Raw genomic sequence first — 56,660 nt, forward strand, 5'->3', positions numbered from 1 at the left:
GGGTCGTACGCCGGCAGGATCGCACCACCCGGGATACCGAACACCGTCTCAGCGCCGACCTCCTCGAGGGAGCGGATGAGGGACTGCGCACCCGTGACGTGCTCGACGGGGGCGGACTGCTGTCCTCCGGATCGGGGCCGCGGCTGCGGATGGGCCCCGGTGGCCTGCTCGGTCATCGGCATTCTCTTCTCGATGCTGAGGGTTTTTGCGAGGTTTATGCGGATTTCAAGCGCTGCACGAAAGGCACTCGTGCAACAAAAAACCCCTCGTGCCGTAGGGCAAGCGAGGGGAGCGCGCCGGTGAGGTCGCTGGGGATTCCGGATCGTCCTCCGGTGGGTCCCAGCTCAGCCGACGCGCTGTCCAAGTACGAGAATTCGGGTGCGCATGGCACTGACCCTCCCCCCGGCACGCACCACGTGTCAAGTGGGTGGGACGGGAGTCTCAATATGTGAACGAAGGGCACTGCGACCTCCGAAGACGGCGGGCACCCCTCCGGTGTACACCCCCGCGGCCCTTTCCACAGCTCGGTCACCTCCGGGGCGTCGCAGTCGGTGTCGAGGCCACGACCGTGCTCAGCCCGTCGGGCCTCCGCGCGGTCGCACCCTCGACGCCCACGCGCCCCTGCGGCTCTCTCGCACTGCCCGCGAACGCCGGCTCGGCCGGCGCGTGCGGGACGGGATAGTGGCCGGATCCGAGCGCCCGCCGCAGCCGGTACTCGTCCAGCGGCCCCGCGAACGCCATGCCCTGTCCGTGGGTACAGCCCATCGCGCGCAGCGCGACGACCTGTTCCGGCAGGTCCACGCCCTCGGCCACGGACTGGAGCCCGAGATCGCCGGCGATGCGCAGCAGCCCACTGGTGATCTTGTGCAGCCGTGCGGACTCCACGACGCCCTCGACCAGGCTGCGGTCGAGTTTCAGGATGTCGACGGGGAGCTTCCTGAGGGCCGTGATCGCCGCGTAGCCGCTGCCGAAGGCGTCCAGCGCGATCCGCACCCCGAGCCGGCTGAGCACGGTCAGACGCCGCTCCAGCTCGTCCAGCGAGGCCCTGGGGTCGGTGTCGGACAGTTCCAGCACCAGCGCGCCGGGCGGCAGCGCCTGCCGGGTCAGCAGTGCCTCCACGGAGCCCAGCGGCATCGAGCGGTCCAGCAGCCGCCGGGCACTCAGCCGGACGGCCACCGGCACCACGCTTCCGGCGGCGGCCCGCTCGGCGGCCTGTTCCACCGCCTCCTGGAGGATCCAGCGGTCCAGCTCCGCGGTCTTGTCGCCGTCCTCGGCCACCCGCAGGAACTCGGCCGGGGTGAACAGCACCCCCTGGGAGGAACGCCAGCGCGCCTGCGCGGAGACCGATGTGATCCGGCCGTTCTCCAGACAGACCACCGGCTGGTGCAGCAGCGCGAACTCACCGTCGTGCAGCGCGGCGCGCAACCGCGTGGCCAGCTCCGCCTTGCGTACGACGTCCTGCTGCATCTGCGGCTTGTACAGCTCGACGCGGCCCTTCCCGGCCGCCTTCGCCCGGTACATCGCGAGGTCGGCGTTGCGCAGCAGCTCGCCCGCGCCGAGGCCCTGCTCGGCGAAGGCGACACCGATGGAGGCGTTGACCCGGACATCGTTGCCGTCGATGGCGTACGGCTGGGAGAGGGTCACCCTGAGGCGGTCGGCGAGCTCCAGGATGTTCCGCTCCCGGGCGGCACGGTCACGGGTGCCGTCCCCGGCGATCAGGGCCGCGAACTCGTCGCCGCCGAGCCGGGAGGCGGTGTCCCCCTGCCGGACGGCGTCCTGGAGCCGGCGGGCGGCCTGGACGAGCAGCTCGTCCCCGGCCTGGTGCCCGATCGTGTCGTTGACGGCCTTGAAGCCGTCCAGGTCGATGAAGAGCACGGCCGTGCCGCGCAGGGCGGCGCCCCGGTCGGTGGCCCGGCGGCCGGACAGGGCCTGCTGGACGCGCCGGGTGAACAGCGCGCGGTTGGGCAGGTCGGTGAGCGGGTCGTGCTCGGCGTTGTGCTGCAACTGGGCCTGCAGCCGGACTCTCTCGGTGACGTCCCGGCTGTTGAAGATCAGGCCGCCGTGGTGCCGGTTGACGGTGGACTCGACGTTGAGCCAGCCGCCCGCACCGGAGCGGAACCGGCACTCGATGCGTGTGGTGGCCTCCTCCAGCGGGTTGGCGGCGAGGAAGCGGCGCACCTCGTGCACCACGCAGCCCAGGTCCTCCGGATGGATGAGCGCGGCCAGTTCGGTGCCCACCAGATCCTCGGCGGGCCGTCCGTAGACCCCGGCGGCGGCCGGGGAGACGTACCGCAGGATGCCGTTGGGCGCGGCGATCATGATGACGTCGCTGGAGCCCTGCACCAGGGAGCGGAAGTGGTTCTCCTTCTGCGCCAGTTCCTGGGTGAGGGTGATGTTGTCGAGCAGCATGATGCCCTGGCGCATGACGAGCGCCAGCACGACGCCCCCCGCGGTGATCAGCACGACGTGGTCGGGCCTGCGGCCGTTGAGGACGTTGTACAGGATGCCCAGGGTGCACACGGCGGCGGCGAGGTACGGGGTGAGGGCGGCGAGCGAACCGGTGAGCGGCCGGCCGGCCGGGTAGCGGCCGTGCTCGCCTCCGGGGGTGGGCGCGGGCGCCGGCGGGTGGCCCGTGCCGCGCTGTCCGGGCACGTGTTCGTGGATCACGCGCGTGTGCCCGTCCGGTACGTGCCGTTCGGCGTCCCGCGCTCCGGGGCGCAACGGAGCGGCCCAGGGGGCGTAGGCGAGCAGCAGCGACCCGGCGAACCAGCCCGCGTCCAGCAACTGTCCGGAGCGGTAGCTGCTGTGCAGGAGCGGTGAGGTGAACAGCGCGTCGCACATCACGGTGAGGGCGAGCGCGCCGATCGCGGTGTTGACCGCCGTGCGGTTGCCCGGGGAGCGGCGGAAGTGCAGCGCGAGCACCATGCTGACGAGCGCGATGTCGAGCAGCGGGTACGCCAGCGACAGCGCGGTGTGCGCCACGCTCGGTCCGTCGAACCGGGCCGCCTGTGCGAGCGCGAGGCTCCACGACAGGGTGAGCAGGGAACCGCCGATCAGCCAGGCGTCCAGGCCCAGGCAGATCCAGCCCGCCCTGGTCACCGGCCGCTTGGCGAGGACCAGCAGACCCACGATGGCGGGCGGCGCGAAGCACAGGAAGAACAGGTCGGCGTAGCTCGGGCTGGGCACGCTCCGCCCCAGGACGACCTCGTACCACCCCCAGACCGCGTTGCCCAGGGCCGCCATCGCCGAGGAGAGCGCGAACAGCAGCCAGGCCGGCCGGAAGCGGACCCGCGGGTTGCGGGCGTAGAGGAAGCAGGAGACGGCGGCGGCACCCGCCGCGGCACTGAGGCCGAAGTCGCCCATGATCAGCGCGATGCGGCCCGAGCCCCAGTTGACGGTGGATCCGATGGCGTAGGCCCCGCAGACCAGGGCGAGGAGCAGTTGATGGACCAGCCGCGACCCGTCGCCGACGGCCGGCGGACGGGGCGGCAGCGGCGCCCCCGGCGGATACGGTGCGCGCACCGCGCCGCTCAGGGCGCTCGTCACGGTCGTCACGGAGGGCGGCGCATTCACCGCGGCCTCCCGGTCGCTCCCGGGTCCCGCGGGTCCCGGTGCGCATGCCTGCGGCGGCCGCCCGGCCTGCGGTGGTGGCTGTGATGGTTCGTGTGGTGGTCGCGTCTGCGCGCGGTCGTGCGCCAGGGTCGCCGTCGGCGGCTCCGCCGCGTCGGATCGTTCGTCCATAGGCCGTGCATCGCCCGTCGCCCCCCTCACAAATCTGCAATGTCCATCCCCGGCGCCGAACATCAGCGGCGCAGCCCCTGTCGGGGACGATACACCAGGATCGTCACTCAGGGACATAGCCTCTCTACGCTCCGTGACGACCAGCGGTGATGCGGGTACGGCCCGCATCCGAAAGGTTGCGGAGGGTGCCGGAAGCGGATTACGTCCCGATCTCTCCCGGCATCTGCGCTCCGCCCTCTCCTGTCGTAACGATCACGTTCCGCAGCGGTTCGTGGTTCACGTACCGGTTCAGCTGATCGGTCAGCAGGCGCTTGGCGCGCGGCAGGAAAGCCGAGGTGGGGCCGCCCACATGCGGGCTGATCAGCAGGCCGGGCGCCTGCCACAGGGGATGTCCCGACGGCAGCGGCTCGGGATCCGTCACATCCAGCGCCGCGGTGATGCGTCCGCTCTCCAGCTCGGCGAGCAGCGCCTTGGTGTCGACCACGGGTCCGCGGGCGACATTGACGAGCAGCGCTCCGTCCTTCATCCGCCCCAGGAAACCCGCGTTCACCAGGCCCCTGGTCGCCTCGGTCAAGGGCGTGCAGAGGATCACGACATCGGCGTCCGGAAGCAGAGAAGGCAAATCGGTGAGCGGGTGCACGGGACCGCGCGCCGTGGTGCGCCCTGAGCGCGCGACGCGCGCCACCCGCGCGAGTTCAAAAGGTGCGAGCCGGTCCTCGACGGCGGCCCCGATGGCGCCGTAGCCGACGATGAGGGCGGTCCGGTCGGCGAGCGCGGGACGGAACCCGCCAAGCCACTCGCCCCGGTCCTGGGCCCGCACGAAGTCGGGGATGCCGCGCAGGGAGGCGAGGATCAGCGTCAGCGCCAGCTCGGCGGTGCTCGCCTCGTGGACCCCGCGCGCGTTGCACAGGCGCACCCCCGGGGGCAGGTACTTCAGACTCGGCTGCACATGGTCGATGCCGGCCGTCAGCGTCTGTACGACCCGCACCGCGCCCATACCGGGCATCGGGCGCACGCTCACGTCGGCCGGCTTCATGTACGGCACGACGTAGAAGGCGCAGTCACCCGGGTCGCCGGGGAACTCCTCGCCGCCGTCCCAGAACAGGTACCGGGGCCCCTCGGGGAGCCCCTCGATCTCCTGCGGCACGATGGGCAGCCATATGTCTGCGGTCATGACAGGAGGCTATGTCAGGCGACCGCTGCGCAGAGGTTAGGTTGGGGCCCAGGAGAGGGAGGTTCACGAGCAGGTGGAGCGCAGGACGATCGGCGCGGGGGGACTCGCGGTGGGGGCCGTCGGACTCGGGTGCATGCCGATGAGCTGGGCGTACAGCGGGTCGCGGCAGCGGGGCGACGAGTCGCTCAGAACCGTGCACCGGGCGCTGGACCTGGGCTCGACCCTCCTGGACACGGCGGACATGTACGGCCCGTTCACCAATGAGCTGCTGCTGGGGCGGGTGCTGAAGGAGCGGCGCGCGGACGCCTTCGTGTCGACGAAGGCGGGGCTGCTCGTGGGCGAGCAGCACATCGTGGCCAACGGGCGTCCGGGCTATGTGAAGCGGGCCTGCGACGCCTCGCTGCGGCGTCTGCAGACGGACGTGATCGACCTCTACCAGCTGCACCGCGCCGACCCCGAGGTCCCGATCGAGGAGACGTGGGGGGCGATGGCCGAGCTGGTGCGGGCCGGGAAGGTGCGGGCGCTGGGGCTGTGCGCGATGGGCGCGCGCGCCGGGCGCCGCTCCGGGACCCGCCTGTACGACACGACGCTGGGCCGGCTCCAGCGGGTGCAGCAGGTCTTCCCGGTCAGCGCGGTGCAGGCGGAGCTGTCGGTGTGGTCGCCGGAGGCGCTGGAGGCGCTGCTGCCCTGGTGCGCGGCCCGGGGCGTGGGCTTCCTGGCCGCGATGCCCCTGGGCAACGGCTTCCTGACCGGCACGCTGACCCCCGGGGAGGGCTTCGAGCCGGACGACGTCCGTGCCCGCCATCCCCGCTTCACGGCCGAGATGATGGCGGCCAACCAGCCGATCGTCGCCGGCCTGCGCCGTGTCGCCGGCCGGCACGGCGAGGACGTCACCGCGGCCCAGGTGGCCCTGGCCTGGGTGCTCGCCCAGGGCCGTCATGTGATCGCGCTGCCCGGCACCAAGCAGAGGCGCTGGGCCGAGGAGAACGCGGCGGCGGCCGCGCTGCGGCTGACCCGGCAGGACCTGGCGGAGCTGTCCCGGCTGCCGAGGGCGCAGGTGTCCTGGGACTGAGACGCCGCGGCCGCGGCGGACGGGCTCGCGCGACCCTCGTTACGGACAGGTTCGCGCGATCCTCACCGCGAACGGGCCCGCGCCATCCTCGTCGCACACACGCTCGCGCGACCCTCACCGCGAACGGGCCCGCGCCATCCTCGTCGCACACACGCTCGCGCGACCCTCACCGCGAACGGGCCCACGCAATCCTCGTCGCACACACGCTCGCGCGACCCTCGTTACGGACGGGCTCGCGCGACCCTCGTCGCGGACGGGTTCGCACGGTCCGTCCTCGCAAAGCGGGAACCCGGGCGGGGCGAGCAGTGTATGAGAGGGAGAACCTGCCGCTGGATCACCGCCTCAGCACCGCCCCGGAGGGACCATGATCGTGCACCGTCGAGCTGTGACGGCCGTGCTGGCCGCGACCGCGCTCCTGCTGACGGCGGGGTGCTCCTCGGGCGGCGGGGGATCGCCGGCCGGCCCGGGGACCGCGTCATCGGGCTCGGCCCCCTCCGCGCGGGCCGGCGAGCCGGCCGCGCCGACGAAGGGGTCGGTCAAGGTGCTGCGCACGGTGGCCGAGGGCCTGAAGACCCCGTGGGGCCTGGCCGCTCTGCCGGGCGACGGGCTGCTGGTGTCCTCCCGTGACGACGGCACGATCACCCGGATCGACGCGACGACGGGCAGGAAGACCGAGCTGGGCAGGGTCTCCGGGGTCTCCCCGGCCGGCGAGGGCGGACTTCTGGGCATCGCCCTGTCGCCCGACTACGCGTCGGACCACATGGTCTACGCCTACTTCACCTCCGCCTCGGACAACCGCATCGTCCGGATGCTGTACGACGGGCAGAAGCCGGCGGGCGAGCAACTGGGCGCCCCCGACACGGTCTTCAAGGGCATTCCCAAGGGGAACATCCACAACGGCGGCCGTATCGCCTTCGGCCCGGACGGGATGCTCTACGCGGGCACGGGCGAGAGCGGCGAGCGGGGCCTGGCCCAGGACAAGGGGTCCCTGGGCGGCAAGATCCTGCGGATGACCCCGGAGGGCGAGCCGGCCCCCGGCAACCCGTTCCCCGACTCCCCCGTGTACTCCTACGGCCACCGGAACGTGCAGGGCCTGGCCTGGGACACCAGGCAGCGCCTGTTCGCCTCCGAGTTCGGCCAGGACACCTGGGACGAGCTGAACGCGATCGTGCCGGGCGGCAACTACGGCTGGCCGCGGGCCGAGGGCAGGTCGTCCGGCACCGGCTTCCGCGATCCGATCGCCCAGTGGCACACCGACGACGCGTCCCCGAGCGGTATCGCCTACGTCAAAGGCGTGATCTGGATGGCCGGTCTGAAGGGTCAGCGCCTGTGGCGCATCCCCCTGCGGGGCACCAGGGCCTCGGCAGCCCCCCAGTCCTTCCTCGGCGGCGAGTACGGCCGCCTGCGCACGGTGGCTCCGGCGGGCGGCGACAAGGTGTGGCTGGTCACGAGCAACACGGACGGCCGGGGTACGCCGAAGGAGGGAGACGACCGGGTGCTGGAGCTGGAGGTGAAGTAGCCCCCGTGGCTCACTCGCCGTCCCCGCCCCGCTCGCCGTCCGCGCCCTCGTCGTCCATGCCTCACTCGCAGTCCGTGCCTCACTCGCAGTCCGTGGCCCGCTGCTCGTCGTCCGCGGGTTCCGTCTCGGCGGGCGGCGGATCGGGCAGGCGTACGACGACCTTTCCCGAGGCGAGATCTATGGGCCCGCGGCCGGGGTCGGCGTCCCCGACGTCCTCCCGGGTCAGTTCCAGGCGGTTCTCCTCGTCGTGGGTGTGCTTGCGGCCTGGCGCGAACAGTTCCTCGAAGGCGTTGAACACGGCTGCTCCCCCTTGCCGGTTTCCTCCAGCGTACGGGCGGGGCCCCCGTAGGGGCGGCGAGCGGACCGGCCGGGGCGCAACGGCCGCCGCTGCGCCACCGCTGCCGCCTCGCCGCCGCGGGCGGCGGGTGTCCCGGACACGCGTAAGGGGCCTCGGGGACTCCATGAGGGGTTCATGGAGTCCCCGAGGCCCCTGGGGACCTGGGGTTTCCTCAGCCGGTCGAGGGCAGGGCGAGCAGTGCGTCGGAGTACTTCAGGACGGCCAGGAGCAGGCCGATGGCACCGAGCGAGACGCCCGCCCAGGCGACGGACTTGATCCAGACGGCCTGCGGGCGGCCGGGAGCGCCGAACGCGGGCCGGGCGAGCACGACCGCACCGGTGATCAGTGCGACCAGCGCGAACAGGCCGGCCCACAGCGCGGTGGTGTGCCAGGCGTCGCCGTAGACCTCCTTGACCTGCGTGGCGACGCTCGCGCTGGACGAGGTCCTGAGCTGGCCGACGAGGGTCTCGCGGGCGGCGGCGACCGTCCCGATCCAGCCGCCGCTGAGCGAGACGAGGCCCAGTGCGGCGGAGACGACCGCGGCGGCGCCCTGGCCGACCCCGGAGGGACCCTTCTCCTGAGGCGCTTCGGGCTCCCCGGGCTCAGCGGACGCCTCGTGCTCCTCGGGCTCCCGGCCGTCCTCGTTGTCCCCGGTGGCCCCGGTAGCCCCGTTGTCCCCGGTAGCCCCGTTGTCCCCGGTAGCCCCGTTGTCCCCGGTAGCCCCGGTGCCCTCGGTGCCCTCGGCCGGCTTCCCGGCCGGTTCCGCGCCGTCGGTCCCGGTGCCGTTCGCGGCGTCCGCGGCGGCGGCCTCCCCCTCCTGCGGTGCCCGCTCGTCGTCGGTCTTGGTCACGTCCTCTGTCTTCGTTGCCATGCCGGGCACCGTACGGACGGAGTCTGAGAGGTCTCTTAATGATCGTCGCGTGCGCCGCACGCGCGTGCCGCACGCCAGTCGGGGGCAAGCACCGCCCAGATCTCGGTGTCCGTGCGCACACCGCGGTACGGGTAGTTCTCCCGCAGGACGCCCTCGCGGGTCATGCCGAGGCGCCTGGCCACGTTGAGGCTGCCCTCGTTCGCGGAGGACGCGTGCCACTCCACGCGGTGCATGCCCCGCTCGTCGAACGCCCAGTCCAGCAGCGTCCGCATGCCGCGGGTGACCAGGCCGCGCCCGGCCGCCGCCGGTTCCAGCCAGCAGCCGGCCTCGCAGACCCCGCTCGGGGTGTCCCAGACACGGAACAGCAGGCCGCCCGCCAGCTTTCCGTCCAGCCAGATGCCGTGCAGGCTGCCCGCGTCGGCGGCCCGCTTGTCCGCGTACGACGCGAGGTAGGCGCGGGCGGCCTCCAGGTCGGTCACCACGTCCGGCAGCCCGATGTGCCGGCCGATGAAGTCCCGTCCGCGGTCGATGTTGGCGAGGAATTCCGCAGCGTGCCAGACCTCCAGAGGCCGCAGTTCGGCACCGCCGTCACCCAGGGATATCGCGTACATCGCGCCGCTGCTCCTTCCGCAGTTCCGCCATCGTGACCTCGCCGAGCTTCTCATGGGCGGCCCGGCACTCGGGCGGCTCGATGCTGATACGGGGCAGCCGGCGCTCCAGCCATGCGGGCAGCCACCAGTTGGCGGCGCCGAGCAGATGCATCAGGGCAGGCACGAGCAGGGTGCGCAGCACGAAGGCGTCGAGGGCCACGGCGGAGGCGAGCGCGATGCCGAACATGGCGATCACGCGGTCGCCGCTGAGCACGAAGGCCAGGAACACCGAGATCATGATGACCGCGGCCGAGTTGATCACCCTGCTGGTCTCGGCGAGGCCGACCCGCACGGCCCGCCGGTTGTCGCCGGTCTCCAGCCACTCCTCGTACATCCGGCTGACCAGGAAGACCTGGTAGTCCATGGAGAGTCCGAAGAGGACCGAGACCATGATCACGGGCAGGAAGGGCTCGATGGGCCCCGCGCGGCCGAGGCCGAGCAGTTCGCTGCCCCAGCCCCACTGGAAGACGGCGACGACGATGCCGAAGGCGGCGGCGACCGCCGCGATGTTCATCGCGCCCGCCTTCAGCGGGATGCCGAGCGAGCGGAAGGCCACCAGCAGCAGGAGACAGCCGAGCCCGATGACCACGCCGATGAACGACGGCAGTTTGCCGACGATCACCTCGGCGAAGTCGTCGTAGCTCGCCGTGACCCCGCCGACGCGCACGTCCAGGGAGGTGCCGGTCTCCGCGCGCGGGAGCACGTCACCGCGCAGCCGGTCGACGAGGTCGCTCGTCCGCTGCGACTGGGGCGCGGAATCGGGGACGACGGTCAGGTACGCGGTGTCACCACCGGCGTCGTAGGTGACGGGCGTGACGGAGGCGACGCCCCGGGTGGCGCGCAGGGTGGTGTCGAGGCTGTCCAGGGCGAGCCTGTCGGCGCCGCCGTCGACGCGCGTCACCAGGGTCAGCGGGCCGTTCACTCCGGGCCCGAAGCCCTGGGCGAGGAGGTCGTAGGCCTGCCGTGTGGTGGACGAGCGGGGGTCGTTGCCCTGGTCGGAGGTGCCGAGGCGGAGGGAGAGCGTGGGCAGCGCGAGCACGGCGACGACGGCGGCGGCCAGGAGGCCGAGCAGTTTGGGATGCCGCTCGACGAACGCCGACCAGCGGGCGGCGAGGCCGGTGGGCAGCTCCGGCTGCGGTCCGTGCTCGGCGAGCCGGCGCCGCTCCCTGTGGCTGAGGGCGCGCGGTCCGATCCAGGACAGCAGGGCGGGCAGCAGGGTGACGGAGGCCGCGACGGTGAGCACCACCGTCAAGGAGGCGGCGACGGCGACGCCGTCGAGGAAGCCCAGTCGCAGGATGAGCATGCCCAGCAGGGCTATGCAGACGGTCGCACCCGCGAAGACGACCGCGCGTCCCGTGGTGGCCACGGCGTTCACGGCGGCCTCGCCGACGCCCAGGCCGCGTTTCAGACCGCGCCGGTGCCGGGTCACGATGAAGAGGGCGTAGTCGATGCCGACGCCGAGCCCGATCAGCATCCCGAGCATGGGCGCGAAGTCCGCGACGGCCATGGCGTGTCCGAGCAGGCCGGTGCCGGCGTACGCCGTGCCCACGCCGACCAGTGCGGTGGCGATCGGCAGCAGGGAGGCGGCGAGCGAGCCGAAGGCGAGGAGGAGCACGACGGCGGCGACGACCACACCGACCACCTCGGCGGTATGGCCCCGGGCGGACCGGGTGAGCCCGATGGCGCTGCCGCCCGACTCCACCCTGAGGCCGTCCCGTTCGGCGGCCACGGCGATGCGTACGACGGCCTCGGCCTCGGACTTCTTGATGTCCTCGGCCGGCTCGGTGAAGGTGACGGTGGCGTAGGCCGTACGACCGTCGGCGCTGATCCGGTGGGCGCCCTGCCGGCCGTACGGACCGGCCACGGAGGCCACCGCGGGCAGGCCGGCGATCCGGTCGAGGGCGCGGGTCATGGTCCGCTCGACGCCGGGCGCGCGGACGGTGCCGGACGCGGTGTGCCAGACGACGGTGTCGCTGTCGCCGGACAGGGCCGGGAAGCCCGACTTGAGCAGCTGCGTGGCGTGACCGGATTCGGTGCCGGAGACCTCGTAGTCGTTCGAGTACGACGAACCGGCGACCGCGGCGGCCGCGCTGACCCCGCCGAAGGCGAGGAGCCACAGCAGGACGGCGACCAGGCGATGCCGGACACACCAACGGGCGAGGGCTGCCACGGACGTGCTCCCAGAGGACTATGTGTTGATCTTTGGCCGGGAACGATCGTCCATCGACTGAACAGCCCGCAAAGAACGCATGAGCAATCGAAGGACACTCTTGCAGGCGAATGTGATCGTTTGCCCCGTTCCCGGGTCCCTGCACACGAGTGGGAGGCAGGTCACAGGACAGCAGGGCGAACTCTGTCACCCTGGCGGCCACTTCAGTCGAACTGGTCTCCGAGAGCCATGACCATCGTCCCGGCGATCAGCAGCCACAAGGCCCGGCGGGTATGGCCACGCAAGCCGAGGAACGCGGCGAACGCGCACACGGCGGCACCGAGGGCGTAGGCGGCGGGGACGAGAGCGGGTGCGGAGCCGGTGAGCCGCAGCAGCGCGGCGGCCAGTCCGGCGAGGGTCAGCAGGGCCCCGGTGCCGACGGCGGTCCAGCGGGCCCGGCGGGCGTCTCCGACGTGGTCCTCCGGGTCTTCGTCCTCCGGGTCCTCGCCCTCCGGGTCTTCGTCCTCCGGGTCCTCGCCCGTCAACTGCCCGTCCGGCAAGCGCCCGCCCGGCAAGCGCCCGTCCGGCAGGTGCGTGGCTGCCGGGTGCCCGTCGGCCGGATCCTCGTTCGCCGGGTCCTCGTCCGCCGGGTGCCCGTCCGCCGGGCTCTGCGCTTCGGGTATGGCAGGTTCGGTGCCGGAATCGGTACGTCCACTCATCCGGGCGAGGGTAGCGCCTCCGGCCCGGAAGACCCGGTGCGGGGCCAGTGCCCCTGGCCGCCGCCCGGGCCCGTGAAGTGCGGCGGACAGGCGTACGGCCCCAAAGGCGTGGGCCTGCGGCGTGCCGCGGACAGGCGTACGGCCCCGGAAGGCACTGCCTCCGGGGCCGTACGGGCGGGGGGCTCAGCCCTCGCTCATGCCCAGCTTCTCCAGGATCAGTTCCTTGACGCGGCCCGCGTCGGCCTGACCCCGGGTCGCCTTCATGACCGCGCCGACCAGCGCGCCGGCCGCGGCCACCTTGCCACCGCGGATCTTGTCGGCGATGCCCGGGTTGCCGGCGATGGCCTCGTCGACGGCCGTGCCGAGGGCCGAGTCGTCGGAGACCACCTTGAGACCGCGCTTGTCGACGACCTCGTCCGGGGTGCCCTCGCCCGCGAGAACGCCCTCGATGACCTGGCGGGCCAGCTTGTCGTTCAGATCGCCGGAGTTCACCAGCTCGGTGACCCGGGCGACCTGCTGCGGCGTGATGGCCAGCTCGTCCAGCGACTTGCCCGACTCGTTGGCGCTGCGCGCCAGTTCGCCCATCCACCACTTGCGGGCGGAGGCCGCGTCGGCACCGGCGTCGATCGTGGCGACGATCGGGTCCAGCGCGCCGGCGTTGAGGATCGCCTGCATGTCGGTGGCCGAGATGCCCCACTCCGCGAGCAGGCGGGTGCGGCGGGCCAGCGGCATCTCCGGCAGCGCGGTGCGGATCTCCTCGACCCACGCGCGCGTGGGCGCCACGGGGACGAGGTCGGGCTCCGGGAAGTACCGGTAGTCCTCGGCCTCCTCCTTCACGCGGCCCGAGGTCGTGGACCCCGTGTCCTCGTGGAAGTGGCGGGTCTCCTGGATGATCGTCCCGCCGCTGCCGAGTACGGCCGCGTGCCGCTGGATCTCGAAGCGGGCCGCGCGCTCCACGGAACGCAGCGAGTTGACGTTCTTCGTCTCCGAGCGGGTGCCGAACTTCTCGGTGCCGTTCGGGCGCAGCGACAGGTTCACGTCGCAGCGCATCTGGCCCATCTCCATGCGGGCCTCGGAGACACCGAGGGCACGGATGACCTCGCGCAGCTCACGGACGTACGCCTTCGCCACCTCGGGGGCGCGCTCGCCGGCGCCGACGATCGGCTTGGTGACGATCTCGATGAGCGGGATGCCCGCGCGGTTGTAGTCCAGCAGGGAGTGGGACGCGCCGTGGATACGGCCGGTGGCGCCGCCGACGTGCGTCGACTTGCCGGTGTCCTCCTCCATGTGGGCGCGCTCGATGTCCACGCGGAAGGTCTCGCCGTCCTCCAGCTGTACGTCGAGGTAGCCGTTGAAGGCGATCGGCTCGTCGTACTGGGAGGTCTGGAAGTTCTTCGGCATGTCCGGATAGAAGTAGTTCTTCCGGGCGAAGCGGCACCACTCGGCGATCTCGCAGTTCAGCGCGAGACCGATCTTGATGGCGGACTCGACTCCGGTCGCGTTGACGACCGGGAGCGCGCCGGGCAGGCCGAGGCAGACCGGACAGGTCTGCGAGTTGGGCTCGGCGCCCAGCTCGGTCGAACACCCGCAGAACATCTTGGTCTTGGTGCCGAGTTCGACATGGACCTCAAGGCCCATGACGGGGTCGTACGACGCCAGTGCGTCCTCGTACGACACCAGGTCGATCGTGGTGGTCACGGTGAAAACTTCCCTCTCAGCCCAGCAGGACGTCGTCGTCGCCCAGCCGCTTCAGCTCGCGGTAGAGGATGGCGAGGCCGGTGACGATCGCGACGGCGGACACGGTGGCGTCGATCAGACGCAGGGTGTCGTGCTCGGCGCGCGCCTTCTTGATCTGCTTGGCCACACCGAACGCGCCGAACGCGGTCCCGGCCATCGACAGGTACGTGCCGGACTTCGACTTCTTGAAGCCCTTGGCCTTGTTCAGTGCACTCACAGTGACGGAGCCTCCTCGAGCAGCGGGTGCCCCCACTTTTCCACGAAGGCGGCCTCGACGGCGGCGCCGACCTTGTACAGCCGGTCGTCCTTCAGCGCGGGGGCGATGATCTGCAGGCCCACCGGGAGGTTGTCCTCCGGGGCGAGACCGCAGGGCAGTGACATGGCCGCGTTGCCCGCCAGGTTGGTCGGGATGGTGCACAGGTCGGCCAGGTACATCGCCATCGGGTCGTCCGCGCGCTCGCCGATCGCGAAGGCGGTGGTCGGGGTCGTCGGGGAGACGATCACGTCGACCTGCTCGAAAGCCTTCTCGAAGTCGCGCGTGATGAGCGTGCGGACCTTCTGCGCGGAGCCGTAGTAGGCGTCGTAGTAGCCGCTCGACAGGGCGTAGGTGCCGAGCATGATGCGGCGCTTGACCTCGGGGCCGAAGCCGGCCTCGCGGGTCAGGGAGGTGACCTCCTCGGCCGAGTGGCTGCCGTCGTCGCCGGTGCGCCGGCCGTACCGCAGGCCGTCGAAGCGGGCGAGGTTGGAGGAGCACTCGGAGGGGGCGATCAGGTAGTACGCCGACAGGGCGAGGTCGAAGGACGGGCAGTCCAGCTCGACGATCTCGGCGCCCAGCTCCTTGAGCAGCGCGACGGACTCGTCGAAGCGCTGGATGACACCGGCCTGGTAGCCCTCGCCGCGGAACTGCTTGACCACGCCGACCCGCATGCCCTCGACGCTGCCGTTGCGCGCGGCCTCGACCACCGGCGGGACGGGGGCGTCGATGGAGGTGGAGTCGAGCGGGTCGTGCCCGGCGATGACCTCGTGCAGGAGCGCCGCGTCCAGGACCGTACGGGCGCAGGGGCCGCCCTGGTCGAGAGAGGACGAGAACGCCACCATGCCGAAGCGGGAGACCGCGCCGTAGGTCGGCTTCACGCCGACCGTGCCGGTGACGGCGGCCGGCTGGCGGATGGAGCCGCCGGTGTCGGTGCCGATGGCGAGCGGCGCCTGGAAGGAGGCCAGCGCGGCGGAGGAACCGCCACCCGAGCCACCGGGGATCCTGGTGAGGTCCCAGGGGTTGCCGGTCGGGCCGTAGGCGCTGTTCTCGGTGGAGGACCCCATGGCGAACTCGTCCATGTTGGTCTTGCCGAGGATGACCACGTCGGCGGCCTTCAGCCGCTTGGTGAGCGTCGCGTCGTACGGCGGGATCCAGCCTTCGAGGATCTTCGAGCCGACGGTCGTGGGTACGCCCTCGGTGGTGAAGATGTCCTTGAGTGCGAGCGGGACGCCGGCCAGCGGGCCGAGCTTCTCGCCGCGGGCCCGCTTCTCGTCGACGGCGCGGGCCTGCGCGAGCGCGCCCTCGCGGTCGACGTGCAGGAAGGCGTGGACCTTCTCGTCCACGGCCTCGATGCGGGCGAGGTGGGCCTCGGTCACCTCGACGGCCGTCAGCTCGCCGGAGGCGATCTTCTCGGCGGTCTCGGCGGCCGTGAGCTTGATGATGTCCGTCATGGTCAGTCCTCCCCCAGGATCTGCGGCACCTTGAAACGCTGCTGCTCCTGGGCCGGGGCGCCGGAGAGCGCCTGCTCGGGGGTGAGCGAGGGACGGACCTCGTCCGCGCGCATGACGTTCGTCAGCGGCAGCGGGTGGGAGGTCGGCGGTACGTCTTGGTCGGCGACCTCGCTGACGCGGGCGACCGCGCCGATGATGTCGTCCAGCTGTCCCGCGAAGTGGTCGAGTTCTTCGGGCTTCAGCTCCAGACGCGCCAGCCGGGCGAGGTGGGCGACCTCCTCGCGCGTGATGCCAGGCATGCAGCGATCCTCTGGGGTGAGTGTGAGTGCTTTGAGCCCAATCCTATGGGGCGGGCCCCGGTGCCCGTGAAACGGTTTGCCGGGACCCCGCGCGTCAGTGGCGTCGGGCGTCCCACACCGCGCTCTTCAGGAAGTGGTTGTCGTACAGCTCCTGCACCTCCAGCAGGCTCTCCGGCGGGACCTCGCCGAGGGCGACGCGCCGGAGGTGGCGGAAGTATGCGAAGCGCTCGACGCCCGGTGCGAGGACGATGAGCAGGTCGGCGTCGGCGCCGGGTACGGCGGCGAATGCGTGCGGTCTGCCGGGCGGGACGACGACGAGGTCACCGGGGCCCGCGGTGACGACGTCCTCGCCGGAGAGGATGTCGGCGGCTCCGTCCAGCAGGAAGAACATCTCGGCGGAGTTGTCGTGCCGGTGCGGCTTGGCGCCGTCGGCGCCCGCCGTGAGGGTGACGCGCTGGGTGGACAGGGCGCCGCCGGTCCGGCTGCTGTCGGCCAGCAGCCGCATGGTGGTGGGTGCGCGGCCGACGACCTCGGCCTCGGCCTCCCGGACGATCACGGTCTCGTCGAACTTCGGTACGAACATCGACATGACGCTTCCCCTGTGAGCGATCGGGTGATCAGACGGCGAACAGCAGGGCCGCACTGATCAGTACAACGACCGCGGTGGCGAAGTGGATCCCGTAGGCCACGGCCTTTGCACCGCCGTTGCGCAGGACTATCAGCGTGTCGAAGAGCGGCACCAGTGCCACGCAGAGCATGAACAGCGCCTCGGCACGGGCACCGTCGAAGGCCAGCAGGGCGAGGCCCATCAGGCCGAGCGTGCCGTCCCTGAGGCCCTTGACCGAGAGGTAGGCACGGGCGTCGCCGTCCGGCCGGGCCGGGACGCCGTAGCCGGCGGCGGCGGAGGCGGGCTGGAACAGGAAGCGGTACCCGAGGAACACGCAGAACAGGTCGAGTACGACGGCCAGGGTGTACGCGGTGACGGTCATGTCTCTCTCCTTGCTAGCAGCGCTAGGGACATGAGCGAAGCTAGCAGAGCGTCGACAGATTGGCTAGCGATGCTAGAATCACGGTCATGTCGATCCAGACGCGCCGGGAGCGCGAACGAGCGGAACGCGAGCGGCTGATCGTCACGGCCGCGCGGGAGCTGGCCGAGGCGGAGGGCTGGGACGCGGTGACCACCCGCCGGCTGGCCGCCGAGATCGAGTACAGCCAGCCCGTCCTCTACAGCCACTTCAAGGGCAAGGACGCGATCATGGCGGCGGTCGCGGTCCAGGGCTGCGCCGACCTGGCGGTCGAGCTGCGGCGGGCGCGCACGGCGGCGCCGGGCACGCGGGAGGCGCTGACGGCGGTGGCGGAGACGTACACGTCCTTCGCGCGGCGGCGGCCGGCCCTCTACGACGCGATGTTCACCCACCTGGTGGATCTGCCGTTCGCCACCGAGGAGGCCCCGGCACCGTTGAAGGAGGCGTTCGGCGAGCTGTTCTCCGTCGTGGAGCCGATCGCGGCCGAGGGCGACGATCCCGGCCTGCTGACGGAGACGTTCTGGGCGGGCCTGCACGGCTTGGCGACGCTGATGAGAAGCGGACGCCTTCCGGCGGAGGCGCACGAGCGCCGGCTGGCGCTCCTGATCGGACACTTCGCGGGGAACTGACACCCCGTATCCGCCGACGGCGGCCGGCCCCGCGGGATCGGCCCCGGGGAGAAAGGTGAAAGGGACGGGATCGGCCACGGGGAAAGGGAAAGGGGGCACCGCCGCTCCAGCCGCGCCGCACGGGCACGCGGCCGCTGCGGCCGCAGCACCCGGACCGCCCGAGGCCGCCGGCGGCGATCGGCCCCCACGGGAAGGGGCAGGTCTTCGGCCGAGTCGAACGGGCGGGCCGGCGGGAAGAACTACTCGGCGGCCGGCAGCGCAGCCCGCGGGCGCTGCCATCCGCGGGAGCCCCGCGCCCGCAGCCACGCCGTCGTCTCCTCGGGCGGCATCGCCGCGGCGACCAGCCACCCCTGGACCGCGTCACAGCCGAGGTCGCGCAGCCGCTCCCAGGTCTCGTCGTCCTCCACGCCCTCGGCCACGACCAGGAGCCCGAGCGAGTGCGCCAGATCCACGGTGCAGCGCACGATCTCCGCGTCCTCGTTGTCCACGGCCAGCCGGGCCACGAAGGAACGGTCGATCTTCAGCTCGCTCACCGGCAGCCGGCGCAGATGCACCAGCGAGGAGTACCCGGTGCCGAAGTCGTCGAGGGACATCTTCACGCCGTGCCCGGTGAGTCCGGCGAGGGTGTCGGCGGCCCGCTGCGGATCCTCCAGCAGCACATGCTCGGTTATCTCCAGCTGGAGCGCCCCCGCGGGGACTCCGTGCCGGGCCAGGCGCGCGGCGACCGAGCCCGCGAAGCCGGGGGTGTGCACATCGCGCGGGGAGACGTTGACCGCCACCGGCACCCGCAGCCCCTGCGCCCGCCACCGGGCGACCTGCGCGAGCGCGGTCTCCAGCACATACTCGGTCAGATGGGGCATCAGCCCCGAGGATTCGGCGATCGCTATGAACTCGTCCGGCGGCACCTTCCCGCGCTCGGGATGCACCCAGCGCACCAGCGCCTCGAGGCCGGCGACCTGTCCGTCGAAGCGGACCTTGGGCTGGTAGTGCAGCTGCACCTCGTGCGCGTCCAGGGCCCGGCGCAGATCGCCCAGCAGGCCCAGCCGGTCCGGGGTGTTGGAGTCCCGCTTGGACTCGTAGACCTCGACGCCCGTACGGTCCCGCTTCGCCTGGTACATCGCCACGTCCGCCCGCCGCAGCAGCCCCTCGGCGTCCAGGGCGTGGTCGGGGAAGACGGCGACGCCCGCGCTGGCCTCCAGGACGAGGGTGAGTCCGTCCAGGTCGAGCGGCGAGCTGAGGGCGGCGACGAGGCCGCGGGCGACGCGCGTGGCCGACGTGGTGGAGTCGGCGACGGGGAGTAAGACGGCGAACTCGTCACCGCCGAGCCGGGCGGCCTCCGCGCCCCGCGGCAGGGCGAGCCGGAGCCGGTCGGCTATCTGCAACAGCAGCCGGTCACCGGCGAGATGACCGAGGGTGTCGTTCACCGACCGGAATCGGTCGAGGTCGATCAGCATGAGGGCGGTGCGCGCGCCTATCCGCTCCGCGTCGTCGAGGGCGGTCCAGATGCGCTCCAGCAGCCACTGCCGGTTGGGCAGTCCGGTCAGCGGGTCGCGCAGCTGCTCCTCGGCACGGGCCCGGGCCATCCACAGCGTGGAGTCGAGGGCGACCAGCGGGATGGCGAACAGCGGCAGCAGCACCGGCTGGGCGTCGGCGACCACGCACACGAGCGGCGCGATCCCGAGCAGCGCGACGGCGACCAGACCCTGCCTGACCAGGGCGGTGCGGGCGATGGTGGGCAGCCCCCCGCCGCGCGGGGCGTGCAGGTACCACAGCAGGCCGCGGCTCACCGCGAGGTAGGCGGCCGCCACGAGGACCACCTCGGGGACCGTGGCGATGCTCCAGCTGTCCGGCCGCCAGGGCTGCTCGACGCTCGGCACCCGCCCGAAGGAGCCGAGCACCAGGGCGCCGACGCTGATCCCCAGGATGTCCACGGCACCGTGCAGCAGGCCCTGCCGCCAGCGGTGCCGCCTGGCTATGCCGACCAGGACGACGACGGTGAGACTGACCATCCAGGCGGGCACCCAGCCGAACAGCAGCAGGACGGCGAGGGTGAGGGCGGCGCCGGAGCCGGTGCCGCCCCACCAGCGGGCCCGGCCGAGCATCACGAGATGGCCGACGATGATGCCGGTGAGCACGGCCAGCGACCAGCCGGCCGTGCCGCCCGGGAAGAGCGCGTGGTTGCCGGTGAAGGCGCGGTAGAAGCCCGCGCCCAGGGCGAATCCGGCGGCGGCCACGACGGCCGCGGGCAGTGCGGGCCAGGACACGTGCCGTTCGGAGTCCGCGTCGGACAGCGCGGGCGCGGGCTCGATGGCCAGTGGGATCGTGGGGTGTGTCTCGGACGCGGTGCCCGGTCCTGCCTGGCGGGTCCGGGTGCCCGTGCGCTCGGCGCCCCGCCCGGTCCACCGGCTTCCCCGCCACGCGCCCGCACGGCGGCGCAGGCGCGGCCGTACGTCCGGGGCGGCGCTCTCGGTCGGTTCCATTCCCGTCCCTCTCACAGCCGGCGGTGCCCACGCCTCGCGGCCCGATGCCCGACAACCATCGGCGTCCGCGTTGGAAAACCCTTCCCCGTGCCCTCGGCGAGCAGGGGAATGCCCCAACCGCAGCTGGGCACGGCAGGCGCACACCTCAACAGTAGGCCGCAGAAGGCTTTCTCGGGCAGCGGTCGTCGACGGTTGCCCGAATGCGCCCGGGCCACCCGTATGCATCTGATATGCGCCGATCGGGTGGCCTTCAACCGCTACTCCCCGGTCGGAAGCGCGACTTCGGCCGCCGCGTCGGGGCCCTGCTCCAGAAGGACGCCGAAACCGTCCTCGTTCAGAACCGGAACCTTGAGCTGCATGGCCTTGTCGTACTTCGATCCCGGGCTGTCGCCCACGACGACAAATGAAGTCTTCTTCGATACAGAACCGGTCACCTTGGCACCGCGGGTCTGCAGCGCCTCCTTGGCCCCGTCGCGGGTGAAGTTCTCCAGCGTGCCGGTGACGACGACGGTGAGTCCCTCCAGCGGGCGCGGCCCTTCGTCCTCGCCGGAGGACTGGTCCTCCAGCGGGACTCCGGCGGCCTTCCACTTTCGGATGATCTCGCGGTGCCAGTCCTCGGCGAACCACTCCTTGAGAGCGGCGGCGATGATGGGCCCCACCCCGTCGGTGTTCGCCAGTTCCGCCTCGTCGGCCTGTTCGATGCGGTCGATCGAGCGGAACTCGCGCGCGAGGGCCTGCGCGGCCACCGGCCCGACGTGCCGGATGGACAGACCGTTGAGGAACCGGGCGAGCGGCCGCTCCTTGGCCGCCTCGATGTACTCCAGCAGCGCGAGGGTGTTCTTCTTCGGCTCGCCCTTCTGATTGGCGAAGACCGTGACGACCTTCTCCTCGCCGGTCTTGGGGTCCCGCTTGGGCAGACCGCTGTCCGGGTCGAGGACATGGGCCTTGATGGGCAGCAGCTTCTCCACCGTCAGGTCGAACAGGTCGCCCTCGTCCACCAGCGGCGGCTCGGCCGGCTCCAGCGGGCGGGTGAGCGCGGCCGCGGCCACCGCGCCGAAGTGCTCGATGTCCAGGCACTCACGGCCCGCGAGGTAGGAGACACGCTCGCGCAACTGGGCCGGGCAGGTACGCGCGTTGGGGCAGCGGAGGTCGATGTCGCCCTCCTTCATGGGCCGCAGGGCGGTGCCGCACTCCGGGCACTCGCCCGGCATCACGAACTCCCGCTCGCTGCCGTCGCGCAGGTCCACCACCGGGCCGAGGATCTCCGGGATGACGTCACCCGCCTTGCGGATGACCACGGTGTCGCCGATGAGCACGCCCTTGGCCTTGACGACCTCCTGGTTGTGCAGGGTGGCGAACTCGACCTCGCTGCCGGCCACCGTGACCGGCTCGACCTGGGCGTACGGCGTGACGCGACCGGTGCGCCCGACACCCACCTTGATGTCGATGAGCTTGGTGTTGACCTCTTCCGGCGCGTACTTGTAGGCGATCGCCCAGCGCGGGGCCCGCGCGGTGGAGCCGAGACGGCCCTGGAGGCGGATCTCGTCCAGCTTGACGACGACGCCGTCGATCTCGTGCTCCACGGAGTGGCGGTTCTCGCCGTAGTGGGCGATGAACGCGCGCACCCCGTCGAGGTCGTCGACCACGCGGTTGTGCCGGGAGGTGGGCAGGCCCCAGGTCTTCAGCAGGTCGTAGGCCTGGGAGAGACGGGTCATGCCCGAGAAGCCCTCCAGGGCGCCGATGCCGTGGACCACCATGTGCAGCGGGCGGGTGGCGGTGACGCGCGGGTCCTTCTGGCGCAGCGAACCGGCGGCCGCGTTGCGGGGGTTGGCGAAGGGCTTGTCACCGGCCGCGACCAGGCGGGCGTTCAGCTCCTCGAACTTCTCCATCGGGAAGTAGACCTCGCCGCGGATCTCCACGAGGTCGGGGACGTCGTCGCCGTGCAGACGGTCCGGGATCTCCGCGATCGTGCGGACGTTCGGGGTGATGTCCTCGCCGGTGCGGCCGTCGCCCCGGGTCGCCGCGCGCGTGAGGCGTCCGTGCTCGTAGGTGAGGTTGACGGCGAGGCCGTCGACCTTGAGCTCGCACAGGAAGTGGTACTCCTGCTCGCCCAGCTCCCTGGCGATGCGGTCGGCCCAGGCGGCCAGGTCGTCGTCGTTGAAGGTGTTGTCGAGCGAGAGCATCCGCTGGCGGTGCTCGACCGCCGTGAACTCCGTCTCGTACGACCCCGCGACCTTCTGGGTCGGCGAGTCCGGCGTGCGCAGCTCCGGATACTCCTCCTCCAGCGCCTCCAGCGTCTTCAGAAGCTTGTCGAACTCCGCGTCGCTGATGACGGGAGCGTCCTTCACGTAGTACCGGAAGCGGTGCTCCTCGATCTGCTCAGCGAGCTGCGCGTGCCTCTCACGTGCCTCGGCGGGCACTGCCGTCTCCGCCTGCTGCTTGTCGCCGGCCACCGTGTCGTCCTCCCGTTACTCTGGGTTGTCCGCGAGGGATCTCGCCGCCTGGACGCAGTGGGCGAGCACCTGGCGTGCGTAGGCGGGGGAAGCACCCGCGAGACCGCACGCCGGGGTGACCGTGACCGCCTCCGCGAGCAGCCCGGGATGCAGCCCCAGCCTGCGCCACAGCGTCCTGACACCCATGACGCTACCGGCAGGGTCTGACAACGGGCCGTCCGTGCCCGGTGCGACACCGGCGAAGAGGCGGGTGCCCCCTTCCACGGCCTCACCGATGGTGTCGTCGTCACGCTCGGTGAGGAGGGAGAAGTCGAAGGAGACGGCCGCCGCGCCGGCCCGGCGCAGGAGGGCGAAGGGCACGTCCGGGGCGCAGGAGTGGACGGCCACGGGTCCGCCGTCGTGCACGCCGATGACGTCCCGCAGGACGGACTCCACGAGCTGCCGGTCCACGGCCCGGTGCGCGCGGTAGCCGCTGGCGGTACGGACCTGTCCGCGCAGCACGGCGGTGAGGGAGGGCTCGTCGAGCTGGAGGACGAGCCGGGCGCCGGGGATCCGCCGCCGGACCTCGGCGAGGTGGAGCCGCAGTCCCTCGGTGAGGGAGGCGGCGAGGTCACGGCAGGCGCCGGGGTCGGAGAGGGCGGCCTCGCCGTTCTTCAGCTCCAGGGCGGCGGCCAGCGTCCAGGGGCCGACCGCCTGCACCTTGAGGTCGCCCTCGTAGCCCTGGGTGAACTCCTCCAGGGCGTCGAGGTCCTCCCCCAGCCAGGACCGCGCCCGCTTGGTGTCCCGCCCCGGCCGGTCCCCGATCCGCCAGCCGCTGGGCTCCACGCGCGCGTACAGCTCGACGAGCATTCCGGCGGTACGGCCGATCATGTCGGCGCCGGGGCCGCGGGCGGGCAGCTCGGCCAGATACGGAAAGTCCTCGAAGCTGCCGGTGACGGTCTTGGCCGCCTCCCGCGCGTCCCCGCCGGGCATGGACCCCACACCGGTGGCTCCCGGGAACCTGAACTCGCTGTTCTCACTCACCCCGGCAGGGTATGCCGTACCCGCCCCAGGGAGCCCCGCCCCCGGACCCCGGCCCATGCCCACCGGCCACCCACCCGGCCGGCGGGAAAGCGGGGGCCGGCGCCGCTCACCGCCCCGGCCGCACCATGAGGTCGTTGACCTCTGCGTCCCCCGGCAGGTCCAGGGACATCAGGATCGTCGTCGCCACCGACTCCGGGTCGATCCACCTGCCCGGGTCGTAGTCCTTGCCCTCCTGCTGGTGGACCTTGGCCTGCATGGGGCTGGCGGTGCGGCCGGGGTAGACGGACGTGACGCGGACGCCGTTGCCGTGCTCCTCCTGGCGCAGGGAGTCGGCCAGGGCCTTCAGGCCGTGCTTGGAGGCGGCGTACGCGGACCAGCCGGCGTGGGCGGTGAGTCCGGCACCGGAGTTGACGAAGATCACATGGCCGTGGGCGACGCGGAGCTGGGGCAGGAAGTGCCGGGTCAGCTCGGCGGGAGCGATCAGGTTGACGTTGAGCTGGTGGCGCCAGGACTTCGGGGTCAGCTCGCCGACCTCGCCGAGGTCCACCACTCCGGCGATGTGGAGCAGCGAGTCGACCCGCTCCGGGAGCGTCTGGTGCGAGAAGGCCCAGGAGAGCTTGTCGGGGTCGGAGAGGTCGCCGACCAGGGTGCGCGCCCCGGGGAACCCGGCCGCCAGTTCCTTCGCGCGGCCCGCGTCGCGCGCGTGCAGGACGAGTTCGTCCCCGCGCGCGTGCAGACGGCGGGCGACGGCCGCGCCGATGCCGGAACCGGCCCCGGTGATCACATGAGTAGCCATGCGAGCCATGCTCGCATCAGCGCGACGGCAGTGACTTCTCGAGGTGGGCGAGTGCGTCGGCCGGCTCCGCGGCGAAGAGCATCAGCTCGGACAGCGGACGCGGCAGGAAGCCCTCGTCCTCCATGCGGCGGAACTGCTCCTCGAGGCCGTCGTAGAAGCCCGCCGTGTTCAGCAGCACCACCGGCTTGTCGGTGCGGCCGTGCTTCTTCAGCTCCAGGATCTCGGTGGCTTCGTCCAGCGTCCCGGTCCCGCCCACCATGATCACCACGGCGTCGGCCTTCTCCAGGAGCAGCTTCTTGCGCTCGGCGAGGTCGGCCGCGATGACCATCTCGTCGGCGCCGGGCCGCGCCTTCGTCGCCAGGAAGCCGACGGAGACCCCGAGCAGCCTGCCGCCCGCCTCCTGCACACCGTCGGCGACGACCTTCATCAGCCCGACGTTGGAACCGCCCCACACCAGCGTGTGCCCGCCCTTGCCGAGCAGCTTCGCGAACTCGCGCGCGGGGCGCGTGTACCGCTCGTCGAGGTCGGCCGCGGACAGGAAGACGCAGATATTCATGTCCCCCACCGTACGCGGGAAGAACTCCGGGCCCGCAGGCGCTGTTCCAGCATGACCCGTGGACACACCATCACCATCGAGAAGAGCGAGCGGCACGTGCGCGTGGTGCACGGCGACCAGGTGCTCGCGGAGACCGACCGCCCCCTCGTGCTGCGCGAGACGGGCTCTCCGGTGCGGTACTACATCCCCGCCGAGGACGTCCGCCTCGACCTGCTGACCCCGTCGGACACGCACACGGTGTGCCCCTTCAAGGGCACCGCGTCCTACTGGTCGCTGCCGGACGCGCCCGACCTGGTCTGGGCGTACCCGGACCCGAAGGCGGACGTGGCGGAGATCAGGGATCACTTCTGCTTCTACGACGTCGACGTGTCGTGACCGATGAGTCCGGCGCCGTGCGGCAGTCTGCACGGGCATGGACAAGAAGACGACTTCGCGCGACGGCACCGCCCTCGCGTACCGAGTGATCGGCCGGGGGCCGACGGTGATCCTGGTGAGCGGCGCGATGTCCACCGGAGGCACCGTGACGCCCCTGGCGCACCGGCTCGCCGACCACTGCACGGCCGTCGTCTACGACCGCCGGGGCCGCGGCGAGAGCGGCGACACGGCGCCGTACGCGGTGGCGCGTGAGGTGGAGGACCTGGCCGCGCTGATCGACGCGGTGGGCGGCCGGGCGGCGCTGTTCGGGGTCTCCTCGGGCGGGGCACTGGTGCTGGAGGCGGCGGCGAGCGGTCTTCCGGTCCGTCAGGCCGCCGTGTACGAGGCGCCGTTCGCGGACTTCCTGGACGGCGGCGCCGCGCGGGAGGCCGCGTACAAGGAGAACCTGGCCAAGGCGCTCGCCGAGGGCCGGCGCGGGGACGCGGTGGAGCTGTTCCTGCGTCTGACCGGCCTGGGCGAGGAGATGATCCGGGGCGCCCGCCAGTCGCCCATGTGGGCCGGCATGGAGGCCGTCGCCCCGAGTCTTGCGTACGACGACGCCGTCATGGGCGACGGTCTGCTGCCCCGGGAGCGACTGGCCGCGATCGCCGTGCCCGTTCTGGTGGTCGCGGGCGGGGCGAGCCCGGAGTGGATGCGCACGGCGAACCGCGCCGTGGCCGACGCGGTGCCGCAGAGCACCTACCGGGTGCTGGAGGGGCAGACGCACATGGCGGAGCCGGACGTGCTCGCCCCCGTGCTCGTCGAGTTCCTCACCGGGTGACCCGGCCCGGACGGCATGCCTCGCCGAGTGGCCCGGCCCGGGCGACGTGACCCGGCGGGTGGCCCGGCTGCCCCGCCGGGCGACTCGACTGCCGCGCCGGGCGGCCCGGCTGCCTCACCGGGTGACTCGGCCGGCTGCCGCGCCGGGCGGCCCGGCTCAGGCGGTCAGACCGCCGTTGCCGTCACGCGCGTGGTCGACGCGATCGTCGCCGAGCCCACCACGCGCGTGCCGTCGTAGAGCACGATCGCCTGGCCGGGGGCGACGCCGCGGACCGGCTCGGCGAAGGTGACGCGCAGCCCGCCGTCGACCGGCTCCGCCGTGACCTCGGTCTCGCCTCCGTGGGCGCGCAGCTGCGCGGTGTAGGTGCCCGGACCGGACGGTGCGGTGCCGCACCAGCGCGGCTTGATCGCCGTCAGGGCGTTGACGTCCAGGGCGGCGGCCGGGCCGACGGTCACCGTGTTGGTCACCGGGGAGATGTCGAGGACGTAGCGTGGCTTGCCGTCGTCGGCCGGGGTGCCGATGCGCAGGCCCTTGCGCTGGCCGATGGTGAAGCCGTAGGCGCCCTCGTGCGTGCCCAGCCTGGCGCCGGACTCGTCGACGATGTCGCCCTCCGCCTTGCCGAGCCGCTGGGCCAGGAAGCCCTGGGTGTCGCCGTCGGCGATGAAGCAGATGTCGTGCGAGTCGGGCTTCTTGGCCACGGCCAGGCCCCTGCGCTCGGCCTCCGCGCGGATCTCGTCCTTGGTGGTGACCGTGTCGCCGAGCGGGAACAGCGCGTGCGCGAGCTGCCTCTCGTCCAGAACGCCGAGCACGTACGACTGGTCCTTGGCCATGTCGGAGGCGCGGTGCAGCTCGCGGGAGCCGTCCTCGCCCACGATCACCTTGGCGTAGTGGCCGGTGCAGACCGCGTCGAAGCCGAGTGCCAGCGCCTTGTCCAGCAGCGCGGCGAACTTGATCTTCTCGTTGCAGCGCAGGCACGGGTTGGGGGTGCGGCCGGCCTCGTACTCGGCGATGAAGTCCTCGACCACGTCCTCGCGGAAGCGGTCGGCGAGGTCCCAGACGTAGAACGGGATGCCGATGACGTCGGCCGCGCGGCGGGCGTCACGCGAGTCCTCGATGGTGCAACAGCCCCGCGCGCCGGTGCGGAAGGACTGCGGGTTCGCGGAGAGCGCGAGGTGGACGCCGGTCACGTCGTGGCCCGCCTCGGCCGCGCGGGCGGCGGCGACGGCGGAGTCCACGCCGCCCGACATGGCGGCGAGGACGCGGAGGGGGCGGGGGCGCTGCGGGGTGTCAGTCATAGCCCTTCCAGGGTACGGGGGCGCGGGAACCGGAACCGCCGGATATCCGTTGACGATCGCATGGGGGCGACGAGCGGGCGGACGGCAGGGGCGGCGGGCGGGGACGCGGACCGGCGGCTGGGGCGGCGGGCCCTGCTGGTCGGCGGGGCCGCGGCCGCCGTGGGCACGGCCGTGCTGGCCCGGCAGGAGCTGTCCCGTCTGTGGTGGCGGCTGCCGGGGGTGGACAGACCGCGGGTGGCGGGGGCGGTCGACTTCCGTGGGGCGCGGTGGTTGGCGGCCTCACCGGCGAACTACCGGCGGGCGGACCGGCCGGACGACTACGCGGTGGACCGGGTGGTCGTCCATGTCACGCAGGGCGGCTACGGCAGCGCGGTGAAGGCCTTCCAGGACCCTGCGCACGGGGCGGCGGCGCACTACATCGTGCGCAGGGACGGCCGGATCACCCAGCTGGTCCGCGAGCTGGACGTGGCCTTCCACGCGGGCAACCGGGGGTACAACGAGCGCAGCGTCGGCATCGAGCACGAGGGCTTCGTGGAGGATCCCTCGTCCTTCACGGACGCGATGTACACGGCCTCGGCGCGGCTGACGGCCGCGATCTGCGGGCGCTACGACTTCTCCGCCGACCGGGAGCACGTCATCGGGCATGTGCAGGTGCCGGGCACGGACCACACCGACCCCGGGCCGCACTGGGACTGGGTGCGATACATGAGGCTGGTGCGGCAGATGAGCAGAGTCGGGGCATAACGGTACAAAGAATCATGATTCAGCACATGCCGTAACGCAGCGGACGTTCTATGCTGGAAGTCGCCTACGGGACGAGTGAGGGAGTTCGACCGGAGTAGCCGACTTTGGCGAGAGGCACACGGCTTCCGCTGGGGCCGACGTCGACGGTCGGACTGAGAGGCCGGAAGGTCGCATGTACTGGACTGGAAGGCGACCCCCAGTCACCTGATCCGGACAATACCGGCGAAGGGAACCCGTCTCGTAGGTTCTTTGTGCGCCCGCCCCGCTCCGGGCACCGGGCTCCGTGTCGCCACGCTTCGTGCGCTTGTGCCGGCACCGGGCTCAGGTGACCCGGGCTCCGTTTTTGCGGGCGCCGGTGCCGTGCGTACGACGCGTCAGGTCGCTTCCGGCGCTCAGCTGAGGCCCGCCGCGCGGGCCCGCTCCACCGCCGGTCCGATGGCCTTGGTGACCGCCTCGACGTCCGCCTCCGTGGAGCTGTGGCCGAGGGAGAAGCGCAGGGTGCCCCGGGCCAGGTCCGGGTCCGTGCCGGTGGCGAGCAGGACATGGCTGGGCTGCGCGACGCCGGCCGTGCAGGCGGAGCCGGTGGAGCACTCGATGCCCTGGGCGTCCAGCAGGAGCAGCAGGGAATCGCCCTCGCAGCCGGGGAAGGTGAAGTGCGCGTTGGCCGGGAGCCGTCCCCCGGGCGCCGGGTCACCACCGAGGATCGCGTCCGGTACGGCCGTACGGACGGCGGCGATCAGCCGGTCCCGCAGGGCCCCGATCTCGCGGGCGAACCACTCGCGCCGCTCGGCGGCGAGCCGGCCGGCCACCGCGAAGGAGGCGACGGCGGGGACGTCGAGGGTGCCGGAGCGTACGTGTCGCTCCTGGCCGCCGCCGTGCAGGACGGGTACGGGGGTGTACTCGCGGCCGAGCAGGAGCGCGCCGATGCCGTACGGGCCGCCCACCTTGTGCCCGGACACCGTCATCGCGGCGAGGCCGGAAGCGCCGAAGTCGACCGGGAGCTGGCCGAACGCCTGGACCGCGTCGGCGTGCAGGGGGACGCCGAACTCGCCTGCGGCTTCGGCCAGTTCATGGACCGGCAGTACCGTGCCGATCTCGTTGTTGGCCCACATCACGGTGGCCAGGGCGACGTCGTCGGGGTTGCGGGCGATGGCTTCGCGCAGCGCCTCGGGGTGGACCCTGCCGTAGGAGTCGACGGGGAGGTACTCGACGGTGGCGCCCTCGTGTTCGCCGAGCCAGTGCACGGCGTCGAGCACGGCGTGGTGCTCGACGGGGCTGGCCAGAACGCGGGTGCGGGCCGGGTCGGCGTCACGGCGGGACCAGTACAGGCCCTTCACCGCGAGGTTGTCGGCCTCGGTGCCGCCCGAGGTGAGGACGACCTCGCTGGGGCGGGCGCCCAGCGCCTCCGCGAGGGTTTCGCGGGACTCCTCGACCGTACGGCGGGCCCGGCGGCCTGAGGCGTGCAGGGAGGACGCGTTGCCGGTGATGCTCAGCTGGGCGGTCAGTGCCTCCGCCGCCTCCGGGAGCATCGGGGTCGTTGCGGCGTGGTCGAGGTAAGCCATGGTGCCGCCGATTCTACGGGGCCCCTGCGGGCGGGCTCGGGCCGCGTATCCCTGTCGGGCCCGGCCGTGCGCGCCGTGCGTGGACCGCTCCCGGGGTCGGTGGCGGCATACCCGGCGCCGCGGGCCGCGCCCACCCGTTCCGCCGTGCGGAACGACTGCCCACGGCGGGGGCGGGAGCCGGAGCGGGAGCGAGACCGAGTGATTGCTGACCGACTGCCCAGGGCGGGGGCGGGAGCCGGAGCGAGGCCGAGTGGTCGCTGACCGACCGCCCACGGCGAGGGCGGGAGTGGGGGTGGGAGCGAGGCCGAGAGCGGGGCCGGCCGTGTGCCCACGGTGAGAGCAGGGGTGGGAGCTGACCGGGCGCCCACGGCGGGGGCGGGCGTTGGCCGGATGCCCACGGTGAGAGCTGATCGGCCGCCCACGGCGAGCGCGGGCGTCGGCCGGGTGACCACGGCGGGAGTGGGGCCCGGGGTGGGGGCGGGAGGGTGCGTGGCCGTACCCCGTCGTCCTCGGGGCGTTGCCGGCGTCAGGTGGTCACGGGCGGCGGGGCCAGAGGCCGGTCAGGGGCCGGTCAGAGGCTCCACGACACCGTGTGGGACATCTGCATGGCGATCACCAGGACCGCCAGGTCGGCCACGCCCAGGCCCAGGCCCAGGTATGCGCGGCCACGGCGGGACGTGCCGCGCCAGAGGGCGACGGCGGCCAGGGCGATGGCGATGGGGCCGAGGAAGAGGTTGAGGACGAGCAGGCCGAGGAGGCCGAGGATGAAGGACGCCACGGCCATGCCGTCGGTGTCCCGCGCGCGCGGGGGCGTGTCGGTGCGGCCTGCGGCCGGTGCGGTGAGTTGCATGGTGCTCAGCTCCTGGAAGTCGTTACGGACGGTCAGTTGGCCGAGGTGCGGCGACGGCGGCCGTGACGCTCACGGATCGCGAAGATGCCGAGCCAGACGGCGATGACGGCGGCGACGGCGGCGGTGACGCCCAGCGGCGCGTGGGCCACGGTGCCCAGCACGACACCGAGCAGCATGAGTGCGGCGACGAAGAACAGCATGGGATCAGATCCCCCCTCCGGGATACCTCGAGTGATACCTGGCGCGAAGGCCCGACGTGAAGGCCTGGCGTGAAGCTTCGGTGAACAGTTGTAGTAACACTTGTTCACTGACTTAGAGTCTAGCGCGTCCCGCGGCTTTCAAATTCCAGAGAACAGTTGTTAACTGGATGACATGAGTCACACCCTCGGCATCCGGCAGGCCCAGAAGCAGAAGACCCGGCAGGCGTTCCTGGACGCGGCCCTCGCGCTGCTGGAGGAGCAGAGTCTGAGCAGTCTGGGCCTGCGCGAGGTCACCCGTGCCGTCGGTGTCGCCCCGACCGCCTTCTACCGGCACTTCCGCTCCACCGCCGACCTCGGGGTGGCCCTGGTCGACGAGGCACTGGGCAGCCTGCACCCGATGGTGCGCACGACGGTGTCCACGGCGGGCGACAGCGAGGAACGCATCGCGCGTGCCATCGAGCTGATCGCGCACCACGTGGACGCCCACCCCGCCCATGTGCGCTTCATCGCCCGCGAGCGCCATGGCGGGGTCCAGCCGGTGCGCGAGGCCATCCGGGACCAACTGGCCCGGTTCGCCGAGGAGGTGAAGGCCGAGCTGGCCAAGGATCCGCAGGCCGAGGGCTGGAACGACGACGACGTGCTGATGCTCGCGCACCTCTACGTCGACCAGATGCTCATCACCGCCTCCCTCTTCCTTGAGGCGCTGGAGGCCCCGCAGGGCGAGGGCGAGCGGGAGCGGGTCACCCAGCTCGCCACCCGGCAGATGCGGCTCATCACCATCGGCCGCCGGCACTGGCTGGACTGACCCTCCCCCGCCCCCACCCGCCCCGACGCTCCCTTCCGACCAGTGCCGCCCGGTCGGCCCGCCGAGCCCGCTCTCCGCCCGGTCGCCCCCGCCCGGTCAGCCCCGCCGGGCCCGCCCTCCGCCCGCCCCGCGGGCTTCCGCCCGGTACAGAGCCGTGACCGAACGGGCCGCCCGGACCAGTTCCGCACGCGCCTCGGGCGGGTCCAGGATCTCCACCTGGTCGGAGAACACGAGCAGTTGGCGCACCGCGCGCAGGGCCGGGTACGACAGCCGGGCGGTGACCCGGTCGCTCTCGCCGTCGTCGTCCGGCGGCCCGGTCAGCTGCGCGGCGGCGATGCGCCGGAACATGTCGAGGGCCTCGCGCCGCACCTGTACCGTGACCTCGGTCGCGTCCTGCGCCCGCTCCTCCACCTGCCGGCGCAGCACCTCCCAGACGTCGGCGAGTTCCACACCGGCCCGGCGCCGCACCGGCTCGTCCAGTACCCGGGCCGAGCGCACCCGGTCGGCCCGGAAGAGCCGGGGCCCGCCGCGCCGGTCGGCGACCAGGTACCAGATCCCGGCCTTGGCGACCAGACCGTAGGGATCCACGGTGTACGTCCGCGGCTCCTGCTCCCCGCTGTGCCGGTAGCGCAGCTTCAGCCGCCGGTCCTGGAACACCGCGTCCTGGAGCACCTGGAGGTCGACGGCCTGTTGCGGGCCGCCCCGCCAGCGGGTGGCGTCGACCAGGATGCGGCGGCTGGTGACCTCGGCGGCGGGCCGGTGCGGCGCAGGCAGGGCCGCCATCACCTTGCGCAGGGCCGAGCCGAGCGCCGCGTCGAGGCCGAGCGCGGCATGGGCACCCTGGGCGGCGAGGATGAACAGGGCGCGGGACTCGTCGGCGGTCAGGCCGGTGACGTCGGTGCGGAATCCGGCGAGGAGTTCGATGCCGCCGTGCCGGCCGCGCTCGGCGTACACGGGGACGCCGGAGGCCGACAGCGCCTCGATGTCCCGGTAGATCGTGCGGACCGACACCTCGAGCCGCCCGGCGAGTTCGTGCGCGGGCACCCGGCCCCGGGTCTGCAGGAGCAGCAGGATCGACAGCAGCCGGCCGGACTTCACGCCCCCAGGGTCCCGCCCCACCGGACCCCGACGCAAATGCTGACGGATTCTGTCAGGTTATCGGCGCATCCTCTGCTCGTACCCGCCAACGGAGAGGCAGACCATGACCACCACCGGCTTCATCGACCCGCGCCCCGTCTACACCCGCGCCACCGAGCAGGCGGCCGCGCTCATCGGGGCGGTGCGCCCCGAGCAGCTCGACGGCCCCACGCCCTGTACCGAGTTCGACGTACGCACCCTGCTGAGCCACATCGTCGGGGGCACCCGGCGGATCGCCGTGGTCGGCGAGGGCGGCGACGGACTCGCGGTGCATCCCTTCGCCGAGGGCGTCGGGGACGACGGCTGGGCGGCGGCCTACGAAGAGGTGCGGGTACGGGTCCTGAAGGCCTGGGAGCCCGACGAGCGGATGACGAGCCCGGTGCGGGTGCCCTGGGGCGAGGCGCTGCCCGGCCACGCGGCGCTCTCCGGCTACGTCATGGAGCTCGTGACGCACACCTGGGACCTGGCCGAGGCCGTCGGCCACCCGCACGGCCTCGACCCGGAGCCGGCCGAGTTCGCGCTCGCCACCGCCCGCCAGGTGCTGCCGGACTCCCGCCCCCGCGACGCGCAGACCCCCTTCGACGCCCGCCGGGAGGCACCCGAAGGGGCGGGGGTCTACGAGCGGTTGGCGGCCTGGACGGGCCGGGCGCCGTTCAGCCGCGGCTGAACCGGGCGAGCTGGCGGGACTGGGCGACCAGACGGTCCTCGCTGTCCCAGACCTCGGCGTCCTCCTCCAGGAAGCCGCCGGCCAGGTTGCGGGTGGTGATCGACACCCGCAGCGGGCCGGGGGCCGGGCGCCGGCGGACATGGGCGGTCAGCTCGACCGTGGGCACCCAGCCCTTGAGACCGATCTCGAAAGCGGTGGGCGGCAGGGCGTCCACCGCGAGGAGGAGGGAGAGCGGGTCGGCGTCGCGGCCGTCGGCCAGCCCGAACCAGGCGCGCATCTCCCCCTTGCCGGAGGGTGCGCCGACCGCCCAGCCGAGGGTGGCCGGGTCCAGCTTCAGCAGCAGCCGCTCGGCGATGGCCGAGCCGCCCGGCAGCGGTTCGGGTGCGTCGTCGGCGCCGAAGCACTGCTCCAGCGGCGGGATCGCGGGCGGCGTCGCCGTCGTGCGGACGTCGTCGGGGAGGTCGGAGAGGTCGCCGTAGGAGGCGAGGACGCGGATGCGCTCGACCTCGTTGCCCTCGTCGTCGTACTGGAAGAGCGAGGCCTGGCCGGTGGAGAGGGTGCGGCCGGTGCGGACCGTCTCGGTGCGGACGACCGCCCGGCCCGGCCGGGACGCGGTCAGGTAGTACGCGGAGACGCTGAACGGGTCCGGGTGCGGGAGGGCGTCCGCGAGGGCCCGGCCGAGGACGGCCAGCAGAAAGCCGCCGTTGACGGCGTCGAAGATGGTCCAGCCGGCCGAGAGGTCGATGTCGTAGACACCGGGCCCGCGCCGGGCGACCGCCGTGTCGCGGTCGAACTCGCTGTCGCCGATCACGGCCCGCGATGCGGGTCCCCCCGCTCCGGCGAAGCCGAGGGTGGGGGAAGGGGCGGAAGCTGCTTCTGGCATGGCTGAACGGTACAACACGTAATTACTAAGCGGTAGCTTTCCATGTTGCGGTCGCATGACGTGATGCGGCAGGATCCCTTCTACAGAGTGAGGTTCCGGCAATTTCTCGGTAAGTGTCCGGACACGTCCACAACCACGAGCCCCCGTTTTCCCTCTATGGGGACATGAGCCTCACCGGGACTCCGTTCCTCTACACGACCATTGTGCTGTCCGTGGTCGCCCTGATACTGCCGCTCGTCCTCTGGTCGAGGATGCGCGGGCCCAAGGCCCTGCGCACCGCCGCCCGGGTGCTGATGCTGCTGTTCGCCCAGGGCACGGCCGTCACGCTGGTCTTCGTACTGGTCAACAACCAGAACAATCTGTACGACAACTGGGCCGACCTGCTGGGAACCGGCAACCACGTCCAGCAGGCCGCCGACCTCGGCCGGGACGGTACCGGCGGCATAGCGTTCAAGAAGCTCCCCAAGGTCAAGCAGGACTTCGAGCAGGCCGACGGGCCCGGGATGCACGCGGCCGGCGGGGTGAAGGTCACCCAGCTCAAGGGCCGGGTGTCCGGCGTCAACGCCGAGGTCTACGTCTGGCTGCCGCCCCAGTACAACGATCCGGCCTACCGTCACAAGAAGTTCCCGGTCGTGGAGATACTGCCGGGCTACCCCGGCTCCGCGAAGGCCTGGTTCGGGTCGATGAAGACGCACGAGCAGCTGCTGCCGCTGATGAAGAGCGGCCAGGTGGCACCCTTCATCCTGGTCGCCCCGCGCACCAACCTGCTGGCCGGTGTGGACACCGGCTGCGCCAACATCCCCGGTCAGGTGAACGCCGACAGCTGGCTGAGCATCGACGTGCCGAAGATGGTCATGGACAACTTCCGGGCTCTGCCGGCACCGCAGGGCTGGGCGGTCGGCGGGTACTCGGCCGGCGCGCACTGCGCGGTCAAGCTGGCCGTGGCGCACCCGGACCGCTACCGGGCCGCGGTGAGCATGTCCGGGTACAACGACCCGATCGGCGAGCGCAACTCCCTCGCCGCGCAGAGCCCCGTCCTGCGCGCCGAGAACAATCCTTACCTGCTCCTCAAGAAGGCCGTCGCGCCGCCCCGGGTCGCGCTCTACTTCTCCGGCGAGTCCGGTGACGGGTACCAGGCGGGCGTGGCCATGGAGTCCATCGCCAAGGCACCGACGACCGTGCACGTGGTGTTCCTGCCGCGCAGCGCGGGCGGGCACACCATGGCGCTGTGGCGGCCCCAGGTCACCACGGTCTTCCGGTGGCTGACCCTGCAGATGGGCCAGAACCGCGCCCAGGGCCAGGACCGTTCCCTGGCCGGCTCCACGGGATCGGCCGGAACCGCCGGGGCCGCCGGAACCACGGGGGCCACCGGGACCACCGGAGCCGCCGGGTCTACTCCTCGGACACCGTCGAACGCCGGTTCCAAGCACGCGGAGCTCGCCAGTGGAACTTCATCGCCAGCAGACGCAGGACAAAAGCGGTGACGACCGCGAGCCCGCTGGTGAACGGGGTCAGCGCGTCGTAGCGCAGGCACAGCACCACCATGGTGGCGCCTACGATCGCTGGGACCGCGTACAGGTCGCGGTCCCAGCGCAGCAGCGAGGGGACCTCGTTGGCGAGCACGTCCCGAAGGACGCCGCCGCCGACCGCGGTGGCCAGGCCCAGGGTCGCGGAGGCGGTCAGGTTGAGGCCGTACGAGTACGCCTTCGTCGTCCCCGTGACGCAGAACAGGCCCAGGCCGGCCGCGTCGAAGACGAGCACCGCCGACTGGATGCGCTCCACGTGCGGATGCAGGAAGAAGACGACGAGCGCGGCGAGCAGCGGGGTGAGGAAGTACCCGAGGTCCGTGAAGGCGGCCGGGGGCACGGCCCCGATGACCAGATCGCGGAACAGCCCTCCGCCCAGCGCGGTGACCTCGGCGAGCACGGCGATGCCGAAGACGTCGAAGTTCTTCCGGACGGCCAGCAGGGCGCCGGAGATCGCGAACACGAAGATGCCGATGACATCGAGCGTGTGCTGGACGGAGGGGCTGAAGAGTTGCTGGATCTGCACCCTGACATTCTCACCTGTCAAGGGGCGTGAACCTTACAAAGCCAGGCCTACAGGGTCGGCTTGCCTGTGGTGAACAGCCAGGTGTCGAAGAGGTCGTCGAGCTGCTGCCCGCTGATCCGCTCGGCGAGGCGGATGAAGTCGGCCGTGTCCGCGTTGCCGTACCGGTGGAGCCGGGTCCACGCGGGCAGCAGCTTGAAGAACGCCCGGTCGCCGATGCGCTCCCGGAGCATCTGGAGCGTCATCGCGCCGCGGTCGTAGACGGCGGAGGCGAACATCGTGTCGCGCTGCGGGTCCGCCACCTTGATCTGCCAGAAGGACGAGGTGGCCGCGCGGGAGTTGTAGTCGGCGAGGAAGGAGTCGTGGGCCGTGCGGGTGCCCTGGTGCTCGGCCCACAGCCACTGGGCGTAGGTGGCGAAGCCCTCGTTGAGCCAGATGTCCTTCCACTGGGCCACACTCACCGAGTCGCCGAACCACTGGTGGGCCAGCTCGTGCACGATGGTCGTCTCGTTGCGCACGGCCGAGTAGGCGGGCTTGCTCTGCACCTCCAGGGAGAACCCGGCCTCGGGCATGTCGTCGACGATCGCGCCGGTCTCCTCGAAGGGGTACGGCCCGAAGACCTGCGACCAGTAGTCGGTGGCGGCGGCGGTGACCGCGTACACGTCGACACTGTTGCTGTTCTTCAGTACGGGGTCGATGGCGACGTAGATCGGGGTGCCGCCCGGGGTGCGGCCGGTGCGCACGTCGAACTTCCCGATGGTGGCGGTCGCGAGGTAGGTGGCCATCGGCCGGTTCTCCCGCCAGTGGGAGTACGTCGAGCCGCCCTTGTCGTACGTCGACACCAGCCGGCCGTTGGAGACTCCGGTCAGGCCCCTGGGCGCCTTGATCCGGATGTCGTAGGTGGCCTTGTCGGCGGGGTGGTCGCTGGACGGGAACCAGGTGGAGGCGGCGTTGGGCTCGCAGGCGACGAAGACTCCGTCGCCGGTCTTCATCCAGCCGTACTTCGAGCCGAAGACGATCGGGCCGCTGAGGGGTTCGGGTATGCCGCCGTAGGTGACGGACACGGTGAAGTGCCGGCCCTTGCGGAGGGTGCCGCGCGGGGTGACGGTGACCTCGTCGCCGTCCCGTGTGAACCGGGCGCGTCTGCCGTCGACTTCGACCTTGGTGATCTCCAGCTTCTGGAGGTCGAGGTCGAAGGAGGAGAGGTTCTGGGTGGCGCGCGCGGTGAGGGTCGTGCGGCCGTCCAGACGGCCGGTGCCCGGGTCGTAGGCGATGTCCAGGTCGTAGTGGCGGGCGTCGAAGCCGCCGTTGCCGAGCTGTGGGAAGTAGGGGTCGCCGATGCCGGGTGCGCCGGGTTCGGGGGCGGAGGAGGCGCCGAGGACCAGAAACGAGGCCGCCGCGGTGGCGAGGGCCCCTAAGCGTGCCGAACGGGAGAGTGCCATGGTCGTCCCTTTCGAGCGTGTGCCGGTCGGTGGACGGACACGGACGACTCTGCACTCTCCCGTTCAGGCATGTGCATGACTTTGCCCAGTTGTCATGCGCTACTTGTCGGTTGACTCCTTCGAGTCGGTTTCGGGCGCCTTGGCCTTGGCCCCGGCGGAGTCCGAGGGCCGCTCATCGGCAGCCTCCTCCTCCGACGCAGGCTCGGCTTCGGAGGCCTCCTCGGCGGAGCCGGCCTCGTCGGCAGCCTCTTCGGGAGCCTCTTCTGCGACCTCCGGCTCGGCGGCGGCCTCCTCGGATGCTTCCTCAGCAGCCTCCGGCTCGGCGGCGGTGTCGGCGGCTGCCTCCTCGGCGGCCTCCGGCTCGGTCGCCGTCTTCGCCGACTCCTCCAGCAGCGCGTCCGGGACCAGCTCCGAGGCCGCCTTCGCCGCCGAGAGCAGGACGGTGTCCTGGGGAGCCTGGTCGGCGAAGTTCTCCGGGTGGTGGCAGGCGACCTGCTGGCCGGGCCTCAGCTCGACGAGCTGCGGCTCGGTCGACTTGCAGATCTCCGTCGCCTTCCAGCAGCGGGTGTGGAAACGGCAGCCCGAGGGCGGGGCGATCGGCGAGGGCACGTCGCCGCGCAGCAGGATGCGCTCGCTCTTCTGCCCCCGGCGCCTGGTGTCCGGCACCGGCACGGCCGACATCAGCGCCTTGGTGTACGGGTGCATCGGCGCCTGGTACAGCGAGGTGCGGTCGGCCAGTTCGACGATCTTGCCCAGGTACATCACCGCGATGCGGTCCGAGACGTGCCGCACCACGGAGAGGTCGTGGGCGATGATCACGTAGGTGAGGCCGAGTTCCTGCTGGAGGTCGTCCATCAGGTTCACGACCTGCGCCTGGATGGAGACGTCCAGCGCGGAGACCGGCTCGTCGGCCACGACCAGCTTCGGCTTCAGGGCGAGCGCGCGGGCGATGCCGATGCGCTGGCGCTGGCCGCCGGAGAACTCGTGCGGATAGCGGTTGTAGTGCTCGGGGCTGAGGCCGACCAGTTCGAGGAGCCGCTGGACCTCCTTCTTCACCCCGCCCTCGGGCTCCACGCCCTGCAGCCGGAACGGCGCCGAGACGATCGAGCCGATGGTGTGACGGGGGTTCAGGGACCCGTACGGGTCCTGGAAGATCATCTGGATGTCGCGGCGCAGCGGACGCATCTGCCCGGCGTTCAGCCGCGTGATGTCCTGGCCCTCGAAGGTGATCGTGCCGTCGGTCGGGTCCTGGAGGCGGGTGATGACCCGGCCCATGGTCGACTTGCCGCAGCCCGACTCGCCGACCACGCCCAGGGTCTCGCCCTTGCGCACCTCGAAGTCGATGCCGTCGACGGCCTTCACCGCGCCGACCTGGCGCCGGAGGACGCCCTTCTTGATCGGGAAGTGCTTGGTCAGGCCCTCGACCTTGAGCAGCACCTCGCGGTCCGCCGAGGCGTCCTCGGGGGCCTGCGCCTGCTGCGGGATCACGGCGTTGTCGACGGAGTCCGTCTTCTTGGTCTCACTCACAGCTTCGGCGCAATCTCTTCGGTCCAGATCCGCTCACGGTCCTCGGCCGGGAGGTGGCAGGCGGACCAGTGCCCGGTGCCCACCTGCGCCAGCTCGGGGCGCACCGTGCGGGTGACGTTCCCCTTGGGGATGTCCGCGTACGGGCAGCGCGGGTGGAAGGCGCAGCCCGAGGGGACGTTGATGAGGCTCGGCGGCTGGCCCTTGACCGGGATGAGCCGTTCGGAGGTCTCGCGGTCGATGCGCGGCATCGAGCCGAGCAGGCCCCAGGTGTAGGGGTGCTGCGGCTTCTCGAAGACCTCGTCGGCCGGTCCGCGCTCGATGCACCGGCCGCCGTACATCACCAGGACGTCGTCGGCGATCTCGGCGACCACACCGAGGTCGTGGGTGATCATGATGACCGCGGAGCCGAACTCCTTCTGCAGGTCCCGGATCAGGTCGAGGATCTGCGCCTGGACGGTCACGTCGAGGGCGGTGGTCGGCTCGTCCGCGATGAGCAGCTCGGGGTTGTTGACCAGGGCCATGGCGATCATGGCGCGCTGGCGCATACCGCCGGAGAACTCGTGCGGGTAGCCGTCGACGCGCTTGGCCGGCTCGGGGATGCCTACCCGGTCGAGCATCTCGATGGCCCGCTTGCGGGCGACCTTCTTGTTGACGTCGTGGTGGACCCGGTAGGCCTCCACGATCTGGTCGCCGATCTTGTAGTACGGGTGCATCGCGGACAGCGGGTCCTGGAAGATCATCGCCATCTCGCGGCCGCGGAGCTTGCGCACCTCGTCCGGGGAGGCGGAGACCAGTTCCTTGCCGTCCAGCCAGATCTCGCCGGACATCTGCACGTTCTTGCCGCGGGTGCCGAGCCGGTGCAGGCCCATGATGGCCTGCGAGGTGACCGACTTGCCGGATCCGGACTCACCGACGACGGCGAGGGTCTTGCCCTTCTCCAGCGAGAAGCTGAGCCCGTCGACGGACTTGACCAGGCCGTCGTCGGTCGGGAAGTGCACCTTGAGGTCGCGGACTTCGAGGAAGGCTTCGGGCGTCTTGCCGGAGGCGGTGGGCTCGCCCACGGCGGCGCCGGTCTTGGAGAGTTCGGTCACGAGAGCCTCACGCGCGGGTCGGCGGCCGCGTAGAGCACGTCCACCAGGAGATTTGCGATGACGACGAAGAAGGCGGCGAGCAGGGTCACGCCCAGGATCGGCGGCAGGTCGTTGTCGTTGATGGCCTGCACCGCGTACTGGCCGACGCCGTGCAGCGAGAACACGCTCTCGGTGATCACCGCGCCGCCCAGCAGCAGACCGAGGTCCATGCCGAAGACCGTGATGATCGGGGTGAGCGCGGCGCGCAGTCCGTGCCGGACCACGACCTTCCGCTCGCGCAGGCCCTTGGCACGGGCCGTGCGGATGAAGTCCTCGTTCATCGTCTCCAGCATGCCCGAGCGGGTGAGCCGCGCGTAGATGGCGGAGTACAGCAGCGCGAGCGAACACCACGCGGGGAAGAGGGTGTTGGCCCATTCCGAGGGGTTCTCGGTGAGCGGGACGTAGGTGCGGCCGAAGATCGGCCAGGTGTAGGTGAAGAGCAGGATCGCCAGGTTGCCCGTGAAGAACATGGGCAGGGAGACACCGGCGAGGGCGACGCCCATGAAGGTGCGGTCGAAGACCGAGCGCGGCTTCAGGGCGGAGATGACGCCGATCACCACGCCCGAGACCAGCCACATCACCGCGGCGCCCGCGGCCAGCGAGAGGGTCACCGGAAGGCGCGAGGTGAGCTGCGGCCAGACGGCCTGGTGGGTCTTGAACGAGTAGCCGAAGCAGGGTGCGTTGCAGTGCACCGTGGTGGGGCCGAGGTCGTAGGTGGCGCCGGCCACGATCCCCTTGATGAAGTGCCAGTACTGGACGTAGACGGGCTGGTCCAGACCGAGGTTGTGCTTGACCGCGGCGATGTCCGCCTTCGACGGGCTCTTGCCGATGTACTGCTGCGCCAATTGATCCGCTGTCTGGCCGGCGAGTCGCGGCAGCAGGAAGAAGATGGCGAAGGTGACCGCGGTGACGACGAGCAGCAGGATCACTGCCGCGAACGTCCGGCGGAGGATGTACGAGATCACGGGGACCGGCGCTGGTGCCCGCGGGCCGCGTAGCCCGCGGGCACCAATGCCTTCACCTGCCTTCCGGGGCTGCTACTTCTTCGTGGTGCCGAGGTTGAGGTAGTCGTACTGACCGCTGAAGGCGGCCGTGGAGACCACGTTGGTGGCGTATGGCGAGCGGTACAGCAGGACCTTGAAGTAGGTCAGCGGCACGAGGACGGCGTCGTCCATCGTCTGCTTGTCGATCTGCGCGTACAGCTCGTTGCGCTTGGCGACGTCCTCGGTGCCAATGGCCTGGCCGAGCAGGTCGTTGACCTTCTTGTTGTCGTACTGCGACAGGTTGGTGTTGCCGGACTGGCTGATCGCCTTGCCGTTCAGGATCTGCTGCAGGAAGCCGTAGCCGGAGGGCCAGTCGGCGCCCCACTGCATCATGATCAGGCCGATGTTCTGCTTCTCGGTGAACTTCGGCACACCCGCGTAGTCGGTGAAGTACTTGCCCTGCGGGTACTGCTTCAGGGTGGCGTTGATGCCCACCTTCTTCAGCGAGTTGATGATCGCGGTGGCCGCGTCGATCTCCTGCGGGCGGTCGGAGCGCGCCGAGATGTTCGTCGAGATCGACGACTTGCCGCAGGCCTTCAGCTGCTCCTTGGCCTTGGCGACGTCACCCTTGTTGCCCTTGGTCGCGTAGGCGTCCGCCTTCTGGTAGCCAGTGATGTCCGGCGGCAGAACGGTGGAGGCGATCTCACCGCGGATCGGGCCGCCCTCGGCGGTCTGCACGGAGACCTTGTCGATGGCGTACTGCACGGCCTTGCGGCACTCGACCTTGTCGAACGGGGCGACCTTGGTGTTGATCGCCATGTAGACCAAGCGGCCACCGTAGGTGTTGTCGGTGGCGGCCTTGCCGTCGGCCGAGTTGATCAGCTGAGCCTGGGTGGAGGCCTGGACACCGCCGCCGACAAGGTCGACGGTGGCGTCGCCGGACTGCAGGTCCTTGTCGATCGTCTCCGGGTTGACCTTCAGGTTGACGACGATCTTGTCCGGCAGCTGCTTGCGCAGCGGGTCGGTCTTCGGGTCCCAGTTCTTGTTGCGGACGAGGACGGCCTGCTTGCCCTCCTCGTAGCTCTGGAACTGGTACGAGCCCGAGGACACGATGTGCTTGACGTAGTCGACGCCGTCGTCCTTGGCCTGCGGCACCGGAGCCGTCTGCGGCGCGGCGACCAGGTAGTCGAACTCCTGGAAGGCGCGGTTCAGGTGGAAGACGATCGTGGTGTCGTCGGGCGTCTCGATCGAGGACAGGCCCTTGGCGCTCTTGTCCTTGTACGGACCCTTGTACTTGTCGCCGTCCTTCATGAACTGCTGGAAGTAGTTCGGACCGAGCGAGAGCACGTCACGGGCGAAGTTGGACCGCTCGACGGCGTACTTGACGTCCTTCGACGTGATCGCCGAGCCGTCCTGGTACTTCAGGCCCGAACGCAGCTTGTACGTCCAGGTCTTGCCGCCGTCGCTCGGGACGCCCTTGCTCGCGGCGAGGTCCGGGACAAGGGTGTTGCCCTTCTCGCCGGGGCCGGGCTGGAACGTCATCAGCGGGCGCGCGTAGAGCCGGCTGAAGTTGTACATGTACGCGTAGTACGTATTGCCCGGGTCGAACGAGTCGGGCACGTCCGACATCTCGTAGGTGACCGTGCCGCCCTTTTTGTCGGACGCATTGACGACACCCGTGGTCGCCGCGTTGGCACCGGCCGCCTTCGGAGTGTTGCCGTCCTTGTTGTCATCGGCCTTGCTGCAGCCTGCAACCAGCAGGCTGGCGGAGCCGATGGCCGCGACCGCGGCCAGCGCTGACCTTCGCATGATGGTCTGCTTCCCCTCCATTGATCGGAAAACTGGGTGGTCTCTCGGTGCTGCCTAGCGGCTGCGGGGGTCGAGAGCGTCGCGGAGACCGTCGCCGAGCAGATTGAACGCCAGGACGGTGATGAAGATGGCGAGGCCCGGCACGATCATGTACTGGGGATCGACCTGGTAGTAGGTGACCGCTTCGCGGAGCATGCCGCCCCAGGACGCCTGCGGGGGCTGGATGCCCACACCCAGGAAGCTCAGCGAGGCCTCGAACAGGATGTTGGTCGGGATGAGCAGCGTCGAGTAGACGATGATCGGGCCGACCAGGTTGGGCATCAGCTCGCGGAAGAGGATGTACGGGCCCTTGGCGCCCATGCCGCGGGCGGCGTCCACGAACTCGCGCTCGCGCAGGGCGAGGGTCTGGCCTCGCACGATCCGGCCCAGATAGGGCCAGTTGAAGAAGCCGATGACGAAGATGAGCACGCTCAGGTGCAGCGGCAGTCCGTTGAGGCCGAAGGCGCCGCCCTGCAGGGTGGCGGAGATGGCGATCGCGAACAGCAGGAGGGGGAAGGCGAGGAAGATGTCCATCAGCCGGCTGATGATCGAGTCGACCCGGCCGCCGTAGTAGCCCGCGACCACGCCCATGATCGCGCCGATCACGTTGGACAGGATCGTGGCGCCGAAGGCGACGACCAGCGAGACCCAGGAGCCCTCCAGGATCCGGGTGGCGATGTCCCGGCCGAACTTCGGGTCCACGCCCAGCGGGTGATCCATGCTCATGCCGCCCCAGCCGCCCTTGGGCAGAGAGGTGTCGGGCACGATCAGGTCCTGGTGGAAGGCGTTGGGGTCGAGGCCGAACATGGCCTGGATGGGGCGCGAGAGGATCGCGAGGAGGATCAGCAGGATCACGATCACGCCGCCGACGACGGCGACCCTGTCCCGCTTGAACCGGGTCCAGGCGATCTGGCCCAGGGAACGACCCTCGATCTGCCCCTTGTCGGCACCCACCAGCACAGCCTCCGGCTGTGCATCGGCTGCCCCGGTGGTCTCGATCGGTGCGGTCACGGTGAGCGACCCCTCTCGCCGGTGGTGACCGGCCTGCGCCTGCCGCGGTTTGCGGCTTTGTCGACTTGCCACGATCACGAGGTCTTCACCTCGCGTCTTGAGTCGGGAGTCTTCAGCGTCGTTGCGATCACCCGCCAGAGCTGGCGGCGAAAGTATGCGCAACCGTGATGCAGTGCAGGGGATTCCGTTATCCGAACAGTGGGTAACGACTCCCGGACGTGGGCCAGTTGGGACAGACCGCCGAATTGTGTACGGTTCGGGACGTACGGCGGATGTCTACGCGCGCAGAAGCGTGTCGGGCCCATCCATTCTGCGGCCCGGGCCGAACAGCGGGCTCATCGGGCCCGTTGATCAGAAGCCGCCGTGCACGGGCGGGTAGCCGTAACCGGCGGCCGGGGCCTGCACCTGGGGCGGGGCCTGGAGCTGTGGCTGGGGCGAGGCCGCATGGGCCTCGCGGTCGTAGAACGGGCGGGCGTTGACCCGCATCCACATCACGACCGGGTCGTAGTCGTCCGTCATCGCGACCGTCGAGACCGGCAGCCCCTCGGGGACCGCGCCGACGGACTGCTGCATCATCGCGCGCACCGAGTCGACCGCGGCCGGCGAGGTGTCGTACACGTCCAGGCCGATGGCGAGATACGGCGCCCCGAGCGCGGGCTGCACCCAGGCGCGGCGCAGGGAACGCAGGGCCGGGGTGCGGTGGGCGTTCTGCGCGAGCAGGGCGTAGAACTGCGCGACCTCGATGCCGGGTTCCGCCAGGCGCAGGGGGCCGGCGGGCTGGCGGTCCAGGCCGGTGGCGATGCGGCGCAGGTCCAGCCAGGGGATGCCGACGCCGCCGCCCGGGGCGTGCGGGTTGAGCCAGAGGCCGAAGTGGTCGGGATAGAGGGTGCGGGCCACGTCGAGTCCGTCGACCACCTCGTAGGAGCGGTTCCAGCCACTGGCCGAGAGCTCCTGGGCGGAGGTCACACAGGGGGCGTAGCTGGAGCCGTCGACCTCCATGTTTCCGTACTGGGCGTCCGGGGAGCCGGCCTGGCCGTGCCACAGGAGCATCCAGATCTGGCCGGAGGAAGGAGTGGCGAGGGCGCGCAGCAGTGCCTCGTAGGCGTCGTAGCGCCCGGGGGTGACCTGGCGCAGCATGTGCTCGACGCTGCCGCTTGGGCTCGCGCTCACCTGTCTTACCGCCCCTTCTGTGTTGTTGCCCCGCGTTCGGACACAGCTTAAGCGCCCAGTGGCCCGGGGCCTCGTGTCCGTCGGCGAGTGCGGATGCGTTGTGGCTCGCCGCGCAGTCGCCCGCGCCCCTTGAAGGGGGCTGTCCCCGCGTCGGGTTCTAGTGGCCGTGCTCGTAGAAGGGGCGCACGTTCGACCTCAGCCAGTCGGCCACGGGGTCCTGGGCCACGTCGAGCAGAACGAGGTTGACCGGCCACTGGACCGGGATCTTGCCCAGGGCTTTACCCAGCGCCTCCAGGGGAAGGGCCCGCAGGTCGCCCTCCCACTGGGAGAGCTCCACGCCCACGAACATCACCGGGTCGGCCGTTTCTATGACGGCCAGGCAGCGCCGGGCGGTGACCACCACGCCCGTCGCCGCGAACTCCGCGGAGGCGGCGGAGAGGAAATCGACCGGGTCGTCCTGCCAGTCGGGCTCGAAGAGGCGGACCCGGCCGCCCGTGGCGGGGCCGTCCAGCGGGGTGCGGCCCGCGCGGCACAGCTCGGCCACCGCCTCGGGCGGCAGCGGCACACCGACCACACCGCCGGGGTTCACGGCGATGCCCGCCTGCGGGGGCAGACCGCGGGCGAACTCCACCGCCGGGGCGATGGTGTACGACATGTGGGAGCCGGCCACCTGGCGGAGCTGCTCCTCGGAGCTGAAGACCGGGACGTGGACCTGGCCGTCGATGTCCAGGGTGGGCAGGTCCAGCGGGCCGCTGTCCGGGCCGCCGCCGCTGGGCAGCGGGATCCAGACGAAGCTCCGGCCCAGGACCTCGATGATCCGGCCGCCCGCGGCGGGTGTGCCGAGGGAGGCCGAGAGCACCTCCTCCAGTTCATTGCCGGGCCAACCGCCGTGCGGGTGGGGGTGCGTCTGTGCCGGGAAGTCCGCGGGAAAGTCCGCCGCCGAGAAGTCCATCTACCTGCCGCCTGCCGGGAACCGCTGCTGTGATTCAAAGGCTAGCGGGTGCCTGTGACACCGCTCGGCCCGATGACGTCAGTCAGCTGACCTCAGTCCGATGGCTTCTGTCCGATTGCCTCTGTCCGATGGCTTCTGTCCGATTGCCTCTGTCCGATGGCTTCTGTCCGATTACTTCTGTCCGATGCCCCCGCCCGGCCGTCGCACCGGGCCGGTCCGCGCACCGGCCGGGCCCTCGCACCGGGCCGGTCCTCACACCCACCAGGCCCTCATCCACTAGGCCCCCACCGGGCCCCCATCCACTCGGTCCTCACACCGGTCGGCCGGCGAAGCCGATGCGGCTCAGGACGTCCGCCGCGTCCCGGTCCAGCAGCACCGCGGAGCCGCAGCCGGCGGGCGGCTCGCCCCGCTCCACCGCGCCGAGCAGCCGGGCGGCCGTACGCCGGTGGCGGCGGAAGGCGTACCGGGACACGCCCCGGCCGCGCTCGCGCTGGCCTTCCCTGGCCGCTCGGGGCGTCACGTCGAGCAGGAGCAGGTGCAGGGTGCCGCCGCGGCGCCGGGCCTCGCGGGCCAGCCAGGCGCGCACCCAGGCCTGGGTGCCGCAGTCGTGCACGACGACCCCTTCGCCGGTGCGCAGGGCGCGGCGCAGTCCGGCGTAGTGGGCGAGGCGGACCAGCGGGCGGTAGAGGGCGTACGGCAGCAGGCGGGGCAGCCGGGCCGCCCAGCGGTCGCGGGTGTCCTGGGAGTCGATGCGGTGGCCGCGCACCGCACGCTGCATCAGCGTGGACTTGCCGCTGCCGGGCAGGCCGGTGACGACCACCAGGTCACGGGCGCCGAAGAGCAGGGCGTGCGGGCTGTGGCCGGTGCGGTCGCGCAGGTCGCGCACGACGGGAGCCGGGCGCTCGGCGCCGCGTTCGCGAGCCGGTGCGCAGGGCTGCTCGGGCACCGCGATGCCGGTGGTGGCGGCGTAGGCCGTGGTCCTGTTCACCGTGATGGTCCTCCCCTGTGGACTCGGTAATCCTCTGCCCATCCAATGTAAAGAGAAGGTAATGCGCCGTGTCCAGTGACGGGGTGCGCGCAGTGCCACAGGTCGGTTACGGATGCGGCCCTGACGGGTGAGGGTCCGGCGTGCAATGATGTGGCCGCCAACTGCATACCGGCCGCTTGAATCCGCGCGGGAGAGTCCCCAGCAGTCTTCACTGGGGCGCCGAAGGAGCAAGTCCCTCCCTTGAATCTCTCAGGCCCCGTTACCGCGCGGGCGAGGCACATCTGAAAAGCGGGCCGCTGTGTCAGTGGCTCCACCCAAGGTGCAAGCCGTGATCGTTCCTGTGGCGGTCTCGGCGAACCTCTCAGGTTCCGATGACAGATGGGGAGGAACGTTCCTCGCCCGTCATGCCTGCCCTGGGAGACGACCGACCGATGAGCAGTACCGAACCCACTGAGCTGCGCCACACCGCGCTGGACGCGCTGCATCGCTCGCTCGGTGCGACGATGACCGACTTCGCCGGCTGGGACATGCCCCTGCGCTACGGCTCCGAACGCGACGAGCACCTGGCCGTCAGGACCAGGGCCGGTCTCTTCGACCTCTCCCACATGGGCGAGATCACCGTGACCGGACCGCAGGCGGCCGCCCTGCTGAACCACGCCCTGGTCGGCAACATCGCCTCCGTCGGCGTCGGCCGCGCCCGCTACACCATGATCTGCCAGGCCGACGGCGGCATCCTGGACGACCTGATCGTCTACCGGCTGGGCGAGACCGAGTACATGGTCGTGGCCAACGCCTCCAACGCCCAGGTGGTGCTGGACGCGCTGAGCGAGCGCGCCGCCGGCTTCGACGCCGAGGTCCGCGACGACCGTGACGCCTATGCGCTGATCGCGGTCCAGGGCCCCGAGTCCCCCGGCATCCTGAAGTCCCTCACCGACGCCGACCTGGACGGTCTCAAGTACTACGCGGGCCTGCCCGGCACGGTCGCCGGCGTCCCCGCGCTGATCGCGCGCACCGGCTACACCGGCGAGGACGGCTTCGAGCTGTTCGTGAAGCCGGAGCACGCCGTCGAGCTGTGGCAGGCGCTGACCGGGGCCGGCGAGGGCGTCGGCCTGGTGCCGTGCGGTCTGTCCTGCCGGGACACCCTGCGCCTGGAGGCGGGCATGCCGCTGTACGGGCACGAGCTGACCACCTCGCTCACTCCCTTCGACGCCGGGCTCGGCCGGGTGGTGAAGTTCGAGAAGGAGGGCGACTTCGTGGGCCGCGAGGCGCTCACCGAGGCCGCCGCCAGGGCCGAGCAGAACCCGCCGCGGGTACTCGTCGGACTGATCGCCGAGGGCCGCCGGGTGCCGCGCGCCGGGTTCCCCGTCGTCGTGGCGGGCCAGGTCATCGGCGAGGTCACCTCCGGTGCCCCCTCCCCCACCCTGGGCAAGCCGATCGCCATGGCCTACGTCGACGCCGCGCACGCGGCGCCGGGCACCGAGGGCGTCGGCGTGGACATCCGGGGCAGCCACGAGCCGCACGAGGTCGTGGCGCTGCCCTTCTACAAGCGCCAGAAGTAGACACTGGGCGCGGTCCGTACCGAGTACGTGACGCTGCGCACATTTCACCTGCTCACCAGCAGGTCCAGCGGTCTCCCCTTCATCCCCTTTCATCAGCACTCCCGCGCGTACAGGAGAATTCAGGCCATGAGCAACCCCCAGCAGCTGCGCTACAGCAAGGAGCACGAGTGGCTGTCGGCCGCCGACGAGAACGGCGTCGCGACGGTCGGCATCACCGAGTTCGCGGCCAACGCGCTCGGCGATGTGGTCTACGCCCAGCTCCCCGAGGTCGGCGACACGGTGACCGCGGGCGAGACCTGCGGCGAGCTGGAGTCGACCAAGTCGGTCTCCGACCTGTACTCCCCGGTCACCGGTGAGATCGTCGAGGCCAACCAGGACGTCGTCGACGACCCGTCGCTGGTGAACTCCGCCCCCTTCGAGGGCGGCTGGCTGTTCAAGGTTCGCGTCACCGAGGAGCCGGCCGAGCTGCTCTCCGCCGACGAGTACACCGCCCAGAACGCCGGCTGAGGAGTCGTAGCCGTATGACTGTCCTGAACACGCCCCTGCACGAGCTGGACCCGGAGATCGCCGCCGCGGTCGACGCCGAGCTGCACCGCCAGCAGTCCACGCTGGAGATGATCGCCTCCGAGAACTTCGCGCCGCTCGCGGTGATGGAGGCCCAGGGCTCGGTCCTCACCAACAAGTACGCCGAGGGCTACCCTGGCCGCCGCTACTACGGCGGCTGCGAGCACGTCGACGTCGCCGAGCAGATCGCCATCGACCGGATCAAGGAGCTGTTCGGCGCCGAGTACGCCAATGTGCAGCCCCACTCCGGCGCCTCCGCGAACCAGGCCGCGCTGTTCGCGCTGGCCCAGCCCGGGGACACCATCCTCGGCCTGGACCTGGCGCACGGCGGCCACCTGACCCACGGGATGCGGCTGAACTTCTCCGGCAAGCAGTTCAACGTGGTCGCCTACCACGTGGACGACGCCGGCCTGGTCGACATGGCCGAGGTCGAGCGGCTCGCCAAGGAGCACCGCCCGAAGGTGATCATCGCGGGCTGGTCGGCGTACCCGCGGCAGCTGGACTTCGCCGAGTTCCGCCGGATCGCCGACGAGGTCGAGGCGTACCTGTGGGTCGACATGGCGCACTTCGCGGGCCTGGTCGCGGCGGGTCTGCACCCGAACCCGGTGGAGCACGCGCACGTCGTCACCTCCACCACCCACAAGACGCTGGGCGGCCCGCGCGGCGGCATCATCCTCGCGAAGAAGGACTTCGCGAAGAAGCTGAACTCGTCCGTCTTCCCGGGCTTCCAGGGCGGCCCCCTGGAGCACGTGATCGCGGCCAAGGCGGTCTCCTTCAAGGTCGCGGCGAGCGAGGACTTCAAGGAGCGCCAGCGCCGTACGGTGGAGGGCGCGCGGATCCTCGCCGAGCGGCTGACCGCCGCCGACGCCCGCGCGGCCGGCGTGAACGTCCTGTCCGGCGGCACGGACGTGCACCTGATCCTGGTCGACCTGCGCGAGTCCGAGCTGGACGGGCAGCAGGCCGAGGACCGTCTCCACGAGGTCGGCATCACGGTCAACCGCAACGCCGTCCCGAACGACCCGCGCCCCCCGATGGTCACCTCGGGCCTGCGGATCGGCACGCCCGCCCTCGCGACCCGCGGCTTCACCGCCGAGGACTTCGCCGAGGTCGCGGACGTGATCGCCGAGACGCTCACGGCGCCCTCGCCCTTCGGTGAGGCCGAGGCGGAGGCCCTGAAGGCCCGGGTGAAGGCCCTGGCCGACAAGCACCCGCTGTACCCGGGTCTGAACAAGTAAGTCACCTTTTACGGGGCACCGCGCACACTGGAGGAACAGCGCGCGCGGTGCCCCACCCCGGCACCACCCCGCCCCACCCCAGCACCACCCCCGTATTGAGGAGTTCCCGTGGCCATCTCGGTCTTCGACCTGTTCTCGATCGGCATCGGCCCGTCCAGCTCCCACACGGTCGGCCCGATGCGTGCGGCGCGCATGTTCTCCCGCCGGCTGCGCAACGAAGGCCTCCTGGAGAAGGTCGCGTCCGTCCGCTGCGAGCTGTACGGCTCGCTCGGCGCGACCGGTCACGGCCACGGCACCCCGAAGGCGGTGCTGCTCGGCCTGGAGGGCGCCTCGCCGCGCACGGTGAACGTGGAGACGGCCGACGAGCGGGTGGAGGGGATCAGGAGCACGGGCCGGATCTCGCTGCTCGGCGAGCACGAGATCCCCTTCTCCTTCGACGACGACCTGGTCCTGCACCGCCGCAAGGCCCTGCCGTACCACGCCAACGGCATGACGATATGGGCGTACGACACCGCGGGCACGGAACTGCTCTCCAAGACGTACTACTCGGTCGGCGGCGGCTTCGTCGTCGACGAGGACGCGGTCGGCGCCGACCGCATCAAGCTGGACGACACGGTCCTGAAGTACCCCTTCCGCACGGGCGACGAGCTGCTGCGCCTGACGAAGGAGACGGGCCTGTCGATCTCCTCCCTCATGCTGGAGAACGAGCGGGCCTGGCGCACCGAGGAGGAGATCCGGGCGGGCCTGCTGGAGATCTGGCGGGTGATGCAGGCCTGCGTCTCGCGCGGCATGTCCCGCGAGGGCATCCTGCCCGGCGGTCTGAAGGTCCGCCGCCGCGCGGCCGTCTCGGCCCGCCAGCTGCGCGCCGAGGGTGATCCGCTGGCGCACGCGATGGAGTGGATCACGCTCTACGCGATGGCCGTGAACGAGGAGAACGCGGCCGGCGGCCGTGTGGTCACCGCCCCCACGAACGGCGCGGCGGGCATCATCCCGGCGGTCCTGCACTACTACATCAACTTCGTGCCCGGCGCCGACGAGGACGGCATCGTGCGGTTCCTGCTGGCCGCCGGCGCCATCGGCATGCTCTTCAAGGAGAACGCCTCCATCTCCGGCGCCGAGGTCGGCTGCCAGGGCGAGGTCGGCTCCGCCTGCTCCATGGCCGCCGGTGCCCTCGCCGAGGTGCTCGGCGGCTCCCCCGAGCAGGTGGAGAACGCGGCCGAGATCGGCATGGAACACAACCTCGGCCTGACCTGCGACCCCGTCGGCGGCCTGGTCCAGATCCCCTGCATCGAGCGCAACGGCATGGCCGCGGTGAAGGCGGTCACGGCCGCGAAGATGGCGATGCGCGGCGACGGCTCGCACAAGGTGTCCCTGGACAAGGTCATCAAGACGATGAAGGACACCGGCGCGGACATGAGCGTCAAGTACAAGGAGACGGCCCGGGGCGGTCTTGCGGTGAACATCATCGAGTGCTGAGGGCCTCGGGCACGCCGTCCCGTGCGCGCGGCCGGACGGGGCGCGGGGTTCGCCCCGGCGCCTCCCGCGGGTCACCCGCCGGACGTGTCCGCCTGTGACGGTCGGGGAAGTTGTCTGTACAACTTTGCCCCGAGGAGTGAGTGTGTCCGCCCTGCCAAGCTTTCCGGTCGGTGACCTGCCGGCGATATGGCTCCGTGACAACTGCCCGTGTGCCCGGTGCCGCGATCCGCGCTCCGGGCAGAAGCTGTTCCAGATCGGCTCCCTGCCCGCCGGGCTGCGGGCCGACACGGTGAGCGGCACCGGAGCGTCCGACGTCGAGGTGGTCTGGGCTCCCGACGGGCACCGCTCGGTCTACCCGAGGGCCTGGCTCGAGGCCAACCGGCCGGGCGGGCCGGGGCACCGGGACCCGCGCGCCGAGGACGCGAAGGAGCTGTGGACGGCGCGGGACCTCGCCGGTCGGCTGCCGGAGGCGGGCTGGGAGGAGTACCTGGGCGAACCGGTCGTACGGGCGCGGATGCTGGAGTCCGTGCTGCGGCTGGGCTTCATGGTGCTGCGCGGGGTGCCGCGGCGCGAGGGCCAGGTGCTCGCGGTGGCGGAGACCTTCGGCTTCGTCCGCGAGACCAACTACGGGAAGCTCTTCGACGTGCGGGTCGAGCCCGACCCGAACAACCTCGCCTTCACCTCGGCCGCCATCACCCCGCACACCGACAACCCGTACCGCGACCCCGTGCCCACCCTCCAGCTGCTGCACTGCCTGGTCAACGACGCGGACGGCGGCGACTCCGGCCTGGTCGACGGCTTCGGCGCGGCCGCGCTGCTGCGCCGGGAGGACCCGGAGGCGTTCGAGGTCCTCAGCCGTACGCCCGTGCCGTTCGTCTTCCGGGACGCCGGGACCGAACTGCGTGCCGACCGCCCGCTGATCGGCACCGACCCCCTGGGCCGCGTGCGCGAGGTGCGGTTCAACAACCGGTCGATCGGCACCCTGCGGCTGCCCGCCGACGAACTGGAGTCGTTCTACACGGCCTACCGCACCTTCGCGGAGCTGCTGCTCCGTCCGGAGCTGCAGGCGGACCTGCGCCTCACACCGGGCGACTGTCTGGTGTTCGACAACACCCGGCTGCTGCACGCCCGCACCGCGTTCGCCCAGGACGGGGCGCGTCACCTCCAGGGCTGCTACGCCGATCTGGACGGGCTGGCGAGCACGCTGGCGGTGCTGCGGCGCGCGGACACCCTGGCGCCGCTGGCGGAGCTGTTCGCCGGGGCGGGGTCGGCGGAGTACCTGGGCGAGCCCGTGTCCATGGCCCAGCACATGCTGCAGGCCGGAGCCCTCGCCGAGGCGGCCGGCGCCCCGCCGCACCTGGTGGCCGCCGCGCTGCTGCACGATGTCGGGCACGTCGCCGGAGACGTCGTCACCGGGCGGGAGCTGATGGACGGCACGGACAACCGGCACAGCCACAGCGGCGCCGATCTGCTGGGCCGCTGGTTCGGGCCCGAGGTCACCGAGCCGGTGCGGCTGCACGTGGCGGCCAAGCGCTATCTGTGCGCCGTGGAGCCGGAGTACCACGACCGGCTGTCCGAGGCGTCGAAGTACACGCTGGAGGTGCAGGGCGGCGTGCTGAGCCAGGAGCAGGCGGCCGAGTTCGCGGCCCTGCCGGGTGCGGCGGACGCCGTCGCCGTCCGCCGCTGGGACGACGAGGCGAAGGACCCCGACGCCGTCACCCCGCCGTTCGAACACTTCCTCCCGCTGCTCACCACGCTGCTGCGCGGGTAGCCGAGGACGGGAACCCGGCCACCGGGCGGGCCCAGGGGGGCGGGAGCACGGCCGCAGGGCGGGGCCAGGGGGGCGGGAGCACGGCCGCAGGGCGGGGCCGGGCCGGTCGGCGCCGGTGTCCGGTCCCGCCCTGCGGGGTGTCAGCCGGCGTGCACGGTACCCGCGTACCGCTGGGCGAACCGGGTGCCGGTGCCCGCGGTGACCGTGACGTCGTAGCGCCCCTCGTCGGTGGGCCACGTCAGGCGGGTGCGGTCGCCGGCCCCGACCCACACGGTCCGCTCCTTGCCGGCGAAGTCGTTCGGCGTGATCGTGAACGCCACTTCCGTGCCACCGCCGTTGTGCAGCTCCAGCTCCACCGTGGCGTGCTCCGGCCGCCCGGGGGACCGAAGGGCCGCCTTGACCGACGGCACGGCCACGTCGTCCTGGCCCGTGCGGACGACCGTGCCGGAGAAGCGGCGGACGAACCCGTCGGCCCCGTACACGGAGAAGTCGTAGCGGCCGTCGGTGCCGGCGGCGTCCCACACATAGGCGCGGGACGAGCGCGGCGGGACGGTGAACGGCGTGCCCGTGAAGGGCAGGGCGACGTTCGGCAGCACGGTGAAGTGGTAGCCGACGCTGCCGTCGTTGGTGAGGGTGCAGGTGACCTTGCCGGTGCCCCGGTCGACCTTCACATCGGCCCAGGGCCGGTAGGGCAGCGCGCGGTGCGGCCGGCGGCCCTCCTCCTGCGCGGGCATGGACTGCTGGTCCGGCACCTTGACCGCGGGCAGTGAGCTGCCGGCGTCCGCCTTGGCCATCAGGGCGACCGTGTCGGGCAGCGCGGGGATGCTGTAGTCGGGCTTGGTGAAGTCGAAGCAGCTGGTGAGGTCGCCGCAGACGGTGCGCCGCCAGTCGGAGATGTTGGGCTCGCGCACACCGGTGACCCGCTCCAGGAAGCGCAGCACCGACGTGTGGTCGAAGACCTGGGAGTTGACCCAGCCGCCGCGCGACCACGGCGAGACGACCCACAGCGGCACCCGGCTGCCCAGGCCGATGGGCTTGCCGTTCGCGAACTCGTCCTTGGTGCCGGGCTCCGGGGACGGCGGGACGACGTGGTCGAAGTAGCCGTCGTTCTCGTCGTACATGAGCAGGAAGACGGTGTGCTTCCACACGTCGGGGTTGGAGAACAGCGACTGCAGGGCGGTGTCGACCCAGTGGGCGCCGTAGTCGGGGCTCGCGTTCGGGTGCTCGCAGAACAGGTAGGGCGCCACCAGCCAGGAGACCGTGGGCAGGGTGCCGTCCTTGCAGTGCTTGTCGAACGCCGTGAGGTCGAACTTCGTCATGGCGTTGACGTAGCGCGGGTCGTCCTTGGGGAACTCGTGGAACTGCTTGAAGTACGACAGCGCGTTGTCGTCGTAGTCGCCGTAACGGTCGTCGGAGCCGTCGGGGTTGTGGTAGACGCGCCAGGTGATGCCGGCCTGCTCCAGGCGTTCGGCGTACGTCGTCCAGTCGGCGACCGGGTTGCCGGTCACGGGCGTGTTGTCGGTCCACGGGCCGGTGGTGCCGTCGACGCCGGGGCCGGCGGTGCCGGTCCACAGGTAGAGGCGGTTGGGGTCGGTGGGGCCGTTCAGCGAGCAGTGGTAGCCGTCGCAGAGGGTGAAGGCGTCGGCCAGCGCGTACTGGTAGGGGATGTCCTCGCGGGTGAAGTAGCCCATGGTGTGCTCGCCCTTGGCCTGCACCCACTTGTCCATGGCGCCGCCGTTGACGGCCGTGTGGCCGGTGTCCCAGTCGTGCGGGAGGCCGGCCGCGTTCTGCGCGTTGTACTTGGTGGTGTCCATGCGGAAGGGCAGGAGGTGGCCCTCCTTGCGGCCCCGGTCCGGCTGGCGGAACACCGAGTCGCCGTTCGACAGGACCGCGGCCTGCCGGTCGTCGAAGCCCCGGACACCGCTCAGGGTGCCGAAGTAGTGGTCGAAGCTGCGGTTCTCCTGCATCAGGATGACGACGTGCTTGACGTCGTCGACGCTGCCCTGGCGGCTGCCGCGCGCCGCGGCCTCCGCCGTGCCGGGAAGTCCGGCGGCTATGGCGGCTCCGGCCGCGGTGGTGCCGATGAAGGTGCGGCGGCTGATCTCGGTCATGACAGGAAGGTCCTTCGGATCGTTCGCGGTCAGCCGCGGGCGGGCAGCGAGAAGGTGACGACGGCGGCGGCGTGGTCGGAGGGCCAGCCGTTGGCGGCGGTGTCCGGGACCGGCCGGGGCCAGCCGGTGAACAGGCTGTGCGCCTCCAGCACCTTGAGCCGGCCGGCGAACTGGATCTGGTCGATCCGGTCCTGCGGCTCCGCCCCGCCGCCGCTCTCGCGCTGCGGCCTGACGGGGGACCAGGTGGTGCCGGGCGCCTTGACCGGGTCGGGGTGGGCCTCCCGGAAGGCGTCGGCGAGGCCTGCCTTCTCCAGCGCCTCGGTGACGGGCCAGCGGACCCGGCCCGCTCCCCCGTGCGCGGACGCCGTCCGGCTCGTCCAGTCGCGGTGGGACGGCGAGGCCAGTCCGGCCGCCAGCACGACGGGGGTGCGGGAGGCGAGTTCCGGCCGCAGCGCCGCCACCAGCGCCTGCACCTGCCGGTAGCGGGCCGTCCCCTGCTCCGCCGCCTCGGCCTGCGCCGGCGTCCGGCCCGCCGGCAGCGCGTAGGGCCCGTAGTCGGCCTCGTCCAG

Annotated in this window: 50 protein-coding genes and 2 riboswitches (1 of these 52 running past the window's edge); of the genes, 14 read left to right on the forward strand and 36 right to left on the reverse strand. The window is 71.5% G+C overall.

Annotation, left to right across the window (positions count from 1 at the left end):
• Positions 1-528: 528 nt before the first annotated feature.
• Together ACZ7P3_RS39140 and ACZ7P3_RS39145 are read right to left on the reverse strand one after the other, a co-directional pair.
• Positions 529-3,573, reverse strand: a complete 3,045-nt coding sequence (locus ACZ7P3_RS39140) for a putative bifunctional diguanylate cyclase/phosphodiesterase (protein WP_472089183.1) — start codon at positions 3,571-3,573, stop codon at positions 529-531.
• A 367-nt stretch (positions 3,574-3,940) separates the two neighbouring features.
• Complete coding sequence (locus ACZ7P3_RS39145; protein WP_472089184.1) at positions 3,941-4,915, reverse strand: 2-hydroxyacid dehydrogenase; 975 nt, start codon at positions 4,913-4,915, stop codon at positions 3,941-3,943.
• A gap of 73 nt (positions 4,916-4,988) precedes the next feature.
• Between ACZ7P3_RS39145 and ACZ7P3_RS39150 the strand changes: the two genes are divergently transcribed.
• Positions 4,989-5,987, forward strand: coding sequence for an aldo/keto reductase (locus tag ACZ7P3_RS39150; RefSeq protein ID WP_472089186.1), 999 nt, complete (start codon positions 4,989-4,991; stop codon positions 5,985-5,987).
• Positions 5,988-6,351: 364 nt separating this feature from the next.
• A complete protein-coding gene (locus ACZ7P3_RS39155) occupies positions 6,352-7,506 on the forward strand; it encodes a PQQ-dependent sugar dehydrogenase (RefSeq protein ID WP_472089187.1) in 1,155 nt (384 codons plus the stop codon).
• Between the two features lie 79 nt (positions 7,507-7,585).
• Here ACZ7P3_RS39155 and ACZ7P3_RS39160 read toward each other — a convergent pair whose 3' ends face one another.
• The 11 genes from ACZ7P3_RS39160 to ACZ7P3_RS39210 form a co-directional block, all read right to left on the reverse strand.
• Positions 7,586-7,804 (reverse strand): DUF6191 domain-containing protein, encoded by a 219-nt coding sequence (locus tag ACZ7P3_RS39160; protein WP_472089189.1) that lies wholly within the window; start codon positions 7,802-7,804, stop codon positions 7,586-7,588.
• Between the two features lie 211 nt (positions 7,805-8,015).
• Positions 8,016-8,714 carry a hypothetical protein gene (locus tag ACZ7P3_RS39165; protein WP_472089190.1) on the reverse strand — a complete coding sequence of 233 codons (699 nt, stop codon included), beginning with the start codon at positions 8,712-8,714 and terminating at the stop codon, positions 8,016-8,018.
• Positions 8,715-8,749: 35 nt separating this feature from the next.
• Positions 8,750-9,325: a GNAT family N-acetyltransferase gene (locus ACZ7P3_RS39170; protein WP_472089192.1), complete on the reverse strand. Its 576-nt coding sequence runs from the start codon at positions 9,323-9,325 to the stop codon at positions 8,750-8,752.
• A complete protein-coding gene (locus ACZ7P3_RS39175; protein ID WP_472089194.1) occupies positions 9,303-11,534 on the reverse strand; it encodes an MMPL family transporter in 2,232 nt (743 codons plus the stop codon). Before ACZ7P3_RS39175 ends, ACZ7P3_RS39170 begins: the two co-directional genes overlap by 23 nt.
• Before the next feature lie 203 nt (positions 11,535-11,737).
• Complete coding sequence (locus tag ACZ7P3_RS39180) at positions 11,738-12,058, reverse strand: hypothetical protein (protein WP_472089311.1); 321 nt, start codon at positions 12,056-12,058, stop codon at positions 11,738-11,740.
• A 357-nt stretch (positions 12,059-12,415) separates the two neighbouring features.
• Positions 12,416-13,930, reverse strand: coding sequence for an Asp-tRNA(Asn)/Glu-tRNA(Gln) amidotransferase subunit GatB (gene gatB / locus ACZ7P3_RS39185; RefSeq protein ID WP_472089196.1), 1,515 nt, complete (start codon positions 13,928-13,930; stop codon positions 12,416-12,418).
• Positions 13,931-13,946: 16 nt separating this feature from the next.
• Positions 13,947-14,186 (reverse strand): hypothetical protein, encoded by a 240-nt coding sequence (locus tag ACZ7P3_RS39190; protein ID WP_020942391.1) that lies wholly within the window; start codon positions 14,184-14,186, stop codon positions 13,947-13,949.
• Positions 14,183-15,676, reverse strand: a complete 1,494-nt coding sequence (gene gatA, locus ACZ7P3_RS39195; protein ID WP_472089198.1) for an Asp-tRNA(Asn)/Glu-tRNA(Gln) amidotransferase subunit GatA — start codon at positions 15,674-15,676, stop codon at positions 14,183-14,185. The genes ACZ7P3_RS39190 and gatA overlap by 4 nt, the downstream gene beginning before the upstream one ends.
• Before the next feature lie 2 nt (positions 15,677-15,678).
• The gene (gene gatC, locus ACZ7P3_RS39200) at positions 15,679-15,975 is read right to left on the reverse strand and encodes an Asp-tRNA(Asn)/Glu-tRNA(Gln) amidotransferase subunit GatC (protein WP_018531282.1); all 297 of its coding nucleotides are present in this window, start codon (positions 15,973-15,975) and stop codon (positions 15,679-15,681) included.
• Between the two features lie 94 nt (positions 15,976-16,069).
• Positions 16,070-16,564, reverse strand: a complete 495-nt coding sequence (locus ACZ7P3_RS39205) for a cupin domain-containing protein (RefSeq protein ID WP_472089200.1) — start codon at positions 16,562-16,564, stop codon at positions 16,070-16,072.
• 28 nt (positions 16,565-16,592) lie between these two features.
• On the reverse strand, positions 16,593-16,964 hold the full coding sequence (locus ACZ7P3_RS39210; protein ID WP_472089202.1) for a DUF4267 domain-containing protein: 372 nt from the start codon (positions 16,962-16,964) through the stop codon (positions 16,593-16,595).
• A gap of 86 nt (positions 16,965-17,050) precedes the next feature.
• On the opposite strand from ACZ7P3_RS39210, the gene ACZ7P3_RS39215 reads away from it, so the two are divergent.
• On the forward strand, positions 17,051-17,629 hold the full coding sequence (locus ACZ7P3_RS39215) for a TetR/AcrR family transcriptional regulator (protein ID WP_472089204.1): 579 nt from the start codon (positions 17,051-17,053) through the stop codon (positions 17,627-17,629).
• A gap of 239 nt (positions 17,630-17,868) precedes the next feature.
• Here ACZ7P3_RS39215 and ACZ7P3_RS39220 read toward each other — a convergent pair whose 3' ends face one another.
• The 5 genes from ACZ7P3_RS39220 to ACZ7P3_RS39240 all read right to left on the reverse strand — a co-directional run bounded on the left by ACZ7P3_RS39220 (position 17,869) and on the right by ACZ7P3_RS39240 (position 24,937).
• Positions 17,869-20,109 carry a putative bifunctional diguanylate cyclase/phosphodiesterase gene (locus ACZ7P3_RS39220; protein WP_472089206.1) on the reverse strand — a complete coding sequence of 747 codons (2,241 nt, stop codon included), beginning with the start codon at positions 20,107-20,109 and terminating at the stop codon, positions 17,869-17,871.
• Positions 20,110-20,366: 257 nt separating this feature from the next.
• The gene (gene ligA / locus ACZ7P3_RS39225) at positions 20,367-22,562 is read right to left on the reverse strand and encodes an NAD-dependent DNA ligase LigA (protein WP_472089207.1); all 2,196 of its coding nucleotides are present in this window, start codon (positions 22,560-22,562) and stop codon (positions 20,367-20,369) included.
• A gap of 15 nt (positions 22,563-22,577) precedes the next feature.
• Positions 22,578-23,585 carry a methionine synthase gene (locus ACZ7P3_RS39230; protein WP_472089209.1) on the reverse strand — a complete coding sequence of 336 codons (1,008 nt, stop codon included), beginning with the start codon at positions 23,583-23,585 and terminating at the stop codon, positions 22,578-22,580.
• 106 nt (positions 23,586-23,691) lie between these two features.
• Entirely contained in the window at positions 23,692-24,390 is a 699-nt protein-coding gene (locus tag ACZ7P3_RS39235) for an SDR family oxidoreductase (protein WP_472089210.1), read from the reverse strand.
• Positions 24,391-24,397: 7 nt separating this feature from the next.
• A complete protein-coding gene (locus ACZ7P3_RS39240) occupies positions 24,398-24,937 on the reverse strand; it encodes an LOG family protein (RefSeq protein WP_472089212.1) in 540 nt (179 codons plus the stop codon).
• 51 nt (positions 24,938-24,988) lie between these two features.
• Between ACZ7P3_RS39240 and ACZ7P3_RS39245 the strand changes: the two genes are divergently transcribed.
• On the forward strand, positions 24,989-25,312 hold the full coding sequence (locus tag ACZ7P3_RS39245; RefSeq protein WP_472089214.1) for a DUF427 domain-containing protein: 324 nt from the start codon (positions 24,989-24,991) through the stop codon (positions 25,310-25,312).
• A 37-nt stretch (positions 25,313-25,349) separates the two neighbouring features.
• Positions 25,350-26,132 carry an alpha/beta fold hydrolase gene (locus tag ACZ7P3_RS39250; protein WP_472089215.1) on the forward strand — a complete coding sequence of 261 codons (783 nt, stop codon included), beginning with the start codon at positions 25,350-25,352 and terminating at the stop codon, positions 26,130-26,132.
• A 164-nt stretch (positions 26,133-26,296) separates the two neighbouring features.
• On the opposite strand, the gene mnmA is transcribed toward ACZ7P3_RS39250, so the two are convergent.
• Positions 26,297-27,427, reverse strand: coding sequence for a tRNA 2-thiouridine(34) synthase MnmA (mnmA, locus tag ACZ7P3_RS39255; protein WP_472089217.1), 1,131 nt, complete (start codon positions 27,425-27,427; stop codon positions 26,297-26,299).
• 60 nt (positions 27,428-27,487) lie between these two features.
• Here mnmA and ACZ7P3_RS39260 point away from each other — a divergent pair, with 60 nt between their 5' ends.
• Positions 27,488-28,171, forward strand: a complete 684-nt coding sequence (locus ACZ7P3_RS39260; RefSeq protein ID WP_472089218.1) for an N-acetylmuramoyl-L-alanine amidase — start codon at positions 27,488-27,490, stop codon at positions 28,169-28,171.
• A 392-nt stretch (positions 28,172-28,563) separates the two neighbouring features.
• Here ACZ7P3_RS39260 and ACZ7P3_RS39265 read toward each other — a convergent pair whose 3' ends face one another.
• From ACZ7P3_RS39265 to ACZ7P3_RS39275, 3 genes are all read right to left on the reverse strand, one after another.
• The gene (locus tag ACZ7P3_RS39265; RefSeq protein WP_472089219.1) at positions 28,564-29,733 is read right to left on the reverse strand and encodes a cysteine desulfurase family protein; all 1,170 of its coding nucleotides are present in this window, start codon (positions 29,731-29,733) and stop codon (positions 28,564-28,566) included.
• Positions 29,734-30,304: 571 nt separating this feature from the next.
• Positions 30,305-30,583 (reverse strand): DUF4190 domain-containing protein, encoded by a 279-nt coding sequence (locus tag ACZ7P3_RS39270; protein ID WP_472089220.1) that lies wholly within the window; start codon positions 30,581-30,583, stop codon positions 30,305-30,307.
• Positions 30,584-30,615: 32 nt separating this feature from the next.
• Positions 30,616-30,783, reverse strand: coding sequence for a hypothetical protein (locus ACZ7P3_RS39275; protein WP_472089222.1), 168 nt, complete (start codon positions 30,781-30,783; stop codon positions 30,616-30,618).
• A gap of 172 nt (positions 30,784-30,955) precedes the next feature.
• Here ACZ7P3_RS39275 and ACZ7P3_RS39280 point away from each other — a divergent pair, with 172 nt between their 5' ends.
• Positions 30,956-31,588 carry a TetR family transcriptional regulator gene (locus tag ACZ7P3_RS39280; RefSeq protein ID WP_472089224.1) on the forward strand — a complete coding sequence of 211 codons (633 nt, stop codon included), beginning with the start codon at positions 30,956-30,958 and terminating at the stop codon, positions 31,586-31,588.
• A 96-nt stretch (positions 31,589-31,684) separates the two neighbouring features.
• On the opposite strand, the gene ACZ7P3_RS39285 is transcribed toward ACZ7P3_RS39280, so the two are convergent.
• Positions 31,685-32,686, reverse strand: coding sequence for a helix-turn-helix transcriptional regulator (locus ACZ7P3_RS39285; protein ID WP_472089226.1), 1,002 nt, complete (start codon positions 32,684-32,686; stop codon positions 31,685-31,687).
• Between the two features lie 103 nt (positions 32,687-32,789).
• Here ACZ7P3_RS39285 and ACZ7P3_RS39290 point away from each other — a divergent pair, with 103 nt between their 5' ends.
• A complete protein-coding gene (locus tag ACZ7P3_RS39290) occupies positions 32,790-33,392 on the forward strand; it encodes a TIGR03086 family metal-binding protein (RefSeq protein WP_472089228.1) in 603 nt (200 codons plus the stop codon).
• On the opposite strand, the gene ACZ7P3_RS39295 is transcribed toward ACZ7P3_RS39290, so the two are convergent.
• Positions 33,379-34,275, reverse strand: coding sequence for a thioesterase family protein (locus ACZ7P3_RS39295; RefSeq protein ID WP_472089230.1), 897 nt, complete (start codon positions 34,273-34,275; stop codon positions 33,379-33,381). The two genes, ACZ7P3_RS39290 and ACZ7P3_RS39295, sit on opposite strands and share 14 nt — an antisense overlap.
• 164 nt (positions 34,276-34,439) lie before the next feature.
• Here ACZ7P3_RS39295 and ACZ7P3_RS39300 point away from each other — a divergent pair, with 164 nt between their 5' ends.
• Positions 34,440-35,759, forward strand: coding sequence for an alpha/beta hydrolase (locus ACZ7P3_RS39300; RefSeq protein WP_472089232.1), 1,320 nt, complete (start codon positions 34,440-34,442; stop codon positions 35,757-35,759).
• Here the strand turns inward: ACZ7P3_RS39300 and ACZ7P3_RS39305 are convergent.
• The 10 genes from ACZ7P3_RS39305 to ACZ7P3_RS39350 form a co-directional block, all read right to left on the reverse strand.
• Positions 35,668-36,327 carry a trimeric intracellular cation channel family protein gene (locus ACZ7P3_RS39305; RefSeq protein ID WP_472089234.1) on the reverse strand — a complete coding sequence of 220 codons (660 nt, stop codon included), beginning with the start codon at positions 36,325-36,327 and terminating at the stop codon, positions 35,668-35,670. The two genes, ACZ7P3_RS39300 and ACZ7P3_RS39305, sit on opposite strands and share 92 nt — an antisense overlap.
• Positions 36,328-36,374: 47 nt before the next feature.
• Positions 36,375-37,766 carry a M1 family metallopeptidase gene (locus tag ACZ7P3_RS39310; protein WP_472089236.1) on the reverse strand — a complete coding sequence of 464 codons (1,392 nt, stop codon included), beginning with the start codon at positions 37,764-37,766 and terminating at the stop codon, positions 36,375-36,377.
• Positions 37,767-37,865: 99 nt separating this feature from the next.
• Positions 37,866-39,293 (reverse strand): ABC transporter ATP-binding protein, encoded by a 1,428-nt coding sequence (locus ACZ7P3_RS39315; protein ID WP_472089238.1) that lies wholly within the window; start codon positions 39,291-39,293, stop codon positions 37,866-37,868.
• Positions 39,290-40,384 carry an ABC transporter ATP-binding protein gene (locus ACZ7P3_RS39320; protein ID WP_472089241.1) on the reverse strand — a complete coding sequence of 365 codons (1,095 nt, stop codon included), beginning with the start codon at positions 40,382-40,384 and terminating at the stop codon, positions 39,290-39,292. The genes ACZ7P3_RS39315 and ACZ7P3_RS39320 overlap by 4 nt, the downstream gene beginning before the upstream one ends.
• Positions 40,381-41,388, reverse strand: coding sequence for an ABC transporter permease (locus tag ACZ7P3_RS39325; RefSeq protein ID WP_472089244.1), 1,008 nt, complete (start codon positions 41,386-41,388; stop codon positions 40,381-40,383). Before ACZ7P3_RS39325 ends, ACZ7P3_RS39320 begins: the two co-directional genes overlap by 4 nt.
• A 72-nt stretch (positions 41,389-41,460) precedes the next feature.
• The gene (locus tag ACZ7P3_RS39330; protein WP_472089245.1) at positions 41,461-43,215 is read right to left on the reverse strand and encodes an ABC transporter substrate-binding protein; all 1,755 of its coding nucleotides are present in this window, start codon (positions 43,213-43,215) and stop codon (positions 41,461-41,463) included.
• 54 nt (positions 43,216-43,269) lie between these two features.
• Positions 43,270-44,265: an ABC transporter permease gene (locus tag ACZ7P3_RS39335; protein WP_472089247.1), complete on the reverse strand. Its 996-nt coding sequence runs from the start codon at positions 44,263-44,265 to the stop codon at positions 43,270-43,272.
• Between the two features lie 351 nt (positions 44,266-44,616).
• On the reverse strand, positions 44,617-45,402 hold the full coding sequence (locus ACZ7P3_RS39340; protein WP_472089312.1) for an enhanced serine sensitivity protein SseB C-terminal domain-containing protein: 786 nt from the start codon (positions 45,400-45,402) through the stop codon (positions 44,617-44,619).
• 190 nt (positions 45,403-45,592) lie between these two features.
• Complete coding sequence (locus ACZ7P3_RS39345) at positions 45,593-46,387, reverse strand: enhanced serine sensitivity protein SseB (protein WP_472089249.1); 795 nt, start codon at positions 46,385-46,387, stop codon at positions 45,593-45,595.
• A gap of 310 nt (positions 46,388-46,697) precedes the next feature.
• The gene (locus ACZ7P3_RS39350) at positions 46,698-47,375 is read right to left on the reverse strand and encodes an AAA family ATPase (RefSeq protein WP_472089250.1); all 678 of its coding nucleotides are present in this window, start codon (positions 47,373-47,375) and stop codon (positions 46,698-46,700) included.
• Between the two features lie 177 nt (positions 47,376-47,552).
• Positions 47,553-47,650: riboswitch (glycine riboswitch) on the forward strand.
• A riboswitch (glycine riboswitch) is annotated at positions 47,651-47,763 on the forward strand.
• Positions 47,764-47,806: 43 nt separating this feature from the next.
• On the opposite strand from ACZ7P3_RS39350, the gene gcvT reads away from it, so the two are divergent.
• The 5 genes from gcvT (at position 47,807) to tmpA (ending at position 53,980) form a co-directional block, all read left to right on the forward strand.
• On the forward strand, positions 47,807-48,934 hold the full coding sequence (gene gcvT, locus ACZ7P3_RS39355; RefSeq protein ID WP_472089252.1) for a glycine cleavage system aminomethyltransferase GcvT: 1,128 nt from the start codon (positions 47,807-47,809) through the stop codon (positions 48,932-48,934).
• Between the two features lie 126 nt (positions 48,935-49,060).
• Positions 49,061-49,441, forward strand: coding sequence for a glycine cleavage system protein GcvH (gcvH, locus tag ACZ7P3_RS39360; protein ID WP_472089253.1), 381 nt, complete (start codon positions 49,061-49,063; stop codon positions 49,439-49,441).
• Positions 49,442-49,455: 14 nt separating this feature from the next.
• Complete coding sequence (glyA, locus tag ACZ7P3_RS39365; RefSeq protein WP_472089255.1) at positions 49,456-50,733, forward strand: serine hydroxymethyltransferase; 1,278 nt, start codon at positions 49,456-49,458, stop codon at positions 50,731-50,733.
• 108 nt (positions 50,734-50,841) lie between these two features.
• The gene (locus ACZ7P3_RS39370; protein ID WP_472089257.1) at positions 50,842-52,209 is read left to right on the forward strand and encodes an L-serine ammonia-lyase; all 1,368 of its coding nucleotides are present in this window, start codon (positions 50,842-50,844) and stop codon (positions 52,207-52,209) included.
• Positions 52,210-52,351: 142 nt separating this feature from the next.
• On the forward strand, positions 52,352-53,980 hold the full coding sequence (gene tmpA / locus ACZ7P3_RS39375) for a 2-trimethylaminoethylphosphonate dioxygenase (RefSeq protein ID WP_472089259.1): 1,629 nt from the start codon (positions 52,352-52,354) through the stop codon (positions 53,978-53,980).
• A 140-nt stretch (positions 53,981-54,120) separates the two neighbouring features.
• Here the strand turns inward: tmpA and ACZ7P3_RS39380 are convergent, their stop codons facing one another.
• The gene (locus ACZ7P3_RS39380; protein WP_472089260.1) at positions 54,121-56,091 is read right to left on the reverse strand and encodes a phosphocholine-specific phospholipase C; all 1,971 of its coding nucleotides are present in this window, start codon (positions 56,089-56,091) and stop codon (positions 54,121-54,123) included.
• Between the two features lie 29 nt (positions 56,092-56,120).
• Positions 56,121-56,660, reverse strand: the final stretch of a protein-coding gene (locus tag ACZ7P3_RS39385) for an endonuclease/exonuclease/phosphatase family protein (RefSeq protein ID WP_472089261.1). It continues 1,233 nt past the right edge of the window; 540 of the gene's 1,773 nt are visible here — the last part of the coding sequence; the start codon falls outside the window, past its right edge; the stop codon is at positions 56,121-56,123.

Source organism: Streptomyces sp. NPDC107581, assembly GCF_055657175.1.

What these genes read in the sequence shown, in the direction of transcription:
- ACZ7P3_RS39330 (WP_472089245.1), bottom strand. Translation starts at nt 43,215, where the DNA reads ATGCGAAGGTCAGCGCTGGCCGCGGTCGCGGCCATCGGCTCCGCCAGC.
- ACZ7P3_RS39295 (WP_472089230.1), bottom strand. Translation starts at nt 34,275, where the DNA reads ATGCCAGAAGCAGCTTCCGCCCCTTCCCCCACCCTCGGCTTCGCCGGA.
- mnmA (WP_472089217.1), bottom strand. Translation starts at nt 27,427, where the DNA reads ATGACTGACACCCCGCAGCGCCCCCGCCCCCTCCGCGTCCTCGCCGCC.
- gatA (WP_472089198.1), bottom strand. Translation starts at nt 15,676, where the DNA reads ATGACGGACATCATCAAGCTCACGGCCGCCGAGACCGCCGAGAAGATC.
- ACZ7P3_RS39215 (WP_472089204.1), top strand. Translation starts at nt 17,051, where the DNA reads ATGTCGATCCAGACGCGCCGGGAGCGCGAACGAGCGGAACGCGAGCGG.
- ACZ7P3_RS39210 (WP_472089202.1), bottom strand. Translation starts at nt 16,964, where the DNA reads ATGACCGTCACCGCGTACACCCTGGCCGTCGTACTCGACCTGTTCTGC.
- ACZ7P3_RS39170 (WP_472089192.1), bottom strand. Translation starts at nt 9,325, where the DNA reads ATGTACGCGATATCCCTGGGTGACGGCGGTGCCGAACTGCGGCCTCTG.
- ACZ7P3_RS39145 (WP_472089184.1), bottom strand. Translation starts at nt 4,915, where the DNA reads ATGACCGCAGACATATGGCTGCCCATCGTGCCGCAGGAGATCGAGGGG.
- ACZ7P3_RS39270 (WP_472089220.1), bottom strand. Translation starts at nt 30,583, where the DNA reads ATGCAACTCACCGCACCGGCCGCAGGCCGCACCGACACGCCCCCGCGC.
- ACZ7P3_RS39165 (WP_472089190.1), bottom strand. Translation starts at nt 8,714, where the DNA reads ATGGCAACGAAGACAGAGGACGTGACCAAGACCGACGACGAGCGGGCA.
- ACZ7P3_RS39275 (WP_472089222.1), bottom strand. Translation starts at nt 30,783, where the DNA reads ATGCTGTTCTTCGTCGCCGCACTCATGCTGCTCGGTGTCGTGCTGGGC.
- gatC (WP_018531282.1), bottom strand. Translation starts at nt 15,975, where the DNA reads ATGCCTGGCATCACGCGCGAGGAGGTCGCCCACCTCGCCCGGCTGGCG.
- ACZ7P3_RS39250 (WP_472089215.1), top strand. Translation starts at nt 25,350, where the DNA reads ATGGACAAGAAGACGACTTCGCGCGACGGCACCGCCCTCGCGTACCGA.
- ACZ7P3_RS39265 (WP_472089219.1), bottom strand. Translation starts at nt 29,733, where the DNA reads ATGGCTTACCTCGACCACGCCGCAACGACCCCGATGCTCCCGGAGGCG.
- ACZ7P3_RS39345 (WP_472089249.1), bottom strand. Translation starts at nt 46,387, where the DNA reads ATGGACTTCTCGGCGGCGGACTTTCCCGCGGACTTCCCGGCACAGACG.
- ACZ7P3_RS39260 (WP_472089218.1), top strand. Translation starts at nt 27,488, where the DNA reads ATGGGGGCGACGAGCGGGCGGACGGCAGGGGCGGCGGGCGGGGACGCG.
- ACZ7P3_RS39310 (WP_472089236.1), bottom strand. Translation starts at nt 37,766, where the DNA reads ATGGCACTCTCCCGTTCGGCACGCTTAGGGGCCCTCGCCACCGCGGCG.
- gcvT (WP_472089252.1), top strand. Translation starts at nt 47,807, where the DNA reads ATGAGCAGTACCGAACCCACTGAGCTGCGCCACACCGCGCTGGACGCG.
- ACZ7P3_RS39235 (WP_472089210.1), bottom strand. Translation starts at nt 24,390, where the DNA reads ATGGCTCGCATGGCTACTCATGTGATCACCGGGGCCGGTTCCGGCATC.
- ACZ7P3_RS39205 (WP_472089200.1), bottom strand. Translation starts at nt 16,564, where the DNA reads ATGTCGATGTTCGTACCGAAGTTCGACGAGACCGTGATCGTCCGGGAG.
- glyA (WP_472089255.1), top strand. Translation starts at nt 49,456, where the DNA reads ATGACTGTCCTGAACACGCCCCTGCACGAGCTGGACCCGGAGATCGCC.
- ACZ7P3_RS39220 (WP_472089206.1), bottom strand. Translation starts at nt 20,109, where the DNA reads ATGGAACCGACCGAGAGCGCCGCCCCGGACGTACGGCCGCGCCTGCGC.
- ACZ7P3_RS39380 (WP_472089260.1), bottom strand. Translation starts at nt 56,091, where the DNA reads ATGACCGAGATCAGCCGCCGCACCTTCATCGGCACCACCGCGGCCGGA.
- gcvH (WP_472089253.1), top strand. Translation starts at nt 49,061, where the DNA reads ATGAGCAACCCCCAGCAGCTGCGCTACAGCAAGGAGCACGAGTGGCTG.
- ACZ7P3_RS39290 (WP_472089228.1), top strand. Translation starts at nt 32,790, where the DNA reads ATGACCACCACCGGCTTCATCGACCCGCGCCCCGTCTACACCCGCGCC.
- ACZ7P3_RS39280 (WP_472089224.1), top strand. Translation starts at nt 30,956, where the DNA reads ATGAGTCACACCCTCGGCATCCGGCAGGCCCAGAAGCAGAAGACCCGG.
- ACZ7P3_RS39245 (WP_472089214.1), top strand. Translation starts at nt 24,989, where the DNA reads ATGACCCGTGGACACACCATCACCATCGAGAAGAGCGAGCGGCACGTG.
- ACZ7P3_RS39240 (WP_472089212.1), bottom strand. Translation starts at nt 24,937, where the DNA reads ATGAATATCTGCGTCTTCCTGTCCGCGGCCGACCTCGACGAGCGGTAC.
- ACZ7P3_RS39300 (WP_472089232.1), top strand. Translation starts at nt 34,440, where the DNA reads ATGAGCCTCACCGGGACTCCGTTCCTCTACACGACCATTGTGCTGTCC.
- ACZ7P3_RS39340 (WP_472089312.1), bottom strand. Translation starts at nt 45,402, where the DNA reads ATGCTGCGCCAGGTCACCCCCGGGCGCTACGACGCCTACGAGGCACTG.
- ACZ7P3_RS39155 (WP_472089187.1), top strand. Translation starts at nt 6,352, where the DNA reads ATGATCGTGCACCGTCGAGCTGTGACGGCCGTGCTGGCCGCGACCGCG.